This window comes from Aeromonas dhakensis (genome assembly GCF_000820305.1).
GTDB lineage: Bacteria > Pseudomonadota > Gammaproteobacteria > Enterobacterales > Aeromonadaceae > Aeromonas > Aeromonas dhakensis.
This window is the reverse complement of record NZ_CDBH01000023.1, coordinates 1-46,078: the sequence shown is the minus strand read 5'-3', so window position 1 is coordinate 46,078 and position 46,078 is coordinate 1. Positions and strand designations below refer to the sequence as shown.

The 46,078-nt window shown below is 63.0% G+C and carries 48 protein-coding genes; 21 read left to right on the top strand and 27 right to left on the bottom strand.

Annotated elements, in window-relative coordinates:
• Window positions 1-152: 152 nt before the first annotated feature.
• Window positions 153-692: a gamma carbonic anhydrase family protein gene (locus BN1143_RS04450; RefSeq protein WP_026458747.1), complete on the top strand. Its 540-nt coding sequence runs from the start codon at window positions 153-155 to the stop codon at window positions 690-692.
• A gap of 82 nt (window positions 693-774) precedes the next feature.
• Here the strand turns inward: BN1143_RS04450 and polA are convergent, their stop codons facing one another.
• Window positions 775-3,525 carry a DNA polymerase I gene (polA, locus tag BN1143_RS04445; RefSeq protein WP_042049796.1) on the bottom strand — a complete coding sequence of 917 codons (2,751 nt, stop codon included), beginning with the start codon at window positions 3,523-3,525 and terminating at the stop codon, window positions 775-777.
• A 400-nt stretch (window positions 3,526-3,925) separates the two neighbouring features.
• On the opposite strand from polA, the gene elbB reads away from it, so the two are divergent.
• A complete protein-coding gene (elbB, locus tag BN1143_RS04440; protein ID WP_042049795.1) occupies window positions 3,926-4,576 on the top strand; it encodes an isoprenoid biosynthesis glyoxalase ElbB in 651 nt (216 codons plus the stop codon).
• 72 nt (window positions 4,577-4,648) lie between these two features.
• Here elbB and BN1143_RS22595 read toward each other — a convergent pair whose 3' ends face one another.
• From BN1143_RS22595 to fieF, 4 genes are all read right to left on the bottom strand, one after another.
• On the bottom strand, window positions 4,649-4,858 hold the full coding sequence (locus tag BN1143_RS22595; RefSeq protein WP_005307594.1) for a cell division protein ZapB: 210 nt from the start codon (window positions 4,856-4,858) through the stop codon (window positions 4,649-4,651).
• 237 nt (window positions 4,859-5,095) lie between these two features.
• Window positions 5,096-6,376: a hypothetical protein gene (locus tag BN1143_RS04430; RefSeq protein ID WP_042007345.1), complete on the bottom strand. Its 1,281-nt coding sequence runs from the start codon at window positions 6,374-6,376 to the stop codon at window positions 5,096-5,098.
• 21 nt (window positions 6,377-6,397) lie between these two features.
• Window positions 6,398-7,177, bottom strand: coding sequence for a serine O-acetyltransferase (cysE, locus tag BN1143_RS04425; RefSeq protein WP_005307587.1), 780 nt, complete (start codon window positions 7,175-7,177; stop codon window positions 6,398-6,400).
• An 8-nt stretch (window positions 7,178-7,185) separates the two neighbouring features.
• Window positions 7,186-8,097 carry a cation efflux pump FieF gene (fieF, locus tag BN1143_RS04420; RefSeq protein WP_010635505.1) on the bottom strand — a complete coding sequence of 304 codons (912 nt, stop codon included), beginning with the start codon at window positions 8,095-8,097 and terminating at the stop codon, window positions 7,186-7,188.
• Window positions 8,098-8,183: 86 nt separating this feature from the next.
• On the opposite strand from fieF, the gene BN1143_RS04415 reads away from it, so the two are divergent.
• The 3 genes from BN1143_RS04415 to trmL all read left to right on the top strand — a co-directional run bounded on the left by BN1143_RS04415 (window position 8,184) and on the right by trmL (window position 10,770).
• Entirely contained in the window at window positions 8,184-8,879 is a 696-nt protein-coding gene (locus tag BN1143_RS04415; RefSeq protein ID WP_042049794.1) for a response regulator, read from the top strand.
• Window positions 8,876-10,231 carry an ATP-binding protein gene (locus tag BN1143_RS04410; RefSeq protein WP_010635507.1) on the top strand — a complete coding sequence of 452 codons (1,356 nt, stop codon included), beginning with the start codon at window positions 8,876-8,878 and terminating at the stop codon, window positions 10,229-10,231. The genes BN1143_RS04415 and BN1143_RS04410 overlap by 4 nt, the downstream gene beginning before the upstream one ends.
• Window positions 10,232-10,299: 68 nt before the next feature.
• On the top strand, window positions 10,300-10,770 hold the full coding sequence (gene trmL, locus BN1143_RS04405; protein ID WP_005307574.1) for a tRNA (uridine(34)/cytosine(34)/5-carboxymethylaminomethyluridine(34)-2'-O)-methyltransferase TrmL: 471 nt from the start codon (window positions 10,300-10,302) through the stop codon (window positions 10,768-10,770).
• Window positions 10,771-10,798: 28 nt separating this feature from the next.
• On the opposite strand, the gene BN1143_RS04400 is transcribed toward trmL, so the two are convergent.
• The 4 genes from BN1143_RS04400 to lexA all read right to left on the bottom strand — a co-directional run bounded on the left by BN1143_RS04400 (window position 10,799) and on the right by lexA (window position 14,404).
• Window positions 10,799-12,220, bottom strand: a complete 1,422-nt coding sequence (locus BN1143_RS04400) for an MATE family efflux transporter (protein WP_042049793.1) — start codon at window positions 12,218-12,220, stop codon at window positions 10,799-10,801.
• Window positions 12,210-12,836 carry an SCO family protein gene (locus BN1143_RS04395; protein WP_005307570.1) on the bottom strand — a complete coding sequence of 209 codons (627 nt, stop codon included), beginning with the start codon at window positions 12,834-12,836 and terminating at the stop codon, window positions 12,210-12,212. Before BN1143_RS04395 ends, BN1143_RS04400 begins: the two co-directional genes overlap by 11 nt.
• 210 nt (window positions 12,837-13,046) lie before the next feature.
• The gene (locus BN1143_RS04390; RefSeq protein WP_005307567.1) at window positions 13,047-13,334 is read right to left on the bottom strand and encodes a hypothetical protein; all 288 of its coding nucleotides are present in this window, start codon (window positions 13,332-13,334) and stop codon (window positions 13,047-13,049) included.
• A 446-nt stretch (window positions 13,335-13,780) separates the two neighbouring features.
• Window positions 13,781-14,404 (bottom strand): transcriptional repressor LexA, encoded by a 624-nt coding sequence (lexA, locus tag BN1143_RS04380; protein ID WP_005307564.1) that lies wholly within the window; start codon window positions 14,402-14,404, stop codon window positions 13,781-13,783.
• A 204-nt stretch (window positions 14,405-14,608) separates the two neighbouring features.
• Here lexA and plsB point away from each other — a divergent pair, with 204 nt between their 5' ends.
• Window positions 14,609-17,032 (top strand): glycerol-3-phosphate 1-O-acyltransferase PlsB, encoded by a 2,424-nt coding sequence (plsB, locus tag BN1143_RS04375; protein WP_042049791.1) that lies wholly within the window; start codon window positions 14,609-14,611, stop codon window positions 17,030-17,032.
• Between the two features lie 61 nt (window positions 17,033-17,093).
• Here the strand turns inward: plsB and ubiA are convergent, their stop codons facing one another.
• Window positions 17,094-17,957, bottom strand: a complete 864-nt coding sequence (gene ubiA, locus BN1143_RS04370) for a 4-hydroxybenzoate octaprenyltransferase (protein ID WP_017783657.1) — start codon at window positions 17,955-17,957, stop codon at window positions 17,094-17,096.
• Window positions 17,954-18,490, bottom strand: coding sequence for a chorismate--pyruvate lyase family protein (locus BN1143_RS04365; protein ID WP_005307556.1), 537 nt, complete (start codon window positions 18,488-18,490; stop codon window positions 17,954-17,956). Before BN1143_RS04365 ends, ubiA begins: the two co-directional genes overlap by 4 nt.
• Before the next feature lie 145 nt (window positions 18,491-18,635).
• Between BN1143_RS04365 and BN1143_RS04360 the strand changes: the two genes are divergently transcribed.
• Together BN1143_RS04360 and BN1143_RS21730 are read left to right on the top strand one after the other, a co-directional pair.
• Window positions 18,636-19,070, top strand: coding sequence for a flagellar basal body-associated FliL family protein (locus BN1143_RS04360; RefSeq protein WP_042049789.1), 435 nt, complete (start codon window positions 18,636-18,638; stop codon window positions 19,068-19,070).
• 105 nt (window positions 19,071-19,175) lie between these two features.
• Window positions 19,176-19,346, top strand: coding sequence for a hypothetical protein (locus tag BN1143_RS21730; RefSeq protein ID WP_005307551.1), 171 nt, complete (start codon window positions 19,176-19,178; stop codon window positions 19,344-19,346).
• Window positions 19,347-19,350: 4 nt separating this feature from the next.
• Here the strand turns inward: BN1143_RS21730 and BN1143_RS04355 are convergent, their stop codons facing one another.
• The 4 genes from BN1143_RS04355 to BN1143_RS04345 form a co-directional block, all read right to left on the bottom strand.
• On the bottom strand, window positions 19,351-19,686 hold the full coding sequence (locus BN1143_RS04355; RefSeq protein WP_010635514.1) for a DUF2799 domain-containing protein: 336 nt from the start codon (window positions 19,684-19,686) through the stop codon (window positions 19,351-19,353).
• Between the two features lie 135 nt (window positions 19,687-19,821).
• The gene (locus BN1143_RS22840) at window positions 19,822-19,944 is read right to left on the bottom strand and encodes a hypothetical protein (RefSeq protein ID WP_005307545.1); all 123 of its coding nucleotides are present in this window, start codon (window positions 19,942-19,944) and stop codon (window positions 19,822-19,824) included.
• A gap of 74 nt (window positions 19,945-20,018) precedes the next feature.
• Window positions 20,019-20,999, bottom strand: a complete 981-nt coding sequence (gene acuI / locus BN1143_RS04350) for an acrylyl-CoA reductase (NADPH) (protein ID WP_017766512.1) — start codon at window positions 20,997-20,999, stop codon at window positions 20,019-20,021.
• A 29-nt stretch (window positions 21,000-21,028) separates the two neighbouring features.
• A complete protein-coding gene (locus BN1143_RS04345; RefSeq protein ID WP_042049786.1) occupies window positions 21,029-22,051 on the bottom strand; it encodes a LacI family DNA-binding transcriptional regulator in 1,023 nt (340 codons plus the stop codon).
• Window positions 22,052-22,303: 252 nt separating this feature from the next.
• Here BN1143_RS04345 and BN1143_RS04340 point away from each other — a divergent pair, with 252 nt between their 5' ends.
• From BN1143_RS04340 to BN1143_RS04330, 3 genes are read left to right on the top strand one after another with little or no spacing between them, the layout of a single operon-like run.
• Window positions 22,304-22,747, top strand: coding sequence for a PTS sugar transporter subunit IIA (locus BN1143_RS04340; RefSeq protein WP_017766510.1), 444 nt, complete (start codon window positions 22,304-22,306; stop codon window positions 22,745-22,747).
• A gap of 32 nt (window positions 22,748-22,779) precedes the next feature.
• Window positions 22,780-23,067 (top strand): PTS sugar transporter subunit IIB, encoded by a 288-nt coding sequence (locus tag BN1143_RS04335; RefSeq protein WP_016349013.1) that lies wholly within the window; start codon window positions 22,780-22,782, stop codon window positions 23,065-23,067.
• A 60-nt stretch (window positions 23,068-23,127) separates the two neighbouring features.
• Window positions 23,128-24,384 carry a PTS ascorbate transporter subunit IIC gene (locus BN1143_RS04330; RefSeq protein WP_005307528.1) on the top strand — a complete coding sequence of 419 codons (1,257 nt, stop codon included), beginning with the start codon at window positions 23,128-23,130 and terminating at the stop codon, window positions 24,382-24,384.
• A gap of 65 nt (window positions 24,385-24,449) precedes the next feature.
• Here BN1143_RS04330 and waaA read toward each other — a convergent pair whose 3' ends face one another.
• Together waaA and waaF are read right to left on the bottom strand one after the other, a co-directional pair.
• Entirely contained in the window at window positions 24,450-25,715 is a 1,266-nt protein-coding gene (gene waaA, locus BN1143_RS04325) for a lipid IV(A) 3-deoxy-D-manno-octulosonic acid transferase (protein WP_042049785.1), read from the bottom strand.
• A gap of 1 nt (window position 25,716) precedes the next feature.
• Window positions 25,717-26,826: a lipopolysaccharide heptosyltransferase II gene (waaF, locus tag BN1143_RS04320; protein ID WP_005307522.1), complete on the bottom strand. Its 1,110-nt coding sequence runs from the start codon at window positions 26,824-26,826 to the stop codon at window positions 25,717-25,719.
• Between the two features lie 241 nt (window positions 26,827-27,067).
• Between waaF and BN1143_RS04315 the strand changes: the two genes are divergently transcribed.
• Window positions 27,068-27,856, top strand: coding sequence for a glycosyltransferase family 2 protein (locus BN1143_RS04315; RefSeq protein WP_042049783.1), 789 nt, complete (start codon window positions 27,068-27,070; stop codon window positions 27,854-27,856).
• 88 nt (window positions 27,857-27,944) lie between these two features.
• Here the strand turns inward: BN1143_RS04315 and BN1143_RS04310 are convergent, their stop codons facing one another.
• Window positions 27,945-28,988 (bottom strand): glycosyltransferase family 9 protein, encoded by a 1,044-nt coding sequence (locus BN1143_RS04310; protein WP_042049781.1) that lies wholly within the window; start codon window positions 28,986-28,988, stop codon window positions 27,945-27,947.
• A 222-nt stretch (window positions 28,989-29,210) separates the two neighbouring features.
• Between BN1143_RS04310 and coaD the strand changes: the two genes are divergently transcribed.
• Window positions 29,211-29,693, top strand: a complete 483-nt coding sequence (coaD, locus tag BN1143_RS04305) for a pantetheine-phosphate adenylyltransferase (protein WP_017783649.1) — start codon at window positions 29,211-29,213, stop codon at window positions 29,691-29,693.
• 49 nt (window positions 29,694-29,742) lie between these two features.
• On the opposite strand, the gene BN1143_RS04300 is transcribed toward coaD, so the two are convergent.
• From BN1143_RS04300 to radC, 6 genes are all read right to left on the bottom strand, one after another.
• Window positions 29,743-30,624 (bottom strand): VirK/YbjX family protein, encoded by an 882-nt coding sequence (locus BN1143_RS04300; protein ID WP_010635524.1) that lies wholly within the window; start codon window positions 30,622-30,624, stop codon window positions 29,743-29,745.
• A gap of 178 nt (window positions 30,625-30,802) precedes the next feature.
• Complete coding sequence (mutM, locus tag BN1143_RS04295; protein ID WP_042049780.1) at window positions 30,803-31,615, bottom strand: bifunctional DNA-formamidopyrimidine glycosylase/DNA-(apurinic or apyrimidinic site) lyase; 813 nt, start codon at window positions 31,613-31,615, stop codon at window positions 30,803-30,805.
• 30 nt (window positions 31,616-31,645) lie between these two features.
• Entirely contained in the window at window positions 31,646-32,101 is a 456-nt protein-coding gene (locus BN1143_RS04290; protein WP_042049779.1) for a hypothetical protein, read from the bottom strand.
• Between the two features lie 93 nt (window positions 32,102-32,194).
• Entirely contained in the window at window positions 32,195-32,362 is a 168-nt protein-coding gene (gene rpmG / locus BN1143_RS04285; RefSeq protein WP_005307500.1) for a 50S ribosomal protein L33, read from the bottom strand.
• An 11-nt stretch (window positions 32,363-32,373) separates the two neighbouring features.
• Window positions 32,374-32,610: a 50S ribosomal protein L28 gene (gene rpmB, locus BN1143_RS21720; RefSeq protein WP_005307492.1), complete on the bottom strand. Its 237-nt coding sequence runs from the start codon at window positions 32,608-32,610 to the stop codon at window positions 32,374-32,376.
• Window positions 32,611-32,746: 136 nt separating this feature from the next.
• Window positions 32,747-33,421: a RadC family protein gene (gene radC, locus BN1143_RS04280; RefSeq protein ID WP_005307485.1), complete on the bottom strand. Its 675-nt coding sequence runs from the start codon at window positions 33,419-33,421 to the stop codon at window positions 32,747-32,749.
• A 147-nt stretch (window positions 33,422-33,568) separates the two neighbouring features.
• On the opposite strand from radC, the gene coaBC reads away from it, so the two are divergent.
• From coaBC to BN1143_RS04260, 4 genes are all read left to right on the top strand, one after another.
• Window positions 33,569-34,771, top strand: a complete 1,203-nt coding sequence (gene coaBC, locus BN1143_RS04275) for a bifunctional phosphopantothenoylcysteine decarboxylase/phosphopantothenate--cysteine ligase CoaBC (RefSeq protein ID WP_010635526.1) — start codon at window positions 33,569-33,571, stop codon at window positions 34,769-34,771.
• A gap of 40 nt (window positions 34,772-34,811) precedes the next feature.
• On the top strand, window positions 34,812-35,270 hold the full coding sequence (gene dut, locus BN1143_RS04270) for a dUTP diphosphatase (RefSeq protein WP_005307478.1): 459 nt from the start codon (window positions 34,812-34,814) through the stop codon (window positions 35,268-35,270).
• A gap of 68 nt (window positions 35,271-35,338) precedes the next feature.
• Complete coding sequence (gene slmA / locus BN1143_RS04265; protein ID WP_005307475.1) at window positions 35,339-35,935, top strand: nucleoid occlusion factor SlmA; 597 nt, start codon at window positions 35,339-35,341, stop codon at window positions 35,933-35,935.
• 200 nt (window positions 35,936-36,135) lie between these two features.
• Window positions 36,136-36,972, top strand: coding sequence for a mechanosensitive ion channel domain-containing protein (locus tag BN1143_RS04260; protein ID WP_005307473.1), 837 nt, complete (start codon window positions 36,136-36,138; stop codon window positions 36,970-36,972).
• 137 nt (window positions 36,973-37,109) lie between these two features.
• Here BN1143_RS04260 and BN1143_RS04255 read toward each other — a convergent pair whose 3' ends face one another.
• Window positions 37,110-37,298 (bottom strand): holin, encoded by a 189-nt coding sequence (locus tag BN1143_RS04255; RefSeq protein ID WP_005307469.1) that lies wholly within the window; start codon window positions 37,296-37,298, stop codon window positions 37,110-37,112.
• Between the two features lie 430 nt (window positions 37,299-37,728).
• Between BN1143_RS04255 and pgi the strand changes: the two genes are divergently transcribed.
• Window positions 37,729-39,378, top strand: coding sequence for a glucose-6-phosphate isomerase (pgi, locus tag BN1143_RS04250; protein ID WP_042049778.1), 1,650 nt, complete (start codon window positions 37,729-37,731; stop codon window positions 39,376-39,378).
• Between the two features lie 148 nt (window positions 39,379-39,526).
• Here the strand turns inward: pgi and ilvC are convergent, their stop codons facing one another.
• A complete protein-coding gene (gene ilvC / locus BN1143_RS04245; protein WP_019840082.1) occupies window positions 39,527-41,008 on the bottom strand; it encodes a ketol-acid reductoisomerase in 1,482 nt (493 codons plus the stop codon).
• Window positions 41,009-41,208: 200 nt separating this feature from the next.
• Here ilvC and ilvY point away from each other — a divergent pair, with 200 nt between their 5' ends.
• Window positions 41,209-42,102 (top strand): HTH-type transcriptional activator IlvY, encoded by an 894-nt coding sequence (gene ilvY, locus BN1143_RS04240; RefSeq protein ID WP_042049777.1) that lies wholly within the window; start codon window positions 41,209-41,211, stop codon window positions 42,100-42,102.
• Here the strand turns inward: ilvY and BN1143_RS04235 are convergent.
• Window positions 42,091-42,963 carry a type 2 periplasmic-binding domain-containing protein gene (locus BN1143_RS04235; protein ID WP_042049775.1) on the bottom strand — a complete coding sequence of 291 codons (873 nt, stop codon included), beginning with the start codon at window positions 42,961-42,963 and terminating at the stop codon, window positions 42,091-42,093. The genes ilvY and BN1143_RS04235 overlap by 12 nt on opposite strands.
• Before the next feature lie 171 nt (window positions 42,964-43,134).
• Here BN1143_RS04235 and BN1143_RS04230 point away from each other — a divergent pair, with 171 nt between their 5' ends.
• Both BN1143_RS04230 and BN1143_RS04225 read left to right on the top strand, forming a co-directional pair.
• Window positions 43,135-43,326 carry a hypothetical protein gene (locus BN1143_RS04230; protein WP_005307455.1) on the top strand — a complete coding sequence of 64 codons (192 nt, stop codon included), beginning with the start codon at window positions 43,135-43,137 and terminating at the stop codon, window positions 43,324-43,326.
• A 72-nt stretch (window positions 43,327-43,398) separates the two neighbouring features.
• Window positions 43,399-45,978: a bifunctional acetate--CoA ligase family protein/GNAT family N-acetyltransferase gene (locus BN1143_RS04225; RefSeq protein ID WP_042049773.1), complete on the top strand. Its 2,580-nt coding sequence runs from the start codon at window positions 43,399-43,401 to the stop codon at window positions 45,976-45,978.
• Window positions 45,979-46,078 lie beyond the last annotated feature (100 nt).

The window sequence follows — 46,078 nt, the reverse complement described above, 5'->3', positions numbered from 1 at the left end:
GAGTGAATTCGTTCTGGCAACCCCTCCCCTGCAATAAAATTGCAAAAAACTGCACTTTTTTAGTTATTCATATCCAAGCACAGCTTTTATACAAACTTATCCACAGAAACCAGCACCGAATTGCTAGAATGGCCGAAAACAAGGAGGCCAAGATGGACTTGCGACTGAGACCTTACAAGGGAAAACGCCCGCAACTGGGCAAACGGGTATATGTAGATCCCTGCGCCACCCTGGTGGGCGATATCCAGCTGGGTGATGATGCCAGCATCTGGCCCATGGTGGCCGCCAGAGGGGACGTCAACCATATCCGCATCGGTGCGCGCAGCAACATTCAGGACGGCACAGTACTGCACCTGACCCGCAAGAGTGCCAGCAACCCCGGCGGCTATCCACTGCTGATCGGCGAGGATGTCACGGTCGGTCATAAAGCCATGCTGCACGGTTGCACCATCGGCAACCGGGTGCTGGTCGGTATGGGTGCCATCCTGCTGGACGGGGCCGTGGTCGAAGATGATGTAATGATCGGTGCCGGCAGTCTGGTGCCACCGGGTAAGCGACTCGAGGCCGGCTTTCTTTATATGGGCAATCCCATCAAACAGGCACGCCCTCTCAAGCCGGCCGAGATCGCCTTCCTCAAAACCTCGGCCGACAACTATGTCCTGCTCAAGGACGAATATCTGCAAGAGGCCTGAATCCAGTCCGCCACAAACAGGAAGCCCGGCATAATGCCGGGCTTCTCTTCTTCTTATATAGCTATATGACCATCAAACGAGGTCAGTGGGCCTGATCCCAGTTGTCACCGGTACCCGCTTCCACCACCAGTGGCACATGCAATTCGGCAGCCCCCGACATTTTCTCCTTGATGATGGCGATGTATTCCTCCAGCTTCTCTTCGCGGATCTCGAACACCAGTTCATCGTGTACCTGCATCAGCATACGGATCGACTGGTCTTCAACTCCGCGGATCCAGCCATCCACGTTGATCATGGCGCGCTTGATGATGTCGGCGGCCGTGCCTTGCATGGGGGCGTTGATGGCGGCCCGTTCCGCTGCCTTGCGCAGACCGGCGTTGCGCGACTTGATGTCCGGCAGATAGAGGCGGCGACCAAACAGGGTTTCGACATAACCCTGGGCTTCCGCCTGCTGGCGAGTGCGCTCCATGTACTCCAGCACGCCCGGGTAGCGCTCGAAGTAGAGATCCATGTACTTCTGCGCCTCGGCACGGCCGATCCCCAGCTGCTTGGCCAGACCGAAGGCGCTCATGCCGTAGATGAGGCCGAAGTTGATCGCCTTGGCGCTGCGACGCATGTCGCTGGTCACCGCATCAAGTTCAACCCCGAATACCTCGGCGGCGGTCGCCTTGTGGATGTCCTTACCCTCGGCGAAGGCGGTCAGCAACCCCTTGTCACCGGAGAGGTGCGCCATGATCCGCAGTTCAATCTGTGAATAGTCCGCCGCCACCAGCTTGTAACCGGTGCACGGAATGAAGGCCTGCCGAATGCGGCGCCCCTGTTCGTTGCGTACCGGGATGTTCTGCAGGTTGGGATCGGTGGACGAGAGCCGACCGGTCGCCGCCACCGCCTGATGATAGGAGGTGTGCACCCGCCCGGTCTGCGGCTTGATCATCAGCGGCAGCTTGTCCGTGTAGGTGGACTTGAGCTTGGCCAGCCCACGGTGCTCCATCAGCAGTTGCGGCAGCTCATAGGTCTCCGCCAGCTCGGACAGCACCTCTTCCGCTGTGGATGGCGCTCCCTTGGGGGTCTTTTTGATGATCGGCAGCCCCAGCTTGGTGAAGAGGATCTCCCCCAGCTGCTTGGGCGAGGAGAGGTTGAACTCCTGCCCGGCCAGCTCGTGGGCCTGTTTCTCCAGCTCTGCCAGCCGCACTTCGATCTCCTGGCTCTGCTGGTGCAGCAGCTTGGGCTCGATGGTGGTACCGAGTCGCTCCATCCGCGCCAGCACCGGCAGCAGCGGCAGTTCGATCTCGCTGAACACCTTGGCGAGACCCGGCTCCGCAGAGAGCTTGCCCCACAGCGCCTGATGCAGACGCAGGGTGATGTCGGCATCTTCCGCCGCGTAAGGAGCCGCCTGCTCCAGTTCAATCTGGTTGAAGGTGAGCTGCTTGACCCCCTTGCCGGCAATCTCTTCGAACGAGATGGTCTCGACGTTCAGATACCTGCGGGCCAGCGAATCCATGTCGTGGCGGCTGGCAGTGGAGTTGAGCACATAGGACTCGAGCATGGTGTCGTAGGCGATGCCCTGCAGCTCGATGCCGTGATTGAGCAGCACGTTGCGATCGTACTTGAGGTTCTGCCCCACCTTGAGGCGGGCCGGATCTTCCAGCAGCGGCTTGAGCTTGCCGAGTACCACGGCCTCGGTCAGCTGTACCGGCGCCCCCAGATAGTCGTGACCGAAGGGCACATAGGCCGCCTTGCCCGGTTCGATGGCAAAGGAGACGCCAACGATGCGCGCCTCCATATAGTCGAGACTGGTGGTCTCGGTGTCGAAGGCAAACAGCGGCGCCGCCTGCAAACGGGCCAGCCACTCATCGAATTCTGCCTCGTCCAGAATACAGCGGTAGTCGGTCTCGATGGCGGCTGCCGGGGCAGCGCCTTCCTCATCACCCTCGGCGCCGCTCTCCTCGCCACCGGACTCCAGCTCTTTGATCAGGTTACGCAGCTCATACTCGCGATAGACCGCCAGCAGGGCCTCCTTGTCGATGGGGCCGAGCTCCAGCTCTTCCAGGCTCTGCTCCAGCGCCACGTCGGTCTTGATGGTGGCCAGCACATAGGAGAGGCGCACCTGCTCCTCCTGCTCGCGGAACTTGTCGGCAAACGCCTTGGAGCCCCGGAAACCAAGGGCAGCGACCTTGTCAAGGTTGGCGGCGATCTCGTCGATGCTGCCGATCCCCTGCAGCAGGGCAAGGGCCGTCTTCTCGCCGACACCGGTCATGCCGGGGATGTTGTCCACCTTGTCCCCCATCAGGGCCAGGTAGTCGATGATGAGCTCGGGCGGTACGCCGAACTTCTCGATCACCCCTTCCCGATCGGTCTTCACGTCCTTCATGGTGTCGATCAGGGTGACATGGTCGGAGACCAGCTGCGCCATGTCCTTGTCGCCGGTGCTTATCAGCACCGGCAGCTGTTTCTCGGTCGCCTGACGGGCCAGGGTGCCGATCACGTCGTCGGCCTCGACCCCTTCGACCATCAGGAAGGGGAAGCCCATAGCCTTGATCATCTGGTGGATGGGGGCGACCTGGCTGCGCAGATCATCCGGCATGCTGGCCCGGTTGGCCTTGTATTCGGGATAGATGTCGTCGCGGAAGGTCTTGCCCTTGGCATCGAACACCACGGCCACGTGGCAGTCTGGATACTGCTTGCGCAGGCTGCGCATCATGTTGGCCATGACACGGACGGCGCCGCTCGGCAAACCGGTCGAGGTGCGCAGATCGGCCTGCTGAGAGGCAAAGAAGGCGCGGTAAAGATAAGAGGAGCCGTCGACCAGAATAAGGGGATTGCTAGGGGCCATGAAATCGTCCTGCCAGAGATAAACAGCCGCTAGGATGCCACAGGGCCCCCTTCACACCAAGAGGGGGGGCGACCCGGCCGAGGGATCCTCATCGACTACCATGCTGTGGATAACTCTGTGCTCAAAAATGGAGTGATTGATGAAGCCCAGTGAAACCACTGTGGATAAAAAATGAAAATCACATATATAACAACGAATTGAGATCGTTAAAACCGATCGTCAGACCGTTGAAATGATCTCGATCAATGTGGAAAAAGATTTAAGGGAGTAAACGCGGCAGGATCCGAAACGAAACAATCCTAGCACAGCAAGATGACTTGACCAGCGGAGGACGAACGATAACCATACAAAAGTACAACAATCCATCCTGGCTCACATTTTCAACAACGAGGAGTCTGTCATGAAAAAAGTGGCCGTGATCTTGAGTGGCTGTGGCGTCTTTGACGGGGCCGAAATCCACGAGGCCGTGATCAGTCTGCTGGCACTGGCCAGGCAGGGCGCCGCCGTGCAGTGCTTCGCACCCAATGTTCCGCAGCTCCATGTCGTCAACCACCTGAGCGGGGAAGTGAGCGAGGGAGAGAGCCGCAACGTGCTGGTCGAAGCCGCCCGCATCTGCCGCGGCCAGATCAAGGACGTGGCAGAGCTGGATGCAGCCGACTACGATGCCCTGCTGGTGCCGGGCGGATTCGGTGCCGCCAAGAACCTGTGTGACTTCGCCATCAAGGGAGCAGAGTGCCAAATCCAGCCGGATGTGCTGAAGGCGTGCCAGAGCTTTGCCAAGGCCAACAAGCCGGCGGCCTATATCTGCATCGCACCAGCCATGATCCCGCTCATCTACGGCGCCGGCACCTTGGCTACCATAGGCCATGACGAGGGCACTGCCAACGCCATCGAGGCGATGGGTGGCAGCCACCTCAACTGCCCGGTCAACGAATTCGTGGTGGATCAGGAGCGCAAGGTGATCTCCACCCCCGCCTACATGCTGGCCAGCAATATAGTGGAGGCGGCGGACGGCATCGAGAAGACCGTCAAGCAGCTGCTGGCGCTCTGATTGCCAGATTGACCCAAACAAACGGGCCGCTCATGGAGCGGCCCGTTTTCAATTCTCGCGTATAGCGACGGATTAGATGCTTTCGCCCATCTGATCCATCTTGCCCAACAGGGCACGCAGACGCTCTTGCCAGGCAACGTGCTCGTTGCGCAGCTGATGGTTCTCGTCTTGCAGCTTGCTGTTCTGCTCTTTCAGCTCGTCCAGCTCCATCTTCAGCAGGGAGATGTTGTCGACGGCGGATTGTACTTTGGATTCGAGTTGCTCAAGGACTTCTAGTGACATATGCATACCTGTATGTTCAATTGCGATGCCCCACAGAGGGCGATTCAAGCGCGTGAAGCCAGCATACCCTGATGGCATCGGCACAAACAAGCCGGTGCGCTGTAAAATGCGCCTTCCATGGATGTATTGACTAAATATGCGTCTATTTTTCTCGCATCCTGCGCCGGGGCCACGGCAGGGCCCGCACAAGCCGCCATTGCATCCGATCTGCTCCCCTATTCACATCAACCGGACGCCTCAGCTGTGCAGGGCGATATAGGCCCCCAGCAGCAGACAGGCAACCCCGTACATCAGCAGGCCGTAGAGCAGGTTGCCGCGCAAAATGGCCCCGGCACTCAGGTTGTAACGGGAGGCCAGCGCCAGGTTGGAGCCGGAGAGCGGGCTGGTGCCGGTGGCCAGCCCCCACCCCAGCAAAAAGGTCATGCCGAGCAGGCTGGGATCCGGTGCCAGTGGCCACAGCAGCGGCGCCAGCCCGGAGATGCTGATGAGCGGGTGTACTCCGACGATGGCCACCAACAGGATCAGCAGCAGGGTGAGCGAAGCCTCCAGCCAGCCGAAGTGATGGAAGAAGGGCAAGCCGTGGCCGCCGCCCAGCTCGAGTACCGACAAGGCGCTGTTAATGCCGGCAGCCAGCAGGCCAGCCCCCAGAAACAGCACAATCTGACCGCCGATGGCGGGAAAGCGCTCCACCACCTGCCGCTTGAGGGCAGGGCCTCGCCCCGTGCTCGGCATAAAGGCAAACGCCAGCAGCGGCGCCACCAGGGCGATCACCGCCAGGATGCCGAGATCCGGCCAGATCTGCTTGATCAGCAGCACCAGCCCGGCCAGGGCAACTGGCAGCCCCAGGGTCTGCAGCCGCAGCGGGTAGCCGGCAAAATCCGCCACCCCCAGCCGCTCCACCTGCCAGGCGGTCAACCCCATCGCCAGCAGGGTCGCCACCAGCCCAAACGGCAGGATCTGCGACAGCTGCAGACCGGGGGCATAGGTGAGCGCCACCGCCATGGCGACGAAGAAGGGTGACCAGAAGGCCGCCGCACAGAAGATCCGGCTCAGCACCAGTACCTGACGCCGCTCCAGGGTGCCGCCCCGTTCCAGCCGATCGCCGATGATGAAGAGTACCGAGAGGTTGATGACGGCCCCCAGCAGGTTGAGGCTGGCCATGGTGCTCCACAGCCCCTTGCGCCCTTGCCATGAGGTGGTACCGGTCAGCAGGCCCGAGGTGGCGAGATTGAGGGTGCTCACCGCCGCAAACATGGTGAGCATGTTGATGTTGGGCAGCAGCCAGTCCGCCGGCCGGAGGCTGGCCCCTTGCCAGCAGGAGAAGATCAGCAGCGCCAGTGCCGCCCCGTACAGGGCAAGCGCCTGACGGCGCGCCGCCCCCACCAGCCAGGGCCAGGTGAGCAGGGAGGCTCCCCAGGCGGCGATGGCTGCCGGCCAGGGGGAGAACCCCAGATAGAGGTGCAGCAGGTTGAGCAGCCACATCCCCAGGATCAGATAACCCGACCAGCGCTTGGCCATCGACTCGCCTCGGTCAGGGGATCAGAGACACTGATCCATGTCCAGCGACGGCTTCTCGCACTCCGGACGGCCCACGATCTTGGCGGGCACGCCCGCCACTGTGGTGTGCGGCGGCACCGGGTTGATCACCACGCTGCCGGCGCCGATCTTGGCGCCCATGCCCACTTCGATGTTGCCGAGCACCTTGGCACCCGCCCCTATCATCACCCCTTCCCGGATCTTGGGGTGGCGATCGCCGCTCTCCTTGCCGGTACCGCCCAGGGTGACGCTCTGCAGGATGGAGACATCGTCCTCGATCACCGCCGTCTCGCCGACCACTATGCCGGTGGCGTGGTCAAACATGATGCCCTTGCCGATGCGGGCGGCCGGGTGCACGTCCACCCCGAACACCACGGAGATCTGGTTCTGCAGGTAGAGCGCCAGCGAACGACGCCCCTGGCGCCACAGCCAGTTGGCGACCCGATAGCCCTGCAGGGCATGGAATCCCTTCAGGTAGAGCAGCGGGGTGGAGAAGAGATCGACCGCCGGGTCGCGCTCCTGCACCGCGCAGATGTCGGCGGCGACCATGGTCAACAGCTCGGGCTCGCTGCGCAGAGCCAGCTCGATCACCTCGCGCAGGGCGATGGCGGGCATGGTGGCGCTGTCCAGCTTGTTGGCCAGCTGGAAGCTGAGGGCCGAACGCAGGTTCTTGTGATTGAGAATGGTGGAGTGGAAGAAGCTGGCCAGCATGGGCTCTTCGGTCGCCATGCTCGCCGCTTCTTGCTGAATTTTTTGCCAGGTTCTGGCAACCAGATCATCCATGTTGCAGCCTACTGTTGTTCTGAGGGAGTGCCTTGCTGTTCCTTGTGCACCACGGAGATGGGGTCCATGTGGATGATGACATCCATGCGCTCGAATGCCTGACGAACAGCCAGTTCGGCTTCATCGGCAATCTGATGGGCCTTGACCAGAGGGAGCTGATCGTCCAGTTCCAGATGCAACTGCACGAAGCGGGTCGGACCAGACTGGCGGGTGCGCAGATCATGCACCCCGTGTACACCTTCGACGGCACAGCAGAGGGCCATTATTCTCGCTTGTTCCTCGGCTGGCAACTGACGATCGAGCAGCGCCTGCACCGATTCATAACCGATGTGCAACGCCCCCCACAACAGGAACAGCCCGATCAGGATGGCAAACAGGCCGTCGGCCCAGTACCAGCCCTGCCCCGCCAGCACCAGTGCCAGCAGCACGCCACCGTTGAGCAGCAGATCAGAGCGGTAGTGCAGCATGTCGGCCTTGATGGCCACGCTGTTGGTCTTGCGGATGACGAAACTCTGGAAGCTGACCAGCAGCAGGGTCAGCACGATGGAGCCGCCGCTGACCCACAGACCCGCCTCGAGTCGCTCCAGCGGCGCCTGTTTGAGCAGGGAGGAGATGCCGTGCATCACCAGCAGCAGCGCGGAGCCCGAGATGAAGGCTGACTGGATCAGCCCGGCCAGCGACTCCGCCTTGCCGTGACCGAAGCGATGCTCGTCGTCGGCCGGTGACAGGGCATAACGGATGGCCAGCAGGTTGATGATGGAGGCGCTCACGTCCATGAAGGAGTCGGTGAGGGAGGCCAGCAGGCTCGAGGAGTCGGTCATCAGCCAGGCGATCAGCTTGCCGGTGATCAGCAGGGTAGCGGTGGTGACGGCGGCCATGCTGGCCAGCGTCACCCAGCGGGAATATTGTTGATGGCTCAAAACCGGCTTTCCTCTTGCGGTTAAAAATCTATTATACCCTGACCCCTGCGCCAGTCTGGCGCGAAAAATCAGCGGAATGACTTCAGATGCACAAAATACTCCTGGTCGACGACGATCTCGAGCTGACCCAGTTGCTCACCGAAATTCTGACCCTGGAAGGCTTCCAGGTGACCGTCGCCGAGGATGGCGAAGAGGGGTTGCAGCGGCTGGCCGAACAGCACTTCAACCTGGTCCTGCTGGACGTGATGATGCCCAAGCTCAATGGCTTCGCCATGCTGACCCGGCTGCGCAAGACCCACGACACCCCGGTGCTGATGCTGACCGCCCGCGGCGACAGCCAGGATCGGGTCAACGGGCTGGAGGCCGGGGCCGACGACTACCTGGCCAAGCCGTTCGATGACAGGGAGCTGCTGGCCCGGGTGCGCGCCATCCTGCGCCGCACCCAGGGCAGCCAGCCCCAGCGCGGCGGCAGTTCGGACGAGGTGCGCTTCATGGATCTGGTGCTGCAGCCCGGTCTGCAGCAGGCCAGTTGCCACGGCGATCTGCTGGAGCTGACCGCCACCGAATTCGGTCTGCTGGAGTGCCTGTTGCGCAGTCCGGGCCAGATCGTCAGCAAGAGCCAGCTCTCCGAGCTGGTGCTGGGCAAGAAGCTGGAGCCCTTCGACCGCGCCATCGACATGCACCTGAGCAACCTGCGCAAGAAGCTGCCTGAGCGCACCGACGGCCAGCCCCGCTTCAAGACGGTGCGCGGCCGTGGCTACCTGTGGCTGGAACAGGCATGAGAACGGCCCGCACCTTCAACGGTCTCTCCACCCAGATCTTCCTCTGGTTCTGGTTCATGCTGTTGCTGGTGGTGGCCGCCGTGGTGATCCTGCCGACCCTGGATCCCCGCAACATCATCCCGCTGCCGGCCCACGAGATCGCCCGCCTCAACAACAATCTGAAGGCGCTGCAGAAGGGGGCGGATCCCACTCAGGATTTCGATCTGGCCCAGGCCATCGACGCCGCCGGCCTGCTGCCGGTGGACAACATCTACCTGCGCGATGCCAAGGGACAGATGCAGTCCAGCACCCGCCTGAGCAAGTTCGTGGTCCGTTTCATGCTCGATTCGGACAACCCGGCCAAGCCCATGCTAGGCAGCGAGCACAAGCGGGCCATCGCCGGCCCCTTCCAGATGGAGCATCGCGGCCAGATCTACCACGTCTACTTCGGCCTCAACGTCGAGAACTCCTATCTGTTCCTGTTCATCCAGATCCTGGATCACCCGATCCAGATCCTCGGCATCGCCATGCTGGTCAGCACCCCGCTCTGCCTGCTGCTGGCCTGGCGGCTGACCCGCCCCATCCTGCAGTTGCAGCAGTCGGTCTCCCGGCTGGCGGAGGGCAATCTGGAGGCGCAGATCCCCAACCTGGGGCGGCGGGACGAGATAGGCCAGCTGGCGGATCACGTCAGCCACATGGTCGATACCCTCAAGAACATGATCCAGAAGCAGAAACAGCTGCTCTCCGACATCTCCCACGAGCTGCGCAGCCCGCTCACCCGCATCCAGCTGGCGCAGGCGCTGATCCGCCGCAAGCAGGGGGACAGCAACGAGCTGGCCCGAATCGAATCGGAGATAGGCCGGCTCGACAAGCTGATCGGCGACCTGCTCGATCTGTCGCGGGTGCAGCAACATGTAGAGGCGCCGGTGGTGATGCCGCTAGCCGATCTGCTGGAACCCATCCTGGACGACGCCATGTTCGAGGCAAATCAGAGCGGCAAGCAGCTCAGGTTGCCGCCGCTGCCCACCGACTCCCTGCGGATGTGGCCCGATCTGCTGGCCAGGGCGCTGGAAAACCCGCTGCGCAACGCGCTCAAATATGCCCGCGAGTTCATCAAGGTGGACTGGTACCGGGAGGGTCGGGAGTGGGTGATGACCATCCGCGACGACGGCCCCGGCGTACCGGTGGAGCAGCAGCCGCAGCTGTTCCTGCCCTTCTTCCGGGTGGATGATGCCCGCAACGCCAAGACCGGCGGCACCGGACTGGGGCTGGCCATCGCCGCGGAGGCCATCCTGCGCCACGGCGGCACCATCCGCGCCAGCAGCAACCACCCGGCCGGGCTGACCATCACCATCCGCCTGCCCATAGGCTGAGCAGGCCCTTTTCATCCGCCCGGGCGCTGGGTATGCTGGCGCCCTTTTCGCCCCATCAGGACGCCGTCATGCTCGACATCGTGCTCTACCAACCGGAAATTCCGCCCAACACCGGCAACATCATCCGCCTCTGCGCCAACACCGGCTATCGGCTGCACCTGATAGAGCCGCTGGGGTTCGAGTGGGATGACAAGCGGGTGAAACGGGCGGGGCTCGACTATCACGAGTTCGCCGAGGTGAAGCGCTGGCCAAACTTCGAGGCCTTCCTGGCGGCGGTAGCGCCGACACGGGTATTTGCCTGCACCACCAAGGGGCGCACCGCCCATTCGGCAGTGCAGTTTGCCGCCGGGGATGCCCTGTTGTTCGGGCCCGAGAGCCGCGGCCTGCCCATCGAGATCATCGAGAGCCTGCCGTTCGAGCAGCGGCTGCGCATCCCCATGCTGCCCCAGAGCCGCAGCATCAATCTCTCCAACGCGGTGGCGGTATTCGTCTACGAAAGCTGGCGCCAGCTGGGCTACCCCGGCTCGCTGCAGGTCTGAACCGGATCTGCCTGAGTAGATAGCGGGCTCAGGAGGAGGCCTGCTGCGCCTCCCCCGCCCCGTGGGGTGAGTGGAGCAGCCGACCATCGCGCTCCAACTGCCAGCATAGCCAGCCCAACGTCAGTCCCCGCCCCGCCATCAGGGCCGCCATCGCGGCCCACAAGGCCGCCACGCCCCAGCCCTGACAGAGCCACCAGACCGGGAAGAAGCCGCCGAGGGCCGCCACCAGCATGCTGTTGCGCATCTCCCGGGCCCGGGTCGCCCCGATGAAGACCCCGTCCAGCAGGAAACACCAGACCGCCAACAGCGGCATGGCGATGAGCCAGGGCAGCTGCGCATTGGCCGCGGCGATCACCGCCGGCAGATCCGTGATGTACCCAATCAGCCGGCTGCCCCCCAGCGCAAACAGCAGGCTGAAGCCCAGCGCAATCAGCAGCGCCCAGCCGAGGTTGAGGCCGATGGCCTCCCGCAGTCCCTGCCGATCCCGACGTCCGATGGCGCGCCCCACCATGGCCTCCACCGCATAGGCGAAGCCGTCCAGCCCGTAGGAGATGAGCATCAAAAAGTTGAGCAGCACCGCATTGGCTGCCACCGCCACATCCCCCAACCTGGCCCCCTGCAGGGTCATGAAGGCGAAACAGAGCTGCAGGCAGAGGGAGCGGATGAAGATGTCCCGGTTCAGGGCCAGCAGTCGCAGCAACGCGGGCCACTGGCGCCAGCGCTGCCAGGCCCCCTGCCACGCCGTCGGCGCCAACCGGCGCAGGTGACCGCTCACCAGCCAGAGTCCCAACCCGAGCGCGCTGTAGTCCGCCAGCAGCGAGGCGCCAGCGACCCCCTTCACCTGCCAGCCCAGCCCCAGCACGAACCAGGCATCGAGCCCCATGTTGACCAGGTTGGTGAAGATCAGCAGCAACATGGGGCTGCGCGCATCCTGCATGCCCAGCAACCAGCCCATGATCACCAGGTTGCAGAGCGCCGCCGGGGCGCTCCAGATCCGTACCGAGACGTACTCGGCGGCATAGTGCTGCACCTCGGCGGAGCCGCCGCTGAGGGCGATGAGGGTGGGGAGCGACGGCAGCAACAGCAGCAACAACGCCAGCCCCAGTGCGATGGCGAGACCCAGCGCCCTGGCCAGGGTGTCGAGCTGGCCGGCCGGGCTGCTGGCGCCATGGGCCTGGGCGGTCAGGCCGGTGGTGGACATCCGCAGGAAGCCGAGCAGCCAGAACAACAGGTTGATGAGGGTGGCGCCGACCGACACGCCGCCGAGGAACCAGGCCTGGCCGAGATGACCGATCACCCAGGTGTCCACCAGTCCCAGCAGTGGGGTGGTGACATTGGAGAAGACCATGGGCAGGGCCAGGGCAAACACGGCGCGATGGCGGCGCCCGTCTCGCCACCAGACGGGGGTCAACATGCCGGAGGACGTCCGTTGCTCATCACTATTCGCCATCCAGCCGCACTATCCTGGCAAAGTCCGACACCATGCTCGCCATCACCACCCTGGGCACCCCGTCCTCGCTCAGACGAGGGCGAAACACGGCCTCCAGCTTGCCGGCCGGATTGATCAGCACGATGGAGGCGGAGTGGTCGATCAGGTAATCCTTCTCCCCCTGATCGGCGATGGAGTAGATGAGCCCCAGATTGCGCACGAAGGGAAACAGCTTGTCGTGGGGGCCGGTCGCCGCCTTGAACTCCGGGTTGAAGAAGGCCGTGTAGGTCTTGAGGCGGGCCACGTCGTCCCGCTGGGGATCCGCCGAGATGAACACCACCTGGCTGCTCGGAGCGATCTTCTTCAGCTCGGGGTAGACGGAACGCAGGTCCGCCAGGGTGGTCGGGCAGATGTCGGGACAGAAGGTGTAGCCGACGAACAGGAAGGTCCAGTGGCCGGTCAGGCTGGCCGGCACGAACGGCTGGCCATCCTGATCGGTGAAGGCAAACGGGTTGATATCCCGCCCCGCCGGATAGTAGTCGGCGTGCTCGGGCAGGGAGGGCTGGCTCCAGTAAAAACCGCCCATCATGCCCCCGACCAGCAGCAGAAACAGCAAGGGGTAACGTGGTTTCACCATAAAAAACAAACCCTTTACGTCGACATGCCCGCCAGCCGGGCCCGAATGAAAGGGCTATTGTAACCCAGTGAGCACCGGGCCGGTCACTCCCTTGTCACGGTTGCCCGTTCGCTGGCCAACTTTGGTCAGAAGATGACGCCAGGGTCTGCAAAGCGACGCCGGATCGCCCAAAACGACAGCCCCACCGGGAGGTGGGGCTGTTGCAACGGGTCAAGGTTGTTGTCGGCGCCGCTCGTGCAGGCGGCGGCTCGAGGCGCGCAGCGGGATGACAGGAGCGGTCCAGAGATCATCGGCCAACCCCTGCTCGTGATGGCTATGAAACAGGCGCACCAGGCGGACAATCTTGTCCTTCGGGCACCCCAGCCAGATGGTCCAGCAGGCGCCCTTGTGGTGTACCCAGAGCGCGTAGAAACGGGTCATCCGGTTACCCTTGATGAAACGGGTGATGGAAGAAACGGGCGATGCCAGACCCGGATCCCATGGCGAGCTTGAAGCCATACCTGTCCTCCTTGATCAACAGGTCACGTCGACCGGCACCGTCCACCACCGCAAGGGGCGACCCGATGACTGCCGCGTGTCGACTGCACGAGTGTGCCGCTGTTGTGCCGACTGCCGGCGCCCTGCTGGCCACTCTCCCTTCTATCCCGCTGACGCCTCTGCCCCCGGACGAGGCACACATGCTGCCTGCACCGGGCGCGAAGCGCTTGTTATTCCCTGCTGCCCTCGGGGTTCCTGCCACCAGCGACGCGAAGCTGCGCGTCTTGCCGAGCATCGGGGGGCGGCTCACGCCAGTGAGCCAGCCTTACCAAATGATATATCTGAAATGAATCGCCTGCGGCGAGCGCCCGCAGACAAAAGTGCCGGGTATCAGGATCTGATTGAAATCACGGGGAAAGGAGCGCAGAAACAACAGAGCCTCCCATGGGAGGCCCTGTTGGCACGGATTACATCCAGTCGGCGTTGCGAATGACACCGACCGCCAGCCCCTCGATGGTAAGGTGCTGGCTGGCGAGATCCACCTCGATGGGGGAAAGCTCTTCATTCTCCGGCAGCAGCCACACCTGGCTGCCCTTGCGCTGGAAGCGTTTGACGGTGACATCTTCGTCGAGCCGCGCCACCACCACCTGACCGTTGCGTACCTCCTGAGTCTTGTGCACCGCCAGCAGGTCACCATCCAGAATGCCGATGTTCTTCATGCTCATGCCCTGTACCCGCAGCAGGAAGTCTGCCCGCGGGTGGAACAGGGCAGGATCCACCTGGTAGTGGCTCTCGATGTGTTCCTGCGCCAGGATGGGCTCGCCGGCAGCCACCTTGCCGATCAGCGGCAGACCGCTCTCTTCCAGCTGCTCTTCCTCTTCGAGCAGCAGGCGGATGCCACGGGACGTGCCCGGCATGATCTCGATGACCCCCTTTTTGGCCAGGGCCTTCAGATGTTCCTCGGCCGCGTTGGCCGACTTGAAACCAAGCTTCTGGGCAATCTCGGCGCGAGTCGGCGGCATGCCGGTCTCGTTCATGTTCGCCTTGATCAACTCCAGCACTTCGGCCTGGCGGGGAGTAAGGGGTTTCATAGCATGGGCACCTGTCTTTTTATACAGCACACTGGCAGTATATACAGTGCAGTGGCCAAGGCAAGCCGCAGCTGACATTTGTCGCGGCCCTCTGTTCATTTGCCATGGTTTTGATCCCGCGCAGCCGACTCATCGTACCTCTCGGCGACAAGCAGTCGGTGATTTGCTATGCTCACGCCGCATTTTTTTGGAGAGCAGACGCACATGTCCCTTGGACAGAAGATTTCCAGAGCCATCTTGCAATGGCCGGTCAGCGGCTTGGTCAATCACAAGAGCCTGCCGGAAAACCCCATCACGGAACTCAAGCTGGATCCGGCCAGACCCATCGTCTATGCCCTGAAGACCAGCTCGATCACCGACCTGATGACCCTGCAGCAGTGCTGCGAGGATCTCGGTCTGCCCGGCCCCTTCACGCCGCTGGAGCTGAACGGCCAGCTGCTGCCGCGCTATGTCTGTCTGGATCGTCCACCTCCCCTGTTCGGCAAACGCAGCAAGCCGCTCCCCTTCCTGCAGGAGTTCCACCAGTTGCTGGATTTGCACAAGCAGGATCCGGCGCTGGACATCCAGGTGGTGCCCGTCACCCTGTTCTGGGGCCGTGCCCCGGGTCGGGAAGGCGAGGAGGCCTCCGGCTGGAACATCATCAGCAGCCTGGCACCGAACCGCCTCAAGAAGGCGCTGATCGTGATCCTGAAAGGACGCGAGAACCTGGTGCGCTTCTCTCCGCCGCTCTCCCTGCGCTACATGGCGGACAAGCACGGCACCGACGAGGCCATCGCCCACAAGCTGGCGCGGGTGGCCCGCACCCACTTCAGCCGCCAGCAGCTGGCCGCCACCGGGCCCAAGCTGCCCAACCGCAACCTGCTGTTCAAGCAGCTGCTCGACTCTGGCGTGATCCAGCAGGCCATCGAGGAGGAGGCCCAACGCGAGGGGATCAGCCTCGATAAAGCCCAGAAACGGGCTCATGGCTACATGGACGAGATCGCCTCCAACTTCTCCTACCGGTTGATCCGGCTCGGCGAAAGCTTCCTCGGCTGGCTGTGGAACAAGCTCTATCGCGGCCTGTCGGTCAACGGCGCCGAAAAGGTGCGCCAGCTGGCCCAGGAGGGTCACGAGATCGTCTACGTGCCCTGCCATCGCAGCCACATGGACTATCTGCTGCTCTCCTACGTCATCTATCACCAGGGCATGGTGCCGCCCCACATCGCGGCAGGCATCAACCTCAACTTCTGGCCGGCGGGCCCGATCTTCCGCCACGGCGGTGCCTTCTTCATCCGCCGCACCTTCAAGGGCAACCCGCTCTACAGCACGGTATTCCGGGAATACCTGAACCTGCTGTTTGCCAAAGGCTACTCGGTGGAGTTCTTCACCGAGGGCGGTCGCTCCCGTACCGGTCGCCTGCTGCCACCCAAGACCGGCATGCTGGCGATGACCCTGCAGGCCATGATGCGCGGACTGGATCGGCCGCTCACCTTCGTCCCCGTCTACCTGGGTTATGAACACGTGATGGAGGTGAACACCTACCACAACGAGCTCAAGGGCAGCCGCAAGGAGAAGGAGAGCTTCCTGCAGGTGCTCGGCATCCTGCGCAAGCTGCGCAACTACGGCCGCGGCTTCGTCAACTTCGGCGAGCCGCTGACCCTCAACAGCTACCTCAACGAACACGTGCCGACCTGGAAGGAGCACATCGGCGAGGAGGAGCGTCCCGAGTGGATGGCTGGCACCGTCAACCAGCTGGCCGAGCTGCTGATGACCCGCATCAACGGCGCCGCCGCCGTCAACGGCCTGACCCTGAGCGCGCTGGCGCTGCTGGCCGCCGAACGCCACGCCCTCACCCGCGACGAACTGCAGGCCCAGCTCAACACCTATCTGGACCTGCTCAAGCAGGTGCCCTACAGCCCGCACAGCACCATGCCGGCCGAGGATGCCAAGACCCTGCTGGATCAGGCGATGGAGCTCAACAAGTTCGAGGTGAGCGAGGACAAGCTGGGGCAGATCATCAGCCTGGACCGCTATCAGGCGATCCTGCTGACCTACTACCGCAACAACATCCTCCATCTGTTCGCCATACCCTCGCTGGTGGCGGCCCTGATCGAACGCTGCGAGGGGATCTCCCGCAGCGAAATCGTTGCCCGCTGCATCGACATCTACCCGCTGCTCAAGACCGAGCTGTTCCTGCGCTATGAAGAGGATGAGCTGCCGGAGCTGGTCGATGCCCTGCTGGCCGAGCTGCAACGCCAGCAGCTGATCGAGGCCCGCGACGGCGGCTTCTGGGTCAATCCGGTCAACCAGACCCGCCTGCTGCTCTTGGCCGAGAGCATCCAGGAGACCCTGCAGCGCTACGCCATCGTGCTGACCCGGGTGCTGGCCCAGCCCAGCATCGAGGCGGAGCAGCTGGAGGCGGACGGCCTGATGATGGCGGAGCGCCTCGGCACCCTGCACGGCATCAACGCCCCCGAGTTCTTCGACCAGAAGCTGTTCAGCACCCTGATCCACACCCTGCGCAGCGAAGGCTATCTGGATCCGGGCTGCAAGCCGGATCTGGGCCGCTTCCAGGCGCTGGCCGACAACATAGTGCCGCTGCTCAGCACCAAGATCCGCCGCACCATTCAGGCGGGCAACCGGACCTGAGCAGGTACACACCCATGAAAAAGGCCGCATGTCGCGGCCTTTTTCATGGGGGAAAGCGAGTTCACAGGTAGTTGATCACCACCCCGGCGAAGATCAGCGCCCCCACGTAGTTGTTGTTGAGGAACGCCTGGAAGCAGGCTTCCCGCGCCCGCTCCCGGATCAACCTCTGCTGATAGACGAACAGCGCCGCCGCCGCCAGCAGCGACCAGTAGTAGCTGGATCCCAGCTCGCTCAGCTGGCCCACCAGCAGCAGGATCAGCAGGGTCAGCAGCTGCAGCGCGCCGATGATCCGCTTGTCGTGACGGCCGAACAGGATGGCACTCGACTTGAGACCGAGCTTGAGGTCATCGTCCCGGTCCACCATGGCGTACTCGGTATCGTAGGCGATGGTCCACAGCAGGTTGGCGAGAAACACCAGCCAGGCCACGGCCGGCAAGGCGTTGGCCTGGGCCGCGTAGGCCATGGGAATGGACCAGGAGAAGGCCATGCCGAGCACCAGCTGGGGGATCGGGATGTAGCGCTTCATGAAGGGGTAGCAGACCGCCAGCAGCAGGGCCGCGAACGACAGGCCTATGGTGAGCGGGTTCATGGTCAGCACCAGGGCGAACGAGATGAGCGCCAGCACGGCGAACAGCGCCAGTACCTCCCGTGGCTTGACCTTGCCCATGGGCAGCGGCCGGCCGGCGGTACGCTTCACGTGACCGTCGAAGTTGCGATCCGCATAGTCATTGATGACGCAACCGGCGGAGCGCATCAGAAACACCCCCACCACGAACACCAGCAGGGTCCAGAGATCCGGCAGGCCATCGGCCGCCAGCCAGAGCGCCCACAGGGTCGGCCACAGCAGCAGCAGGGTACCGATGGGCTTGTCGATGCGAGCCAACTGCACGTAGGCCAGTCCCCGCTCCTTGGTTAACAGATTCACTCCAGCTCCTTGTTGCATGACAGAGAGGGCAAGAAGAGTTCATGGACCAGCAGTGGCCATTGCCCCAGAAACAGACGGGAACGGCGTCCCCACACGATGCCGGCCGGACACCAGGGATTGCTCGCAATCTCGAAACAGGCCAGTTGCAGGTGATCGCGCCGGGCAGGCTCGTCACCGAAGATACGCTCACCCAGAGGCTGCTCGCCCAGCTCACGCAAGCCGCTGTCAGGCAAGGCAGCCTCGGCGAACAGGGTCCAGCCCAGCAGGGCCGGCCCACGATCACCGTGCAGGATCACCTCGCGGCACAGACCTGCCGGATGATCGGCGGCCACCAGCTGCTGCTCGTCGGCATCGAGGGGGACGCTGCGGTTGCCGAGCAGTTGCACCGAAAAGTGGTGATTGTGGCGGCGCAGGCGCCGGGTCATGGAGTCCGCCTCCAGCAACCAGGGCAGCAAGGCCTCGGGCGGCTCGCACTGCGCGGGAGTCCGCCAGGGCTCCAGCCGGACAAGGGGAACAGTCAACTCGGACTTCACAGCTTCACCATCCGGAGATTTCCGTTATCAGGTTAAAATCCGGTTTATTATCCGTAAATCAATCGAGAATTGTAAGAACATCCGTGCTTGACGGCCCCGATGGCAACATCAAAAATGGGGTATCTCTTGCTGATGAGCCATCCATATGAAGCTATTCAAATTTCTGCTGGTGTTGTTGCTGAGTTGTGGTGCACTCCAGACCTACGCCTCCGAAGGGGGGGAAGCACCCGCAGAAGGAGAAGCGGCGGCGGCCAAGCCGGGATTCCTCTACCACCTGCTGGATCCCGACATCATCACCAACTACCTGAGCGACGGTAAAACCCTCGGCTACGTCCGGGTGACGGTGGAGCTGATGGCCGAGAACGAGGCCGACCTCAAGCTGCTGGAGCAGCATGACCCCCTGATCCGCGACGCCATCATCCGCCTGATGGGCAGCAAGACCGCCGATCAGATCAAGTCCCTGGTCAGCCGTGAAGACCTGCGCAAGGAGTGCGAGACCCGGGCCAACGAGCTGCTGGTGAAAGAGAGCGGCAAGAAGGCGATACGCGAGCTCATCTTCACCAAATTCCTCTATCAGTAATATCCCGTCATCACGAGCGGGCCATGCGATCATCCGGGCCCGCTCGCTGTTTTAGAAATGAAAATTGATTACACTAGGGCCCACTGAGTTGTCGAGGTAGTCGGAATGGGCAACAAGACCCTGTGTGAATGGCGTCGCAGCGAGATCCCGGCCGATCTCAAGACCCTGCGCAAAATCGTGCGCAAACCCAAGTTCGTCTGCGGCAAGTGTGCCCGCAGCGCCAACGACAAGAGCTATCTGTGTCAGCCGCTGCGGTTGAAAGAGAAAGAAGCCTGACCGGCTATTGATCGGTCCAGCCCTGGCGCCCCTGCTCGAACAGCCGGCGCGCCTGGACGTCGTTGGGGCATACCCCGCGGTACTCCTCGCCGGAACGGCCTGCCAGATAGAGATGTTCCGGCCGGCAGTACCAGGCCAGCCCCTTCTGGTGTCCCTGTTTCCACAGCTCGGCATCCACCTTCTCGCCGCACTGGGCCTGATGGAACTCGACCCGCTCGGCGGTGAGGCCCAGCTTGCCATCCGCCTCCCCCACCTCGCTCCACACCTTCTCGCACGGATCATCCGAGTGGGAGGCACAGCCCCCAAGCAGGGCGGCAAACACTATCACCGAGAGTCGCATAATCATCCTTGAGTGTCGTTTGGGCAGTTCATTCTAGCCAGCCCGCCGCCGGCCTCCAAGTGCCCGTCCCCATTCCTGTGAGCCGCCCAAAAAAACAGGCGGGCCCGAGGCCCGCCTGTGTATTCAATACGCGGATTACTGGTCGTCGAGAGGGTCATCGTCCTGCCAGCTCTCGTCTTCCCATTCATCCAGCTCGTCCTCCCAGGATTCCGGTTCCCACTCGTCGTCGAGGTCGTAATCCGGCTTGTGTCCACCCATGCTCATTCTCCTTGGATAGTGCACCCGCACTCAAAGTCTATCCAGAAAAATGGGGCTCGCCAGTCAGCGGGAGTTCAAAGTTTGACCAGGGTGCGGCCAGCAATCTTGCCCTGGGTGATGGCCTCGGCGGCCTCCACCACCTGCTCCAGTCCGATCTCGGTCACCGCCTGCGCGAAGAAGCTGGCGGGCAGATCTCGGGCCAGTCGCTGCCAGGCCAGCTGGCGACGTGCCAGTGGGCACATCACCGAGTCGACCCCTTGCAACCGCACGTTGCGCAGGATGAAAGGCATCACGCTGGTGGGCAGATCGAAACCGCCCGCCAGACCGCAGGCCGCCACGGCGCCGCCGTAGTTCATCTGGGCCAGCAGCTTGGCCAGCACCTGACTGCCGACACTGTCGATCGCCCCGGCCCACAGCTGCTTCTCGAGCGGCTTGGCAGGCTCCAGCAGCTCGCTGCGCGGCACGATGCGGCTGGCACCGAGCGCGGTCAGCATCTCGCCCTGCTCCTCGGGACGACCGGTCAGCGCCGCCACCTGATAACCCAGCGCGGCCAGCAGTGCGACGGCAGTGGAGCCCACCCCGCCGGCGGCGCCAGTCACCAGGATCTCGCCGCTCTGCGGGGTCACTCCCGCCTCTTCCAGCGCCAGCACGCAGAGCATGGCGGTCAGGCCGGCGGTGCCGATGCACATGGCCTGGCGCTCATCCAGCCCGGCCGGCAGCGGCACCAGCCAGTCGGCCTTGACCCGCGCCTGTTCGGCCATGCCGCCCCAGTGCCCTTCCCCCACACCCCAGCCGGTCAACACTACCTTGTCGCCCGGCTGATAACGCTCGTCGGCAGACTCGAGCACGGTACCGGCGAAGTCGATGCCGGGCACCAGCGGCCACTGGCGCACTATCTTGCCCTTGCCGGTGATGGCCAGCCCGTCCTTGTAGTTGATGGAGCTGTAACTCACCGCCACCCGCACTTCGCCTTCCGGCAGCTGGCTCTCGCCCAGCCGGGTGAGGGTCGGTACCGTCTTGCCTTCTTGGTTTTCCAGTAACAGAGCCTTGAACATGGTTGCCTCTTTGATGAGTGTGAAAAGGATCAGCTGCTTTGCCGCTTCTGCAGCTGGAAGTCGAGGGTCAGCGCCGAGCCCATGACGGGTTCACCGGCCAGCTGACGCAAGATGAGATCGGCCGCCTCCTGCCCCATCCGCTGATAGGGGATGCGAACCGAGGTGAGGGCCGGGTAGCAGGCGCGCGCCACGTCCAGATCGTCGAAACCGGCGATGGCGAGCTTGCCCGGCACGTTCAGGTGGCGACGCTGGCATTCGAACAGCACCCCGGCCGCCAGCTCGTCGTTGACGCAAACCAGCGCATCCAGCTCGGGCCAGCGCAGCAGAAACTCCCCCAGCATGGCCGCCCCGGTGCTGAAGCTGGGTCGCTCCGAGGTGTTGATGATGGCGTCGGGGGAGAGGTAGTTGTCCAGCAGCGCCTTCTGCCAGCCCTGCATGCGCTGCTGCAGCATCCACTGCTCCTGGCGGGCGCAGAGAAAGCCGATATTGCGGTAGCCGCGCTCGATGAGGTGGCGGGTCAGCTGGTAGCCGGCATCGAAGTTGGAAACCCCGACGTTCATGTCGATGGGGCTGCGGGCCATGGCCCCCACCTCCACCACCGGCAGGCGGGCCGCCTTCAGCCGCATGCGGATGGTCTCGCCGGGATCGCTGCCAAACAGCACCACGGCCGCCGGATTGTGCTGCAGAAAGCTGGTCAGCAGGCTCTCTTCCTGCTGTTTCAGGTGCTGGGCATCCCCCAGCATGATCTGGTAACCCTCCCGGCGCAGGCTCTGCTGCAGCCCGGCGATCACCTCGCCGCAGCCGCAGTCGGTCAGGCTGGGCACGATCACCACTATGGTCTGGGAGGTGGCGGATGCCAGCGCCCCCGCCGCCCGGTTGGGGATATAGCCGAGTTCATCCACCGCCGCCTCGATGCGCTCGCGCATCTTGTCGGATACCAGCTCGGGGGTACGCAGGGCGCGCGACACCGTCATGGCCCCCACGCCGGCCAGCTGGGCCACATCGTTGAGGGTCACCCGACCCGTGCTACGGCGTTTCTTCGCTTCTGACATCCTTTCCCTTCCTCGGCATACGGGTGCTCACTTTAAGGCAAAAGCGGGGCACTGACTATTTGCTCAAACCGGATTTTACCCCCTTTGAGGCCGACAAGGGGCAGGATGAATCCCTTCTGTGAGAGAAATGATAGCGCTATCACAGTTCGATGTTAGCGCTATCTGGTAGCGCTAACTTTCGCGATCAGGCTCACAGTTATCAGCCGGCAAGATCGCTAGATTGGCGCCATCTTATCCAGCCCGGACACTGCCATGCTGACCCAATTGCTGACCGAGGAGGTCATTTCCATCGAAGCGGGCGCCCGCGACTGGCGTCACGCCATCGAGCTGGCCACCGCCCCCCTGCTGGCCAACGGCACCATAGAGCCATCCTATGTGGCGGCGCTCTATCGCTCCCACGAAGAGCTCGGCCCCTACTACGTGCTGGGCCCGGGCCTGGCCATGCCCCACGCCCGCCCGGAAGACGGCGTCAACCGGCTGGGACTGGCGCTGACCGTGCTGAAGGAGGGGGTCAACTTCGGCTCCGAGGGCAACGACCCGGTACGGCTGCTGATCACCCTGGCCGCCAGCGACAGCAACTCCCACGTGGAAACCATCGCCCAGCTGGCCGAGCTGTTCATGAATGAAGAAGACGTGGCGGCCATCATGGCGGCCACCAGCAAAGACGACATCCTGCGCATCCTGGCGCGTTATTGAGTGGCGCCCTGCGCCCGATAGAGGAAGAGAACATGAAGATTCTGGTTGTATGCGGACACGGCCTGGGTACCAGCCTGATGATGGAGATGAGCATCAAGAGCATTCTCAAGGAGCTGGCCGTGACGGCCGAGGTGGATCACCGGGATCTCGCCTCCGCCGGCAGCGAGAGCGCCGAGATCTTTGTCGCCACCCGCGACATCGCCGAACAGCTGGTCAGCATGGGGGTCGACGGCCGGCTGGTCTCGCTGGACAACATGGTCGACAAGGCCGCCATGAAAGAAAAACTCGCCATCGCCCTGCGCGAGCTGGGCGCACTCTAACCCCTTTGCGACTGTCTGGGCGGCCGGTGAGCCGCCGCTTCCATCTGCTTGGAGCTGACCATGGAATTTTTCAATTTTCTGATGTTTGACGTGCTGTCGGAGCCGGCCGTGCTGGTTGGCCTGATCGCCCTCATCGGCCTGATCGCCCAGAAGAAACCGGTGACCGAGTGCATCAAGGGCACGGTCAAGACCATCATGGGCTTCGTCATCCTGGGGGCCGGCGCCACCCTGGTGGTGAACTCGCTGGGCGACTTCGCCACCATCTTCCAGCACGCCTTCGGCATCAAGGGGGTGGTGCCCAACAACGAGGCTATCGTCTCCATCGCCCAGCAGTCGTTCGGCAAGGAGATGGCGATGATCATGTTCTTCGCCATGCTGGTGAACATCCTGATCGCCCGGCTCACCCCGTGGAAATTCATCTTCCTGACCGGTCACCACACCCTGTTCATGTCGATGATGGTGGCAGCCATCCTCTCGGCTGGCGGCATGAGCGGTATCCCGCTCATCGCGGTGGGCAGCCTGGTGGTCGGCGTGACCATGGTGCTGTTCCCGGCCCTTGCCCACCCCTACATGAAGCAGATCACCGGCTCCGATGACGTGGCGCTCGGCCACTTCTCCACCTGCTCCTACGTGCTGGCCGGCTGGATCGGCGCCAAGTTCGGCAACAAGGCCCACAGCAGCGAAGAGGTGCAGGTGCCCAAGAGCCTGCTGTTCCTGCGCGATACCCCGGTGGCCATCTCCTTCACCATGGGGATCATCTTCCTTATCACCTCTCTGTTTGCCGGTGCGGATTACGTATCGGAAGTCGCCAAGGGCAAGCACTGGTTCATGTTCTCCCTGATGCAATCCATCACCTTCGCCGCCGGGGTCTACGTGATCCTGCAGGGGGTGAGGATGGTCATCGCCGAAATCGTGCCGGCCTTCAAGGGGATCTCCGACAAGCTGGTGCCCAACGCCAAGCCGGCGCTGGACTGCCCCATCGTCTTCCCCTACGCCCCCAATGCGGTGCTGATCGGCTTCCTGTCGAGCTTTGCCGCCGGCCTGGTGGGCATGGTGCTGCTCTACCTGCTGGGGCTCACCGTCATCATTCCGGGCGTCGTGCCACACTTCTTCGTCGGCGCGGCGGCCGGGGTGTTCGGCAACGCCACCGGCGGCCGTCGCGGCGCCATGCTAGGTGCCTTCGCCAACGGCCTGCTGATCACCTTCCTGCCGGTGTTCCTGCTGCCGGTGCTGGGGGATCTCGGCTTTGCCAACACCACCTTCAGCGATGCCGACTTCGGCGTGGTGGGGATCCTGCTTGGCCTGATCATGCGCTGAGCCGGTCTCTGAAATGAAAAACGGAGCGCGAAGCGCTCCGTTTTTTTATGCCCTCGACTCCCGACTCAGTCGTTCTCCAGGCTGGTGAGGCAGTGAGACAGGGTGCGTGCCAGCGCCCCCTGGTTGCGCAGCACCACGGCGCGGGCCTGCTCGCCCATCTCCCGGCGCCGGCTCTCGTCGGCCAGCAGCGCGCTCACCTGCTCCCCCAGCTCGGCGGCATCGGCCACCACGGCGGCGCCACCCTGGGCCACCAGCTGGCGGGTGATGTCGCTGAAGTTGAAGTAGGCGGGGCCGCTCAGACAGGGTTTGCCGAGCGCCGCCGGCTCCAGCAGGTTGTGGCCGCCCACCTTGACCAGGCTGCCGCCGACGAAGGCCACGTCGGCCGCCGCCAGCATCAGCGGCAGCTCGCCCATGGTATCCCCCAGGTAGACCTTGTCGCGCTCGCCCACCGCACTGCCCGCCGTGCGCCGCACGCAGCCGTAGGGGGCGCACAGCGCTGCCACCCGCTCGAACCGCTCGGGGTGGCGCGGCACCAGGATCAGCAGGGCCGACGGCTGCGCCGCAAGCACCCGATCGAAGGCGGCCAGCACCTGCTCGTCTTCCCCCTGATGGGTGCTGGCGGCAATCCAGACCGGCCGCTCCGCCCCCAGCAGCTGGCGCAGGGCACGACCTTTGGTCTGTACCTGCTCATCGAGCTGGATGTCGAACTTGATGGAGCCGGTCACCGCCAGCCGCTCACGCCCCAACCCCAGCCGATGGAAGCGATCCGCGTCGTCCTGGTGCTGGCAGAGCAGGTGGGTCAGCGGCCGGCTGAGGGCATCGAAGGCACCCTGAAAACGGGCGTAACGCCGGCAGGATCGCTCCGAGAGGCGGGCATTGATGATGGTCACCGGCAGGTGGCGCGCCTCGCAGGCCGCCAGCCAGTTCGGCCACAGCTCGGTCTCCATCACCCAGAGGGCACGGGGCTTGAAGGTGTTCAGAAACGCCGAGACGGCCCAGGGATAATCCAGGGGCGCATAGCGGTGCTCCACCAGATCCCCCAGCCTGGCAGCCTGCTCGGCGCCGGTACGGGTGGTGGTGGTGAGCAGGATCGGCAAGAAGGGCCGCTCAGCCTTGAGGGCGCGGATGAGGGGGCTGATGGCCAGCGTCTCCCCCACGCTCACCGCATGGATCCAGAGCGGCGCCTCCTGCCCGGTGGCGGGTGTTAGCCCCAGGTGCTCGGCCCAGCGCTTGCCAAAGCCGGGCTTGCCCTTCTTCGGCTTGTAGAGCGCCAGCAACGCCAGCGGCAACCCCAGGTGGATCAGCAGGTTGTAGAGCAGCCGATAGCCCATGCTAGTGCGGCTCCCCGCGCTTGCCCGGCTCGGCGACAAAACGGGGAGGTTCGCCGGGCGCCAGCGGCGGGGCCGGCGTCTCGCTGCACTCCAGCCGGCGGCCGGCCTCGATGACCTGCTCCGGCATCAGCTCGATCAGGCACTTGAGGTGACCGAACTTGCAGGTGCGCTTGAAGCAGGGGCGGCACTCTATGTCGGTGTGGACGATCTCGACCCGGTCCGCCAGCGGTGGGGTGTAGAGCGGAGAGGTGGAGCCATAGACCCCGATCAGCGGCCGGTTGAGGGCGGCGGCGACGTGCATCAGGCCGGAGTCGTTGGCGATCACCCGCCCGGCCAGCGCCATCAGGTCGATCGCCTCGTACAGGCTGGTCTTGCCCGCCAGCACGTGGCAGTTGGGGCGCGACAGCGGATTGATCCGGTCGCGGATGGTATTGGCCACTGCCGCGTCCTTGCCGGAGCCGAAGATCCACACCTGCCAGCCCTCGTCGAGGTGCTTTTGCGCCACCACGGCGTAGTGGCCCTCCGGCCAGCGCTTGGCCGGGCCGAACTCGGCCCCCGGGCAGAGCACCAGCACCGGACGGGCGCGATCCAGCCCGAGCCGCGCCAGCGCCTTCTCCTGGTTGACGAGATCGACGTTGAGGGCCGGCTGGGGGATGGTCGGGATGTCGGCCCGGCTCTTCATCTGCGCCTTGGGATAGGCCAGTGCCAGGTAGGCCTCAACCATCAGCGGAAAGGCGGACTTGTTGCTGCGCATGTCGTTGAGCAGGCCGAAGCGGTGCTCGCCTTTCCAGCCGGTGCGCACCGGGATGCGGGCAAACCAGGGGATCAGCGCCGACTTCATGGAGTTGGGCTGGATGATGGCCTGATCGTACTTTTCGGCCGCCAGCTGCTTGCCGAGCCGACGGCGGGCTCCCAGCTTGAAGTCGCCGTGGCCAAGCGGCATGGGGATGGCCTTGTCCACCTCCGGCATCCGCTCCAGCAGGGCACCACACCAGGCGGGCGCCATCACGTGCAGCTCGCTGTCTGGGTGGTTGGCCTTGATCGCCTTGTAGAGGCTCTGGGACATCACCATGTCGCCGACCCAGGAGGGGCCGATCACCAATATTTTCATCTCGCACTTCTCCAGGGCCACGCCCTGCGGTTAATCGTTGCTGGCCGAGATTATGCCCGAAGAATGGCCCGAGAAATAACAGAAGATCCCGCTGCCATGCATCCTGGCGCCAAAAAACAATCCATTTGGACCCAACACTCATCCCGCCGTCGGAACCATGCTCCGCCTGCCGTTTTAGGCTAGAATGGGCGCCAATTTGAGCATGGCCCGCCAGTCGGGCGCCAACAAGAGCCTTTAATCCGTGAACAAACCGACTCTGGCGGCTGTCCTTATCGTCAAGAATGAAGCCGAAAACCTGCGCCCCTGCCTCGCCTCCCTCGACGGACTGGTCGACGAGATCGTCATCATGGACTCCGGCAGCCAGGACGAGACCCCGGCCATCGCCGCCGAATTCGGCGCCCGCTTCTTCGTCAACCCGGTGTGGCCAGGCTTCGGCCGCCAGCGCCGGCTCGCCCAGTCCCACGTGCAATCCGACTGGGTGCTGTGGCTGGATGCGGACGAGCGGCTCACCCCCGAGCTGAAAGCCGCCATCGCCGCCGTCATGGCCAACCCGGCCAGCGACACCATCTACTCGATCCCGCGCCTCTCCTGGGTGTTCGGCCGCTTCATCCGCCACAGCGGCTGGTACCCGGACCGGGTGCTGCGCCTCTATCCCAAGGATCTCACCAGCTACAACGAGGTGCTGGTGCACGAGAAGGTGGAGGTGCGCGCCAACATGAAGATCGTCAACCTGCACGGCGACCTGCTCCACTTCACCTATCGGGATCTGGAGCACTACCTGGTCAAATCCGCCGGCTATGCCCGCGCCTGGGCCGATCAGCGCACCGCCCGCGGCAAGAAGGGCTCCCTCGGCCAGGGGCTGGTGCACGCGCTGGGCTGTTTCCTCAAGATGTACCTGCTCAAGGCCGGCTTCCTCGACGGCAAGCAGGGGCTCCTGCTGGCCATACTGTCGGCCCACTCCACCTTCGTGAAGTACGCCGACCTCTGGATCCGCCAGCAGCCCCAGACACCGGACCAGGCTGACAAGTAAACCGCCGCAGACGGGCGCTGCCAGCGAGCAGCCCCCCATATGAGACAGGGCCCTTGAAGGGCCCTGTCTGCATTTACGCTATCCGCTATCACTGCTCGCTGCGCCAGAACGGCGGCGCCCAGCGGGCGATCGCCGCCGCCATGGTCTTGGGATCGAGCTGGCTCATGTCTTCCGGGTGATCGCTGTCTTCCGGCGGGCTGAACGCCAGGTGGCGCCCCTCGCTGTTGAGCGGACGCCAGCGCAGCGGCGTCGCCGAGCGGTGCGCCGGGAAGAAGCCGATGGTGGGCACATCCAGCGCCGCGGCGATGTGCAGCGGCCCGGTGCTGCCCGCCACGAACAGGGCGGCGTTGGCCATCACCTGGCAGAACTTGGGCAGTCCCTCCTCGGAGCGGTAGATCCAGCCGTTGCCACCGTGGGCCAGCAGCTCGGCCGCCAGCTGTTCGGCGATCTTCTCCTCCCCCGGCCCCGCCGTCAGGATGCACTGCAGCTCGGGACAGGCCTGGTTGAGCTTGATGATGAGGCGGGCGTACTGCTCGATGGAGAGGTTGTTGGCCGAGCCGCCGCTGCCGGCATGCACCATCAGCCAGGGACGACTGGCATCGAGCCGCAGGCGGGCGGCAACCTGCTCGCGCACCTGTTGCAGGCTCTTCGCATCGAATCTGAGGTAGGGGCCCTGCGGCTCCACCGCGCTCACCTGCTGGTCGGCAAGGAAACGGCGCACCAGATCCAGGTTGTATTCGTACTCCGGCTTCTGGGAGCGGGAGCGACGCTGGATCAGGCGCTGGTTGTAGAGCACCTGGGCCAGCTTGGTGGCCGGCGCCAGCCGGTAGGGAATGTGCGCCTTCCACACCAGCATGGCGTTGCGGGAGTTGGAGAAGAGGCAGATGGAGGCATCGAAGGCGGCCGCCTTGATGCGTGCCTGCAAGGCACGTTGTTGTTCCTTGTCGGCCCGTGAGCCCGGATCCAGGATGATCTCGTCAATCCAGGGGCAGAGGCGGGCCAGCGGCGCCGTGTAGGCGGGAACCAGGGCAGTCACATGACACTCCATGGAACGCTTGAGCATGGCAAAACTCGGCCAGGCCAGCATGAAGTCACCAATCTTGTCATTGCGGACTACCAGAATACGTTTCATAAAAAATCCCTTTGCTCCCTGTCACCAACGCAAGGAGGCTTGATGCGCGATGCGGTATTCTTGCCTGATGTATCGCTATTCTCAAGCGAAGACGCCCGTCGGTGCTGATTTGACGCGGCAAAGCCGCCATCGGGGCGCCAAAACTCGCCCCAAGGCGGTCGCGCCAATCCCCCAACAGACCCTATAATGCGACCAAATTTCCCGGTTGCAGGAATCAGCAGCATGACCAACAAGGTAATCTATCCCGGCACCTTCGATCCCGTCACCAACGGCCACACCGATCTCATCGGCCGGGCCGCCAGACTGTTTGACCAGGTGGTGGTCGGGGTGGCCAACAGCCCGAGCAAGCGGCCGCTGTTCGATCTGGACGAACGGGTGCAGCTGGCCCGCCAGGTGACCGCCCACCTGCCCAACGTCAAGGTGGTCGGTTTCTCCGGCCTGCTGGTGGACTTTGCCAAGGAGCAGCAGGCCAACGTGCTGATCCGCGGTCTGCGCGCCGTCTCCGACTTCGAATACGAGTTTCAGCTGGCCAACATGAACCGCCGTCTGATGCCGGAGCTGGAGAGCGTATTCCTCACCCCGGCCGAGGAGAACTCCTTCATCTCCTCCACCCTGGTGAAGGAGGTGGCCCTGCACGGCGGCGACATCCGTCAGTTCGTCGACCCCATAGTGGCGGCCGCCATCAAGGCCAAACAGACCAAGTAACAACGAAACAGGCTACCCGAGGGTAGCCTGTTTGCCGTTGATGCCAACCTCAGCCCGCCAGACGCGGGCCCAGCAGCTGCTGGCCTGCCAGGGTCAGCTGGTCGAGCCACTCGTAGCGGCGCCGGTACATGGCCCGCTTCTTGGAGGCGATCTCCTCCAGCGGTTTGCGCTGGGCGGGCTGCAGCCGCACGAAGTTGGCGTCCAGATCGGTGGCGCCGAACTCCTGCCACAGCTCGTCATAGTCCGCCTGCAGACAGGCCTTCTTCTTCTTGCTGTAGCGCCGGGCCTGATAGATGTGGGCCTTCATCCGCACCGCCGAGATATGCTCGGCCTGCATCGCCTCGGCCAGCTGCATCACCAGCATCACCACCAGCGACTTGGGCCGTAGACCGTGGCCCTCCTTGGTCAGCGCACGCACCTTGTCCTGCGCCTGCTCGATGCAGGGCTCCGGGCCCTGTACCGAACCGATCACCACCGCCAGACGGTTGGGGGTGCCGGCCAGCGAGAAGGCGCAGCTGTAGAGCCGCTTGCCCTGCGGGTCGACGATGGAGAGGGCCAGCTCCGCCTCGCGGCGGAAGGTGCCGTCGTGGCGCAGCACGATGCGGCAGCCGCTCTCGGGATAACGGCCAAGCTCGATGCCATCCCCCAGATAGAGCGGGTCGATCAGATCCGGGTAGCGAGCCAGCATCAGCCGATAGTGGTTTTCCAGCATCTCGGCCCGCTCGGTCGCGGTGGAGCCGGCGAAGCGATAGGGTCGCATCGGCTTGTCGAGCAGCTCGGGATAGTGGGCAGGCAGGGCCTTGAGCGGTTCGGCCTGGAACAGCTCGAACACCCGGCTCAGCTGCTGCCGATAGAGCAGGCTGCGCAGCACGAACTTGGCGCGATTGAAGGTTTTGCGGGCGCTGTCATCGGGATAGAGGAAGCGCGCCATTTTTTGGGCACAATAGTGCCCCTGCCGGGACAAATGGTCCCAGTCTATTGATTTAGCTGTCATTTTATTGTCTCAAACCGCCTGAACGGCCGAGATAGTAGTGACGGGCGAGCAAATATTCAACAGACTGGAAATACTCTCTTACAACTTGGCCGTTTCAGGCCGAAAAAACCGCGATTCAGCGCTGACAGTGGGAACAGAACACGGTCGTGCGCTGCCCAAGCCGGATTTCGCTGAGCAGGGTGTGGCAGTGAAAACAGGGCTGGCCACCCCGCCCGTACACCTGCAACTGCTGCACGAAATAACCCGGTTTGCCATCCGCACTGGTGAAATCCTTGAGGGTGGTGCCGCCCTGCTGAATCGCCTCGGCCAGCACCCGCTTTATCTCCCCTACCAGGGTGCCCAGCCGCTCGGCGCTGATGTTGCCCGCCGCCCGCTTGGGATGAATGCCAGCGGCATAGAGCGCCTCGTTGGCGTAGATGTTGCCTACCCCGACCACCACCTGATTGTCCATCAGGAAGGTTTTGATGGCAGTGCTGCGCCCCTTGGCACGCTCACGCAGGTAATCGGCGTTGAAGGCGTCGGTGAGCGGCTCAGGCCCCAGCTTGGCCAGCAGCGCATGCGCCTCGGCCGGCTCGCGGGTCCACAGCAGGGCGCCGAAGCGGCGCGGATCGTTGAGCCGCAGCAGCTTGCCGTTCTCGAGCTCGATATCCACGTGATCGTGCTTCTCGGCCGGGGTGCCGATGTCCAGCACCCGCAGGCTGCCCGACATGCCCAGATGGAGGATGGCGGTACCGAAGTCGGTCTCCAGCAGCAGGTACTTGGCGCGGCGGCTGACCCGGTGGATGGTGAGGTCCACCAGCTCCTGGATCTCCCCCGGCACCGGCCAGCGCAGACGGCCGTCCCGCACCACCACCCTAGTGACCTTGATGCCGGTAAGCCAGGGCGATATGCCCTGGCGGCTGACTTCGACTTCCGGTAATTCAGGCATGGGATCCTCGTGCTGACGCTGAAAAATGGGTTAGGGAGCGGGACGCAGCAGGCTGCGATACTGCTCCTGGCTCAGGCTGAGCCAGGTCGAGGGGGGCAGCAGGGCGGCAAACTTGCCGTCATCCTGATAGAGCCCCACCTCGATGGGGTCGCTCTGGCCAGCGACCCAGATCTTGAGGGTAACCGGATTGCCGCGCACGGCTTCGCCGGGCGGCAGCAACCAGCCCTGCCAGGCCTCGATGTGCGCCGCCAGCTGGGCACTGCTGAGCCCCAGATCCGGCCCGCTGCGCCAGCCCTGCCCGATGCGCTCTATCTGCCAGCTCGGCCCCTGCCAGGTGAGCACCACGGCGCTCTCCGGCAACAGCGGACGCGCCCGCTTGGAGCTGTTTTCCTGCTGGGCGATCTCCAGCCGGTGCAACAGGGTGATCACGATCAGCACCACCACAATGATCACGTTGTTCCAGCCTCTGCGGCTCAATTTGAACATGGCAAGCCTCCCTTCGAACCGGCAGTGTACTGAATTCCAGCCATAAAAAAACCCGGCACAGGGCCGGGTTTTTGGGAATGCAGCATCAAGTAATTACTTGATTTTGCCTTCCTTGTAGATCACATGCTGACGAACAACGGGATCAAACTTTTTGATTTCCATTTTTTCGGGCATGGTGCGCTTGTTTTTGGTAGTGGTATAGAAGTGACCAGTACCGGCGCTGGAGTTCAGGCGAATCTTCTCGCGAATACCTTTAGCCATGATCTAATTCCTTATACCTTAACACCGCTGGCGCGCAGTTCAGCCAGAACCACTTCAACGCCACGCTTGTCGATGATACGCATGCCTTTTGCGGATACGCGCAGGCTTACGAAGCGTTTTTCACTCTCAACCCAGAAACGGTGAGTGTGCAGGTTCGGCAGGAAACGACGCTTGGTAGCGTTGTTAGCGTGCGAACGGTTGTTACCAACTGCCGGGCGCTTGCCGGTTACTTGGCATACTCTAGACATGTCAGTCTCTCCAAATCTTACTTCATTGCTCGAGCAAATATCTGCCCCGCTGGCCTTCGATTGCGGGGCAAACAGAAGGCGGCATTTTATACAGCATCCGTGATCAAAGATCAACTAATACGGCGCCAGAGCACAGTCATAACCAACCGCGCTCGGCGAAAGAAACCGTGATGCCATCACCGATCACCAAGTGATCCAGCACTCTGATATCGATCAGGGCCAGGGCTGCCGTGATCCGATCCGTGATCTGGCGGTCGGCCCTACTGGGCTCGGCGACGCCGGACGGGTGATTATGCGCCAGAATCACGGCGGCTGCATTATGTTTGAGTGCGATCTGCACGATTTCTCTGGGCCAGACGCTCGCCGAGTCGAGGGTGCCGTAAAAAAGTTCAACGAATTGAATCACTCTATGCTGATTGTCGAGCAGCAGCAGGGCAAACACCTCCCGCGGCCGATCCCGCAGCTGGGCCTGCAGATAGTCCCGGGTCAGCTGGGGCGAGGTGAGCGCATCCCCCCGTTGCAGCTGCTGCGCCAGATGGCGTTTACCCATCTCCAGCACCGCCTGCAGCTGGGCATATTTGGCTGGGCCCAGGCCATGCGCCTCGCAGAAGGCACGCCGGTCCGCCCCCAGCAGATTGCGCAGCGATCCGAACTGATTCAACAGGTTGCGGGAGAGATCGACTGCACTCAAGCCACTGACCCCGGTGCGCAGGAAGATCGCCAGCAGCTCGGCATCGGACAAGCCGCCCGGGCCGTGACGCAGCAGCTTCTCACGGGGTCGTTCATCCTCTGGCCACTCCTTGATGCTCATTTGTCTCTCCTTTGTACTATTGAGAGAAAACATAGCAAAGAAATCACGGGAGCCCGGCCACAAGACCCCCATGTCAGCCTCTGTCGTCGACTGCTGCCTGTGGTATCTTAGCCGACCAGTCAGAGTGAGCCGGAAGAGAAACAGCAGATGAGATTGGCCGATAAACGCATCCTGTTGGGTGTCAGCGGCGGGATCGCCGCCTACAAGAGTGCCGAGCTGGTACGCCGCCTGAAAGATCAGGGCGCCGAGGTACGGGTGGTGATGACCCGCTCCGCCAAGGAGTTCATCACCCCGCTGACCCTGCAGGCCGTCTCCGGCCACCCGGTGGCCGACAGTCTGCTGGATCCCGCTGCCGAGGCGGGCATGGGCCACATCGAGCTGGCCAAATGGGCCGATCTGGTGCTGATCGCCCCCGCCAGCGCCAATCTGATGGCCCGCATGGCCGCCGGCATGGCCGACGAGCTGCTCACCACCCTCTGCCTGGCCACCCCGGCACCGGTGGCGCTGGCGCCGGCCATGAACCAGCAGATGTATCTCAACGCCGCCACTCAGGCCAACCTCAAGACCCTCGCCAGCCGCGGCATCCTGCTATGGGGGCCGGATTCCGGCAGCCAGGCGTGCGGTGACGTGGGCCCGGGCCGGATGCTGGATCCCCTCGAGCTGGTAGAGCGTTGCTGCCAGCAGCTCGCCGCCGAGCCGCTGCTAGCCGGCGTCAGACTGCTGCTGACCGCAGGGCCGACCCGTGAAGCGCTCGATCCGGTGCGCTACATCAGCAACCACAGCTCCGGCAAGATGGGCTATGCCATCGCCCGCGCCGCCCGTGAAGCGGGTGCCGAGGTGACACTGGTGAGCGGCCCGGTGGCACTGGCCACCCCGGCCGGCGTCACCCGCGTCGACGTCGAGAGCGCCGAGCAGATGCATCAGGCGGTCATGAGCCGGGTCGGCGAGAGCGACCTCTTCATCGGCTGCGCCGCCGTCGCCGATTACCGCCCCGCCCAGGTGGCCGAGCAGAAGATCAAGAAGACCGGCGACAACGACCAGATGCAGCTGACCCTGGTCAAAAACCCCGACATCATCGCCGCCGTGGGGGCCTTGTCAGATAAACCCTTCACCGTCGGATTTGCCGCAGAAACCGTGGATGTGGAACAATACGCCCTCGACAAACTGCAGCGTAAGCGGCTGGACATGATCGCCGCCAATGACGTATCCCGTGCGGGCCAGGGCTTCAACGCCGATGACAACGCCCTCACCGTGTTCTGGCAAGGGGGTCAAGCCCCTCTGCCCCTGGCCGATAAGCTGACGCTGGCTCGTCACCTGATTGCCCTGATTGCACGCCATTACCGGCGCTGAGCCAGTCAATCGACCACCTCCACTCCAATAAAAACGATTTATGACAACACAAATTGAACTGAAGATTCTGGATGCCCGCATCGGCACCGACTATCCGCTGCCTGCCTACGCCACACCGGGCTCCGCCGGCATGGATCTGCGCGCCCTGCTGGATGCCCCGCTGACGCTGGCCCCGGGTGATACCACCCTGGTACCGACCGGGCTGGCCATCCACATCCAGGATCCGGGCCTGTGCGCCACCATCCTGCCCCGCTCCGGCCTCGGCCATAAGCACGGCATCGTGCTGGGCAACCTGGTCGGCCTCATCGATTCCGACTACCAGGGCCAGCTGATGGTCTCGGTATGGAACCGCGGCAAAGAGGCGTTCACCATGCAGCCCGGCGAGCGCATCGCCCAGCTGGTGATCATGCCGGTGGTTCAGGCCAGCTTCCAACTGGTCGATGAGTTCAATCAGAGCGAACGGGGTGAAGGCGGTTTTGGTTCTTCTGGTCGCCAATAACAGACCACACCGGCCCGAGCGGCGGTGCCTAATAACAGAATCAGGCCATTGTTTTTTTAGGGGAATCCATGGCAAGCAGTAATCAGAAACAGAGTCGGCGCGATCAGATCCTGCAGGCGCTCGCCCACATGCTGGAGACCAGCCCAGGCCAGCGCATCACCACGGCCCGTCTGGCGGCCGAGGTGGGGGTCTCCGAGGCAGCCCTCTATCGACATTTTCCCAGCAAGGCGCGGATGTTCGAGGGGCTGATCGACTTTATCGAAGATTCCCTGCTGTCACGGGTCAACCTGATCATGGCCGAAGAGAAGGACACCATGAGCCGCTGCCACCACATACTACAGCTGCTGCTGGTGTTCGCCGAGCGCAATCCCGGTATCACCCGCATCCTCAACGGCGACGCCCTGCTGGGAGAGCACGACCGGCTGCGGGATCGCATCAGCATCCTGTTTGACAAGCTGGAGACCCAGATCAAACAGGTGCTGCGGGAGAAACGGCTGCGCGAAGGCCAGGGCTTCCAGCTCGACGAAACCATGCTGGCCAACCTGCTGCTGGCCTATACCGAGGGGCGGATCAGTCAGTTCGTCCGCTCCGAGTTCAAAATCAAGCCCACCGCCGGGTTTGAAGATCAGTGGCAGTTTATCCGCAGCCAGCTGCTGCAGAGCTAAGCAGTACGCCCGGCGACAATGCATTCGCAATCAGCCGCGGCAACGCCGCTCCAGGTGAGTTGCAGTAAAGAGGGAGGCCTTGGCCTCCCTTGTTTTTTGTGGCACAAAAGAGGCGGTGAGCACCAGATGCGACCCGGACTGTCGCATGCCAATGTTAGATTCATGCGTCATAAACCTTTTATCGCCTGACAGGACACCCTATGGAACCCGAAATCATTACCGAAGCGCAGACCTGGCTGGTCAACAACCAGGGCCTGCTGATCGAGTATGCCGTCAACATCGCGGCCGCCCTGCTCACCCTGCTGGTCGGCTACATCGCCGCCAACCTCATCAGCGGCGCCGTGGTCAAGGTGATGCAGTCCCGCAAGCTGGACACCACTGTCACCCACTTCGTCGGCAGCATCCTCAAGTACGCCATCCTGGTATTCGTGGTGATCGCCGCGCTGGGCCGGGTCGGGGTGCAGACCGCCTCCTTCGTCGCCATTATCGGTGCCGCCGGTCTGGCCATCGGTCTGGCGCTGCAGGGCTCTCTCTCCAACTTCGCCGCCGGCTTCCTGCTGATCATCTTCCGCCCCATCAAGGCAGGCGAGTTCATCGAGGTGGCCGGCACCAATGGCGTGGTGCAATCCGTTCAGCTGTTCACCACCACCCTCACCTCTGGTGACAACAAGATGGTGGTGGTGCCCAATTCCGCCATCCTCAACGGCACTATCGTCAACTACTCGCGCATGGATACCCGCCGCGTCGACATGACCTTCGGCATCGGCTACGGCTCGGATCTCCGCAAGGCCAAGCAGATCCTGGAGCGGCTGGTGAACGAAGAGCCGCGCATTCTCAAGGAGCCGGCCACCACCATCGCCGTCGCCGCACTGGCCGACTCCTCGGTCAACATAGTCGTGCGCCCCTGGGTCAAGACCGGCGACTACTGGGGAGTCTGGTTCGACTTCCACGAGAAGGTGAAGCTCACCTTCGATGCCGAAGGCATCGAGATCCCCTTCCCGCAGATGGTCATGCACATGCAAAAGCCGCAGGCGTAAACGCGGTTTTGCAGCCACCCACAATGCCAGCCTTCGGGCTGGCATTGTCGTCTCTGGCCTCGGCAGGGGTGAACACGACCATAAAAAAGCCGGCCACAATGGGCCGGACTTTGTTTTCAGCATTCCGGGGGGTCGGCTTACACCAGCCGACGTGCCACCCGGTTGAGCAGCGGTTGCACCAGCACATATCCCCCCAGCACGGCACCGATCACCGCCAGTACCCGCAGCGGCAAGGTAGGGGCCGCACTGGTCAGCACCAGGGTCAACAGGCCGATGAGGCCGGTGGCGATCAGGCTAAGGGCAAACAGGGACAACACAGCTTTCATAGCGATCTCCTCACTCCAGACAGTAGCCATCCCTGGGAGATCTCGTCCATGCGACACCCATGCTAGCCATCTTGGGCCGCCGACAATTTGCGCCTGCGCATGAAATGAGCGAAAAGGCGCCTATCGAATACTCTTTTGGCTGCCATGCCAGGTTGCCACCCCGCCCGCAGCATGCCTCGCCCTGAAAGCCCTTTCAACGGCGGCAAGCCCAACCAAGTATGCGCAAACGCAAGATCCGGCAGCCATGAGTGACTCATAATCGCAGCGTTTTGGTTGTAAACTCGGTCGATGGCAGACAATTGGTAAAGCTCTGTTACACGGGCCGCACCATGGGCTCGGTATAATGGGCCCGGTATAGTGCTCGAATAATAAGGTTTGGCGGGAGCCTTGCCTGCAAGGTTCATACACAACTTGGAAGACTGATAATCCTATGAAAAACATCAATCCAACCCAGACCCAGGCCTGGCAGGCACTGGAAGCCCACTTTGCAGCGAACAAAGAGACCCGGCTCAAGGATCTGTTCGCCCAGGATCCCCAGCGTTTCGACAAATTCTCCCTCACCTTCGGCGGCGACATCCTGGTCGACTACTCCAAGAACCTGATCACCGAAGAAACCCTCAAGTTGCTGATTGATCTGGCCAAAGAGACCGATCTTCGCAGCGCGATCGATGCCATGTTCAATGGCGACAAGATCAACATGACCGAAGGCCGCTCGGTACTGCACGTGGCCCTGCGCAACCGCTCCGACCGCCCCATCGAGTGTGACGGCAAGGATGTGATGCCGGAAGTAAACGCCGTGCTGGCCAAGATGAAGGGCTTCTGCGAGAAGATCATCAGCGGCGAATGGAAAGGCTACACCGGCAAGGCGATCCAGCACGTGGTCAACATCGGTATCGGTGGCTCCGATCTGGGCCCGGTGATGATCACCGAGGCACTGCGTCCCTACAAAAACCACCTGCAGATGCACTTCGTCTCCAACGTCGATGGCACCCACATCGCCGAGACCCTGAAGAAGATCGATCCGGAAACCACCCTGTTCCTGGTGGCCTCCAAGACCTTCACCACTCAGGAGACCATGACCAACGCCCTGACCGCCCGCGACTGGTTCATCAAGATTGCCGGTGACAAGGCCCACGTTGCCAAGCACTTCGCCGCCCTCTCCACCAACGGCAAGGCCGTGGCCGAGTTCGGTATCGACACCAACAACATGTTCGAGTTCTGGGACTGGGTTGGCGGCCGCTACTCCTCCTGGTCAGCCATCGGCATGCCCATCGCCCTGTCCGTCGGTTTCGCCAACTTCGAGGCCCTGCTGCAAGGCGCCTTCGAGATGGACATGCACTTCGCCACTGCCTCCTATGAGCAGAACGTGCCGGTGCTGCTGGCGCTGATCGGCCTGTGGTACAACAACTTCCATGGTGCCGAGTCCGAAGCCATTCTGCCGTACGATCAGTACATGCACCGTTTCCCGGCCTACTTCCAGCAGGGCAACATGGAGTCCAACGGCAAGTACGTGGATCGCAACGGCAAGCCGGTTGACTACCAGACCGGCCCCATCATCTGGGGTGAGCCGGGCACCAACGGCCAGCACGCCTTCTACCAGCTGATCCACCAGGGCACCAAGCTAATCCCCTGCGACTTCCTGGCACCGGCCATCAGCCACAACCCGATCGGCGACCACCACCCGAAATTGCTGGCCAACTTCTTCGCCCAGACCGAGGCGCTGGCCTTCGGCAAGAGCAAGGAGCAGGTCGAAGCCGAGTTCCTGGCGGCTGGCAAGACCCTGGAGCAGGTCAAGGATCTGGTGCCGTTCAAGGTGTTCGAAGGCAACCGCCCGACCAACTCCATCCTGTTCAAGAGCCTGACCCCGAAAACGCTTGGCTCTTTGATTGCCATGTACGAGCACAAGATCTTCGTACAGGGCGCAATCTGGAACATCTTCAGCTTCGACCAGTGGGGCGTGGAGCTGGGCAAACAGCTGGCCAACAAGATCCTGCCGGAGCTCAACACTGCCGAGGCGGTCACCAGCCACGACTGCTCCACCAACGGTCTGATCAACACCTGGAAAGCTTGGAAAGCCTGATTTAGCCGGCCTTTCTGAATGCAAAAGCCCCGCTCGATGAGCGGGGCTTTTTTATGGCCGGGTTTTCTGGCGGGCCGGTCGGGTGTCCAGCCCGGCCGGCGACGGGGATCGTCACCCCCGCCCCCTTATCATCCTGCCCGATGCCGGCTTAACCGCCGACGGCGATGCGCTTCATGTCCTTCATGTAACCGCGCAGCACCTGACCGATCGCTTCGATGGGGTGGTTGCGAGTCGCCTCGTTGGCGGCCAGCAGCGCCAGGTTGTCGACGCTCTGCCCTTCCGCCTTGCTGGCACCCAGATCACCCGCTTTCAGGGTCGGCATGAAGTGCTCGCGCAGCAAGGGCACGGCGGCGTTGGCGAACAGGTAGTTACCGTACTCGGCGGTGTCGGAGATGACCACGTTCATCTCGTACAGACGCTTGCGGGCGACTGTGTTGGCGATCAGCGGCAACTCGTGCAGGGATTCGTAGTAAGCAGACTCCTCGTAGATACCGGAAGCCACCATGGTCTCGAACGCCAGCTCCACACCCGCCTTGACCATGGCCACCATCACCACGCCATTGTCGAAGTACTCCTGCTCGGCAATCTTGCCTGCAAACGCCGGGGCGTTTTCGAAAGCAGACTTGCCGGTCTCTTCACGCCAGCCGAACAGCTTGGCATCGTCTTCGGCCCAGTCGGCCATCATGCCGCGGGAGAATTCACCGGCGATGATGTCGTCCATGTGCTTCTCGAACAGCGGGCGCATCAGGGTCTTGAGCTGCTCGGAGAGCTCGAAGGCGCGCAGCTTGGCCGGGTTGGACAGACGGTCCATCATCAGGCTGATGCCGCCCTGCTTGAGGGCTTCGGTGATGGTCTCCCAGCCGAACTGGATCAACTTGCCGGCGTAGGCCGGGTCTGTGCCCTCGGCAACCAGCTTGTCGTAGCAGAGCAGGGAACCGGCCTGCAGCATGCCGCAGAGGATGGTCTGCTCGCCCATCAGGTCGGATTTCACTTCCGCCACGAAAGAGGATTCCAGCACGCCCGCACGGTCGCCGCCGGTGGCGGAGGCCCACGCCTTGGCGATGGCCATGCCTTCACCCTTGGGATCGTTCTCCGGGTGAACGGCGATCAGGGTCGGTACGCCGAAGCCGCGTTTGTACTCTTCACGCACTTCGGTACCCGGGCACTTGGGCGCCACCATCACGACCGTGATGTCGGAGCGGATCTGCTGACCCTCTTCCACCACGTTGAAGCCGTGGGAGTAGCCCAGTGCGGCGCCCTGCTTCATCAGCGGCATCACGGTTTTGACGACGTCGGAGTGCTGCTTGTCCGGGGTCAGGTTCAGCACCAGATCGGCGGTCGGGATCAGCTCTTCATAGGTGCCGACCGCGAAGCCGTTGTCGGTGGCCTTCTGCCAGGAGGCGCGCTTCTCGGTGATGGCGGCCTTGCGCAGGGCGTAGGAGATATCCAGCCCGGAGTCACGCATGTTCAGGCCCTGGTTCAGGCCCTGGGCACCACAGCCCACAATCACCACCTTCTTGCCCTTCAGCACGTTGCAGCCGTCCGCGAACTCTTCGCGCTGCATGAAACGACACTTGCCCAGCTGGGCCAACTGCTGACGCAGGTTCAAGGTGTTGAAATAGTTAGCCATGGTGATTGCTCCGTTCGATTGATTCCATGCCGGATGGCGGCGTTGTCGAAACCACTATAGCGCGGGACACTTATTGCCTGAACTGATATATTCGAAACAGTACGTTGCAATAATTGAAACGTTAACCCTTCATGATCACATGGCGGGGCTAACCACCCACCGCTGGATATCGGGCAGACATCAGCGCCAGGAGCTGAAAGATGGACCTTCGCAATCTCGAACTGTTTCTCCACCTCGCCGACTCCCTCCACTTCGGCAAGAGCGCCGACGCCATGGCGGTCAGTCCCTCCACCCTCAGCCGCGCCATCCAGCGGCTGGAGCAGGAGACCGGCTGTGTGCTGTTCGAGCGGGACAACCGCTCGGTACGGCTCACCCCGGCCGGCGAGAAGCTGCGTGAGTTTGGTGGAGAGCTGCTGCAGGAGTGGCGCCAGCTCAAGCAGGAGCTCAAACGCAGCGATGAGCCGCTGCAGGGCCGACTACGGGTGTTCTGCTCGGTCACCGCCAGCTACTTTCTGCTGCCCGAGGTGCTGGAGCGCTTTCGCCGCCGCTATCCCCAGCTGGAGATCAAGCTGGAGACCGGCGACCCGGCGCTGGCGGTAGACAAGATCCTGGCCGACGAGGCCGATCTCGCCATCGCCGCCCGCCCCGATGCCCTCTCATCCAAGCTGGAGTTTGCCAGCCTGCAGCAGGTACCGCTGGTGTTCATCGCTCCCCGCACAGCCCCCCAGCAGAACCAGTGGTTCTCCCAGGGAGAGCCAGACTGGGAGCGGCTGCCGCTGATCCTCTCGGAGCAGGGGCTGGCCCGCAAACGCTGCGATCAGTGGCTGCGCAACAAGGGGATCGCCCCCAACATCTATGCGGAGGTGGCGGGCAACGAGGGGATTGTCGCCATGGTGGCGCTCGGCTTCGGCGTGGGACTGGTGCCGGCGGCAGTGATCGACCACAGCCCCATGGGTGAGAAGGTACGCATCGTCGAGCCCAAGCCGGCGCTCAAACCATTCGATGTCGGCATCGCGGTGCTCAAGAAGAGGCTGGAGGAGCCGCTGATCCGCGCCTTCTGGGATACGGCGCGGGGACAGGGATCACTGCGCTGACAAGGCGGGCAACACTGGTGCATAGATGAGCGAGGGATCCTGCATCATGGCGCGGCTGCCGGTCGGCAGATCCGGATTGCTCAGCTCCAGCATCACCCGCCGATCGAGCTGCAGCCGCCGGATGGTGCTGCCAAAACCCGCCTCGAATATCCGCTCATAGTCACCGGACTGGCGGGCCCGCAGCAGCCCCAGCTCGATGCGCTTGGCCAGCTCCGGATACCTGGGCGAGACGAAAAACAGCAGCGCCAGCGGATAGCGAAACACCAGGTGGGGTTCGATGGCCAGATCCGGATGCTGTGTGAGCTCATCCTCGATCTCGATGACCGAGCGCAGGAAGCAGTCGAAGCGCCGTTTGCGCAGCATGTTGAACAGGGCCTCATAGAGACCGCCCACCACCACGTCGAGGCCGTTCTCCTTGAGCAGACGGGTATCAGGCCAGGATCTGTGCTGGCCGATGCGAAGCCCGGCCTGCTGCCAGTCGGCCAGCGATCGTATGTTGGCGAACCGCCCCTCATCCCCCTGCCGAATGAGGCACACCCGCCAGCCCAGCAACCCTTTTGCCAACGGAACATGGATGGCCAGCAGGGTGCGCTCGCGCTCCTCATCGGGCGCAAACACCCCGACCTGCACCAGTTCGCCCCCCTGCAACTCCTTGACCGCCCGACCCTGCTCCATCGGCGGGCTGGCAATCAGCCGATAGGGACCATATTCGGGCACGGTCAGATCGAGGGAGAGTCGCAACAGAGCAGCTACGGCGGGATTGGGGTGATCAAGCAGCAGATTCCAGGCCCTGATGGGGCTCTCGGCCGCCTGCACGCTGCCAGCCAGCAGAATGACGCACCACAGCCAGCTCCTGATCATTGCACTCCTCCCCTTGTCACTTCCTCACTATAACCTCTCCTCCTCTACCGCCGGGCGCATGGCAGCACGGATATGTGAGCGACTCGATGTCAAATATGACAGTAGCTACGGCAAGGGGCAGATCAGAGACTAGACTGAACGTTCAACCTGAGTGGAAGAGGGAGTCCCGCCATGATGTCCAATCTGATCGAAATCAACAGCTCGCTGCTGTTCGACGAGTACCTGCAAAGCCTGGGGGTACCCTCAACCTTGCTGGATCAGGAACAGGACATCTATCTGCAGGAACACCACCTGGCAGCGGTACGCCAGATCCAGGGTGAACTGAGGTTTTACCTCCGCGCCAACGCCCTCACCAAGCAGTGATCCGCAGCCGGTCACAGAACCTGCACTGAATGCATATTACACTGGCACCATCCGCCACCCACGGGAGTGCCCATGAAACCAAGCGGCCTGGATCGGCTCTTCAAACCCCAGTCAATCGCCGTCATCGGCGCCTCGACCGACCCGCAGAAGGCCGGTCACGTGGTCATAAGGCACCTGCTCGCCGGTCAGTTCAAGGGCCCCATCCTGCCGGTCAGCCCGCACAACAAGGCCATTGCCGGCGTGCTGGCCTATCCCGACATCGACAGCCTCCCCCTTGCCCCGGACCTCGCCATCGTCTGTACCCGGCGGGAACGGGTACTGACCCTCATCGAGGCGCTCGGCAAGCGGGGAGCGGGTGCCGCCATCATACTGGCGGCCGATTTCACCCCACCTGAGCGCGAACAACTGCAGCGACTGAGTCGGCAATACGGTATCCGCCTGCTCGGCCCCAACAGCATGGGGATGCTGTTGCCAGGCCAGGGCATCAATGCCAGCTTCTCACCGATTGCCGCCAAACCCGGTCAGGTCGCCTTTCTCTCCCAGTCGGCCGCCGTCAGCACCACCATTCTGGATTGGGCCAAACAGCATGAACTCGGCTTCTCGGCCTTCATCTCCCTTGGCGATCACTGCGACATCAACTTCGGCCAACTGCTGGATCAGCTCTCCCGCGACAGCGTGACCCGCGCCATCCTGCTCTACATGGACAAACTGCAGGATGCCCGCCATTTTCTCTCGGCTGCCCGTGCCGCCGCCCGCAACAAGCCCATCCTGGTGCTCAAGAGCGGCCGCCATGAGCCGGACAACGGGCTCGACAACGTCTATGACGCCGCCATCCGTCGCGCCGGCATGCTGCGGGTACGGGATACCCACGAACTGTTTGCCGCCGTCGAGACCCTGAGCCACTCCCTGACCCTCAAGGGGGAGCGGCTCGCCATCATCTCCAACGGCCGTGGCCTGGCCAACATGGCGATCGACAAGTTGCTGGAGCGTGGCGGCAAGCTGGCGATGCCGCCCCGCGACATCGGCAGCGATGCCGACATCAATGACTATCAACAGGCTCTCGACGACCTGCTGCAAGGGGACGAGGCTGACGCCATCCTGCTCATCCATGCCCCTTCACTCACCGCCCGCGGCGCCGCCTTGGCGCGAAGCCTGATCGACTACGTCAAACAGCATCCCAGGGCCAGACGCTTCAATATCCTGACCAACTGGGCGGGGGAATATTCGGCCCAGGAGGGGCGTCGTCTATTCAGCGAGGCGGGATTCCCCACCTACCGCACCCCGGAGAGTGCGGTCGCCGCCTTCATGCATATGGTGGAGTACCGCCGTAACCAGAAGCAGCTGATGGAAACCCCTGCATCGCTGCAGGGTGACAGGCTCGACGTCGACCAGTGCCAACTGCTGATCCGGCAGGCGCTGGAACGCAAGCAGCTCACCCTCGACACCCATCTGGCACACCCCATTCTGCAGGCCGCAGGGCTCTCTACCCTGCCGACCTGGATCGTCTCCGATGCCATCGAGGCCACCCTGACCGCGGAGCAGATCGGCTATCCGGTCGCGGTCAAGCTGCGCTCGCCAGACATACTCCACAAGTCGGCCGTACACGGCGTCATGCTCAACCTGCGCACCTCGACCGAAGTCGCCCAGGCTGCGGACGCCATTCTGGATCGAGTCAGGCAACACGACCCCGGTGCCCGCATCGAAGGCCTGCTGGTACAGCGGATGGCACGGCGCAGCGGCGGTCTGGAACTGCGGATCCGGCTGCAACAAGACCCGGTGTTCGGCCCTGTCATCCTGCTCGGTGAATCAGGGGCCGAGCCGCAGGAGATGATGGCGGCCCTGCCGCCACTCAACCAGGCGCTGGCACGCTACCAGATCATAGGGGCGCTCAAGAGTCGCAAGATCCGTGAGCAGGCCAGTCCGGAGCGGCTCGATATCGATGCCCTCGGCCAGGTGCTGTGCCAACTGTCGGAGCTGCTGCTCGCCTTCCCCGAGATCCAGCAGCTGGATCTGCACCCGCTGCAGGCCTGCGGCGCCGAGATGGTGGTGCTGGACGCCAGCCTGACCCTGCAACCCCATGAAGAAGGCAGCTGCAGGCTGGCTATCCGTCCCTATCCCACCGAGCTGGAAGAGGGGGCCTGGCTCAAGGATCAGAGCCATGTGCTGCTGCGCCCCATCCGACCGGAGGATGAACCTGCCCACAAGCAATTTGTCCTCAAGGTATCGGATGAAGACAGGTACAAGCGCTTCTTCGCCGATGTGGGGGAGCTAGGGCACGAAGAGCTGGCCCGCATGACCCAGATCGATTACGACCGGGAGATGGCCTTTGTCGCCGTGGGACAGGATGGGGAACGAAAAGATCAGATTTTAGGGGTGGTTCGCGCCATTTCGACGCCGGATCTGAGCGATGCCGAGTTTGCCATTCTGGTACGGTCCGACCTGAAAGGGTTGGGGCTTGGCAAATTGATGATGGAGAAGATCGTGCGTTATGCCAGGGAGCGCGGCATTGGCCAGCTGTCGGGCATGACCATGCCCAGCAACCGCGGCATGATCAACCTGGCCAAACGGCTTGGTTTCAAGATCGATATCCAGCTGGAAGATGGGGTAGTCAACATGGAGCTGCCCTGTGCGGAGCGAATAGAGAGGGAATAGCACGGGAAAGCGTGCAGGCATGACTGAATTTCAGGCAATAAAAAAGCCCGCTCAGATGAGCGGGCTTCTTCAATTGGGTGCCTGGCAGTGTCCTACTCTC

What these genes read in the sequence shown, in the direction of transcription:
- pgi (WP_042049778.1), top strand. Translation starts at nt 37,729, where the DNA reads ATGAAAAACATCAATCCAACCCAGACCCAGGCCTGGCAGGCACTGGAA.
- BN1143_RS04235 (WP_042049775.1), bottom strand. Translation starts at nt 42,963, where the DNA reads ATGATCAGGAGCTGGCTGTGGTGCGTCATTCTGCTGGCTGGCAGCGTG.
- acuI (WP_017766512.1), bottom strand. Translation starts at nt 20,999, where the DNA reads ATGTTCAAGGCTCTGTTACTGGAAAACCAAGAAGGCAAGACGGTACCG.
- slmA (WP_005307475.1), top strand. Translation starts at nt 35,339, where the DNA reads ATGGCAAGCAGTAATCAGAAACAGAGTCGGCGCGATCAGATCCTGCAG.
- trmL (WP_005307574.1), top strand. Translation starts at nt 10,300, where the DNA reads ATGCTCGACATCGTGCTCTACCAACCGGAAATTCCGCCCAACACCGGC.
- BN1143_RS04230 (WP_005307455.1), top strand. Translation starts at nt 43,135, where the DNA reads ATGATGTCCAATCTGATCGAAATCAACAGCTCGCTGCTGTTCGACGAG.
- lexA (WP_005307564.1), bottom strand. Translation starts at nt 14,404, where the DNA reads ATGAAACCCCTTACTCCCCGCCAGGCCGAAGTGCTGGAGTTGATCAAG.
- coaD (WP_017783649.1), top strand. Translation starts at nt 29,211, where the DNA reads ATGACCAACAAGGTAATCTATCCCGGCACCTTCGATCCCGTCACCAAC.
- cysE (WP_005307587.1), bottom strand. Translation starts at nt 7,177, where the DNA reads ATGGATGATCTGGTTGCCAGAACCTGGCAAAAAATTCAGCAAGAAGCG.
- BN1143_RS04395 (WP_005307570.1), bottom strand. Translation starts at nt 12,836, where the DNA reads ATGGTGAAACCACGTTACCCCTTGCTGTTTCTGCTGCTGGTCGGGGGC.
- BN1143_RS04390 (WP_005307567.1), bottom strand. Translation starts at nt 13,334, where the DNA reads ATGGCTTCAAGCTCGCCATGGGATCCGGGTCTGGCATCGCCCGTTTCT.
- BN1143_RS04345 (WP_042049786.1), bottom strand. Translation starts at nt 22,051, where the DNA reads ATGTCAGAAGCGAAGAAACGCCGTAGCACGGGTCGGGTGACCCTCAAC.
- BN1143_RS04430 (WP_042007345.1), bottom strand. Translation starts at nt 6,376, where the DNA reads ATGGCCAAGCGCTGGTCGGGTTATCTGATCCTGGGGATGTGGCTGCTC.
- BN1143_RS22595 (WP_005307594.1), bottom strand. Translation starts at nt 4,858, where the DNA reads ATGTCACTAGAAGTCCTTGAGCAACTCGAATCCAAAGTACAATCCGCC.
- coaBC (WP_010635526.1), top strand. Translation starts at nt 33,569, where the DNA reads ATGAGATTGGCCGATAAACGCATCCTGTTGGGTGTCAGCGGCGGGATC.
- BN1143_RS04355 (WP_010635514.1), bottom strand. Translation starts at nt 19,686, where the DNA reads ATGCGACTCTCGGTGATAGTGTTTGCCGCCCTGCTTGGGGGCTGTGCC.
- dut (WP_005307478.1), top strand. Translation starts at nt 34,812, where the DNA reads ATGACAACACAAATTGAACTGAAGATTCTGGATGCCCGCATCGGCACC.
- BN1143_RS04340 (WP_017766510.1), top strand. Translation starts at nt 22,304, where the DNA reads ATGCTGACCCAATTGCTGACCGAGGAGGTCATTTCCATCGAAGCGGGC.
- BN1143_RS04335 (WP_016349013.1), top strand. Translation starts at nt 22,780, where the DNA reads ATGAAGATTCTGGTTGTATGCGGACACGGCCTGGGTACCAGCCTGATG.
- mutM (WP_042049780.1), bottom strand. Translation starts at nt 31,615, where the DNA reads ATGCCTGAATTACCGGAAGTCGAAGTCAGCCGCCAGGGCATATCGCCC.
- BN1143_RS21730 (WP_005307551.1), top strand. Translation starts at nt 19,176, where the DNA reads ATGGGCAACAAGACCCTGTGTGAATGGCGTCGCAGCGAGATCCCGGCC.
- waaA (WP_042049785.1), bottom strand. Translation starts at nt 25,715, where the DNA reads ATGGGCTATCGGCTGCTCTACAACCTGCTGATCCACCTGGGGTTGCCG.
- rpmG (WP_005307500.1), bottom strand. Translation starts at nt 32,362, where the DNA reads ATGGCTAAAGGTATTCGCGAGAAGATTCGCCTGAACTCCAGCGCCGGT.
- BN1143_RS04410 (WP_010635507.1), top strand. Translation starts at nt 8,876, where the DNA reads ATGAGAACGGCCCGCACCTTCAACGGTCTCTCCACCCAGATCTTCCTC.
- BN1143_RS04300 (WP_010635524.1), bottom strand. Translation starts at nt 30,624, where the DNA reads ATGGCGCGCTTCCTCTATCCCGATGACAGCGCCCGCAAAACCTTCAAT.
- BN1143_RS04360 (WP_042049789.1), top strand. Translation starts at nt 18,636, where the DNA reads ATGAAGCTATTCAAATTTCTGCTGGTGTTGTTGCTGAGTTGTGGTGCA.
- BN1143_RS04415 (WP_042049794.1), top strand. Translation starts at nt 8,184, where the DNA reads ATGCACAAAATACTCCTGGTCGACGACGATCTCGAGCTGACCCAGTTG.
- plsB (WP_042049791.1), top strand. Translation starts at nt 14,609, where the DNA reads ATGTCCCTTGGACAGAAGATTTCCAGAGCCATCTTGCAATGGCCGGTC.
- waaF (WP_005307522.1), bottom strand. Translation starts at nt 26,826, where the DNA reads ATGAAAATATTGGTGATCGGCCCCTCCTGGGTCGGCGACATGGTGATG.
- rpmB (WP_005307492.1), bottom strand. Translation starts at nt 32,610, where the DNA reads ATGTCTAGAGTATGCCAAGTAACCGGCAAGCGCCCGGCAGTTGGTAAC.
- BN1143_RS04260 (WP_005307473.1), top strand. Translation starts at nt 36,136, where the DNA reads ATGGAACCCGAAATCATTACCGAAGCGCAGACCTGGCTGGTCAACAAC.
- BN1143_RS04290 (WP_042049779.1), bottom strand. Translation starts at nt 32,101, where the DNA reads ATGTTCAAATTGAGCCGCAGAGGCTGGAACAACGTGATCATTGTGGTG.
- polA (WP_042049796.1), bottom strand. Translation starts at nt 3,525, where the DNA reads ATGGCCCCTAGCAATCCCCTTATTCTGGTCGACGGCTCCTCTTATCTT.
- BN1143_RS04310 (WP_042049781.1), bottom strand. Translation starts at nt 28,988, where the DNA reads ATGAAACGTATTCTGGTAGTCCGCAATGACAAGATTGGTGACTTCATG.
- BN1143_RS04450 (WP_026458747.1), top strand. Translation starts at nt 153, where the DNA reads ATGGACTTGCGACTGAGACCTTACAAGGGAAAACGCCCGCAACTGGGC.
- BN1143_RS22840 (WP_005307545.1), bottom strand. Translation starts at nt 19,944, where the DNA reads ATGGGTGGACACAAGCCGGATTACGACCTCGACGACGAGTGGGAACCG.
- ilvY (WP_042049777.1), top strand. Translation starts at nt 41,209, where the DNA reads ATGGACCTTCGCAATCTCGAACTGTTTCTCCACCTCGCCGACTCCCTC.
- ilvC (WP_019840082.1), bottom strand. Translation starts at nt 41,008, where the DNA reads ATGGCTAACTATTTCAACACCTTGAACCTGCGTCAGCAGTTGGCCCAG.
- BN1143_RS04400 (WP_042049793.1), bottom strand. Translation starts at nt 12,220, where the DNA reads ATGGCGAATAGTGATGAGCAACGGACGTCCTCCGGCATGTTGACCCCC.
- radC (WP_005307485.1), bottom strand. Translation starts at nt 33,421, where the DNA reads ATGAGCATCAAGGAGTGGCCAGAGGATGAACGACCCCGTGAGAAGCTG.
- BN1143_RS04255 (WP_005307469.1), bottom strand. Translation starts at nt 37,298, where the DNA reads ATGAAAGCTGTGTTGTCCCTGTTTGCCCTTAGCCTGATCGCCACCGGC.
- BN1143_RS04330 (WP_005307528.1), top strand. Translation starts at nt 23,128, where the DNA reads ATGGAATTTTTCAATTTTCTGATGTTTGACGTGCTGTCGGAGCCGGCC.
- elbB (WP_042049795.1), top strand. Translation starts at nt 3,926, where the DNA reads ATGAAAAAAGTGGCCGTGATCTTGAGTGGCTGTGGCGTCTTTGACGGG.
- BN1143_RS04225 (WP_042049773.1), top strand. Translation starts at nt 43,399, where the DNA reads ATGAAACCAAGCGGCCTGGATCGGCTCTTCAAACCCCAGTCAATCGCC.